This is a genomic window from Paraburkholderia domus (assembly GCF_905220705.1).
GTDB lineage: Bacteria > Pseudomonadota > Gammaproteobacteria > Burkholderiales > Burkholderiaceae > Paraburkholderia > Paraburkholderia domus.
The window spans coordinates 230,685-288,355 of the sequence record NZ_CAJNAT010000005.1; the positions used below are offsets into that span (position 1 = coordinate 230,685).

The 57,671-nt window shown below is 60.6% G+C and carries 52 protein-coding genes (2 of these 52 cut by a window edge); 36 read left to right on the forward strand and 16 right to left on the reverse strand.

Features of this window, described 5'->3' with window-relative positions; genetic code table 11:
• From KHO31_RS39835 to KHO31_RS12875, 5 genes are all read left to right on the forward strand, one after another.
• A protein-coding gene (locus KHO31_RS39835) for a YadA-like family protein (protein WP_407945934.1) crosses the window boundary here: on the forward strand, positions 1-529 show its 3' portion. It extends 7,637 nt beyond the left edge of the window; only the last 529 of its 8,166 coding nucleotides appear in the window; the start codon falls outside the window, past its left edge; the stop codon is at positions 527-529.
• 96 nt (positions 530-625) lie between these two features.
• Positions 626-1,729, forward strand: a complete 1,104-nt coding sequence (locus KHO31_RS12860; protein WP_211623481.1) for an OmpA family protein — start codon at positions 626-628, stop codon at positions 1,727-1,729.
• 497 nt (positions 1,730-2,226) lie between these two features.
• Positions 2,227-2,835, forward strand: a complete 609-nt coding sequence (locus tag KHO31_RS12865; RefSeq protein ID WP_211623482.1) for a response regulator transcription factor — start codon at positions 2,227-2,229, stop codon at positions 2,833-2,835.
• 9 nt (positions 2,836-2,844) lie between these two features.
• Positions 2,845-4,362: an Hpt domain-containing protein gene (locus tag KHO31_RS12870; RefSeq protein ID WP_236071237.1), complete on the forward strand. Its 1,518-nt coding sequence runs from the start codon at positions 2,845-2,847 to the stop codon at positions 4,360-4,362.
• A complete protein-coding gene (locus KHO31_RS12875; protein WP_211623483.1) occupies positions 4,359-5,471 on the forward strand; it encodes a hypothetical protein in 1,113 nt (370 codons plus the stop codon). The genes KHO31_RS12870 and KHO31_RS12875 overlap by 4 nt, the downstream gene beginning before the upstream one ends.
• 252 nt (positions 5,472-5,723) lie before the next feature.
• Here the strand turns inward: KHO31_RS12875 and acnA are convergent, their stop codons facing one another.
• The 6 genes from acnA to KHO31_RS12905 all read right to left on the reverse strand — a co-directional run bounded on the left by acnA (position 5,724) and on the right by KHO31_RS12905 (position 14,155).
• Positions 5,724-8,441 (reverse strand): aconitate hydratase AcnA, encoded by a 2,718-nt coding sequence (acnA, locus tag KHO31_RS12880; protein WP_201077339.1) that lies wholly within the window; start codon positions 8,439-8,441, stop codon positions 5,724-5,726.
• Positions 8,442-8,486: 45 nt separating this feature from the next.
• Positions 8,487-9,938 carry a bifunctional 2-methylcitrate dehydratase/aconitate hydratase gene (locus tag KHO31_RS12885; protein ID WP_211623484.1) on the reverse strand — a complete coding sequence of 484 codons (1,452 nt, stop codon included), beginning with the start codon at positions 9,936-9,938 and terminating at the stop codon, positions 8,487-8,489.
• A 25-nt stretch (positions 9,939-9,963) separates the two neighbouring features.
• Positions 9,964-10,470 (reverse strand): hypothetical protein, encoded by a 507-nt coding sequence (locus KHO31_RS12890; RefSeq protein WP_201077351.1) that lies wholly within the window; start codon positions 10,468-10,470, stop codon positions 9,964-9,966.
• A 105-nt stretch (positions 10,471-10,575) separates the two neighbouring features.
• On the reverse strand, positions 10,576-11,763 hold the full coding sequence (prpC, locus tag KHO31_RS12895; protein ID WP_211623486.1) for a bifunctional 2-methylcitrate synthase/citrate synthase: 1,188 nt from the start codon (positions 11,761-11,763) through the stop codon (positions 10,576-10,578).
• A gap of 163 nt (positions 11,764-11,926) precedes the next feature.
• Entirely contained in the window at positions 11,927-12,943 is a 1,017-nt protein-coding gene (locus KHO31_RS12900; protein ID WP_201077355.1) for an HpcH/HpaI aldolase/citrate lyase family protein, read from the reverse strand.
• Between the two features lie 228 nt (positions 12,944-13,171).
• Positions 13,172-14,155 (reverse strand): malate dehydrogenase, encoded by a 984-nt coding sequence (locus tag KHO31_RS12905; RefSeq protein ID WP_074289036.1) that lies wholly within the window; start codon positions 14,153-14,155, stop codon positions 13,172-13,174.
• Positions 14,156-14,659: 504 nt separating this feature from the next.
• Here KHO31_RS12905 and KHO31_RS12910 point away from each other — a divergent pair.
• From KHO31_RS12910 to KHO31_RS12950, 9 genes are all read left to right on the forward strand, one after another.
• Positions 14,660-15,460 (forward strand): GntR family transcriptional regulator, encoded by an 801-nt coding sequence (locus KHO31_RS12910; protein ID WP_201077357.1) that lies wholly within the window; start codon positions 14,660-14,662, stop codon positions 15,458-15,460.
• A gap of 157 nt (positions 15,461-15,617) precedes the next feature.
• Positions 15,618-16,034 (forward strand): succinate dehydrogenase, cytochrome b556 subunit, encoded by a 417-nt coding sequence (gene sdhC, locus KHO31_RS12915; RefSeq protein ID WP_054034790.1) that lies wholly within the window; start codon positions 15,618-15,620, stop codon positions 16,032-16,034.
• 4 nt (positions 16,035-16,038) lie between these two features.
• On the forward strand, positions 16,039-16,407 hold the full coding sequence (gene sdhD / locus KHO31_RS12920; RefSeq protein WP_063498406.1) for a succinate dehydrogenase, hydrophobic membrane anchor protein: 369 nt from the start codon (positions 16,039-16,041) through the stop codon (positions 16,405-16,407).
• 4 nt (positions 16,408-16,411) lie between these two features.
• On the forward strand, positions 16,412-18,187 hold the full coding sequence (gene sdhA / locus KHO31_RS12925) for a succinate dehydrogenase flavoprotein subunit (RefSeq protein WP_201077359.1): 1,776 nt from the start codon (positions 16,412-16,414) through the stop codon (positions 18,185-18,187).
• Positions 18,188-18,211: 24 nt separating this feature from the next.
• On the forward strand, positions 18,212-18,916 hold the full coding sequence (locus tag KHO31_RS12930) for a succinate dehydrogenase iron-sulfur subunit (protein WP_054034792.1): 705 nt from the start codon (positions 18,212-18,214) through the stop codon (positions 18,914-18,916).
• A gap of 1 nt (position 18,917) precedes the next feature.
• Positions 18,918-19,190 carry an FAD assembly factor SdhE gene (locus KHO31_RS12935; protein ID WP_201077361.1) on the forward strand — a complete coding sequence of 91 codons (273 nt, stop codon included), beginning with the start codon at positions 18,918-18,920 and terminating at the stop codon, positions 19,188-19,190.
• 83 nt (positions 19,191-19,273) lie between these two features.
• Positions 19,274-20,575 (forward strand): citrate synthase, encoded by a 1,302-nt coding sequence (gltA, locus tag KHO31_RS12940; protein ID WP_201085176.1) that lies wholly within the window; start codon positions 19,274-19,276, stop codon positions 20,573-20,575.
• 341 nt (positions 20,576-20,916) lie between these two features.
• Complete coding sequence (locus KHO31_RS12945) at positions 20,917-21,528, forward strand: hypothetical protein (protein ID WP_201085177.1); 612 nt, start codon at positions 20,917-20,919, stop codon at positions 21,526-21,528.
• Between the two features lie 29 nt (positions 21,529-21,557).
• Positions 21,558-23,363, forward strand: coding sequence for an enterotoxin A family protein (locus tag KHO31_RS12950; protein ID WP_211623488.1), 1,806 nt, complete (start codon positions 21,558-21,560; stop codon positions 23,361-23,363).
• 43 nt (positions 23,364-23,406) lie between these two features.
• On the opposite strand, the gene KHO31_RS12955 is transcribed toward KHO31_RS12950, so the two are convergent.
• Positions 23,407-24,531: a helix-turn-helix domain-containing protein gene (locus KHO31_RS12955; RefSeq protein WP_201085179.1), complete on the reverse strand. Its 1,125-nt coding sequence runs from the start codon at positions 24,529-24,531 to the stop codon at positions 23,407-23,409.
• 146 nt (positions 24,532-24,677) lie between these two features.
• Between KHO31_RS12955 and KHO31_RS12960 the strand changes: the two genes are divergently transcribed.
• The 18 genes from KHO31_RS12960 (at position 24,678) to KHO31_RS13045 (ending at position 45,295) form a co-directional block, all read left to right on the forward strand.
• On the forward strand, positions 24,678-25,934 hold the full coding sequence (locus tag KHO31_RS12960; protein ID WP_201085180.1) for a DUF1479 domain-containing protein: 1,257 nt from the start codon (positions 24,678-24,680) through the stop codon (positions 25,932-25,934).
• Positions 25,935-26,177: 243 nt separating this feature from the next.
• Positions 26,178-27,587, forward strand: a complete 1,410-nt coding sequence (leuC, locus tag KHO31_RS12965; protein ID WP_211623490.1) for a 3-isopropylmalate dehydratase large subunit — start codon at positions 26,178-26,180, stop codon at positions 27,585-27,587.
• Positions 27,588-27,592: 5 nt separating this feature from the next.
• Complete coding sequence (locus tag KHO31_RS12970) at positions 27,593-27,751, forward strand: entericidin A/B family lipoprotein (RefSeq protein WP_201077771.1); 159 nt, start codon at positions 27,593-27,595, stop codon at positions 27,749-27,751.
• An 86-nt stretch (positions 27,752-27,837) separates the two neighbouring features.
• A complete protein-coding gene (leuD, locus tag KHO31_RS12975; RefSeq protein ID WP_201077773.1) occupies positions 27,838-28,491 on the forward strand; it encodes a 3-isopropylmalate dehydratase small subunit in 654 nt (217 codons plus the stop codon).
• A gap of 77 nt (positions 28,492-28,568) precedes the next feature.
• The gene (gene leuB / locus KHO31_RS12980; RefSeq protein ID WP_201077775.1) at positions 28,569-29,636 is read left to right on the forward strand and encodes a 3-isopropylmalate dehydrogenase; all 1,068 of its coding nucleotides are present in this window, start codon (positions 28,569-28,571) and stop codon (positions 29,634-29,636) included.
• Between the two features lie 360 nt (positions 29,637-29,996).
• Positions 29,997-31,118, forward strand: coding sequence for an aspartate-semialdehyde dehydrogenase (asd, locus tag KHO31_RS12985; RefSeq protein WP_027805102.1), 1,122 nt, complete (start codon positions 29,997-29,999; stop codon positions 31,116-31,118).
• Positions 31,119-31,257: 139 nt separating this feature from the next.
• Complete coding sequence (locus KHO31_RS12990) at positions 31,258-33,708, forward strand: FimV/HubP family polar landmark protein (protein WP_201085181.1); 2,451 nt, start codon at positions 31,258-31,260, stop codon at positions 33,706-33,708.
• On the forward strand, positions 33,705-34,517 hold the full coding sequence (truA, locus tag KHO31_RS12995) for a tRNA pseudouridine(38-40) synthase TruA (RefSeq protein ID WP_201077779.1): 813 nt from the start codon (positions 33,705-33,707) through the stop codon (positions 34,515-34,517). Before KHO31_RS12990 ends, truA begins: the two co-directional genes overlap by 4 nt.
• Complete coding sequence (locus KHO31_RS13000; protein WP_201077781.1) at positions 34,514-35,227, forward strand: phosphoribosylanthranilate isomerase; 714 nt, start codon at positions 34,514-34,516, stop codon at positions 35,225-35,227. The genes truA and KHO31_RS13000 overlap by 4 nt, the downstream gene beginning before the upstream one ends.
• A gap of 60 nt (positions 35,228-35,287) precedes the next feature.
• Positions 35,288-36,481 (forward strand): tryptophan synthase subunit beta, encoded by a 1,194-nt coding sequence (trpB, locus tag KHO31_RS13005; RefSeq protein ID WP_201107761.1) that lies wholly within the window; start codon positions 35,288-35,290, stop codon positions 36,479-36,481.
• Positions 36,482-36,492: 11 nt separating this feature from the next.
• Positions 36,493-37,410: a DNA-methyltransferase gene (locus KHO31_RS13010; RefSeq protein ID WP_201077785.1), complete on the forward strand. Its 918-nt coding sequence runs from the start codon at positions 36,493-36,495 to the stop codon at positions 37,408-37,410.
• Between the two features lie 33 nt (positions 37,411-37,443).
• Complete coding sequence (gene trpA, locus KHO31_RS13015) at positions 37,444-38,256, forward strand: tryptophan synthase subunit alpha (protein ID WP_201077787.1); 813 nt, start codon at positions 37,444-37,446, stop codon at positions 38,254-38,256.
• An 80-nt stretch (positions 38,257-38,336) separates the two neighbouring features.
• Positions 38,337-39,209 (forward strand): acetyl-CoA carboxylase, carboxyltransferase subunit beta, encoded by an 873-nt coding sequence (gene accD, locus KHO31_RS13020; protein WP_074289018.1) that lies wholly within the window; start codon positions 38,337-38,339, stop codon positions 39,207-39,209.
• Positions 39,210-39,358: 149 nt separating this feature from the next.
• The gene (folC, locus tag KHO31_RS13025) at positions 39,359-40,669 is read left to right on the forward strand and encodes a bifunctional tetrahydrofolate synthase/dihydrofolate synthase (protein WP_201077789.1); all 1,311 of its coding nucleotides are present in this window, start codon (positions 39,359-39,361) and stop codon (positions 40,667-40,669) included.
• Positions 40,670-40,698: 29 nt separating this feature from the next.
• Positions 40,699-41,616 carry an SPOR domain-containing protein gene (locus tag KHO31_RS13030; protein ID WP_211623492.1) on the forward strand — a complete coding sequence of 306 codons (918 nt, stop codon included), beginning with the start codon at positions 40,699-40,701 and terminating at the stop codon, positions 41,614-41,616.
• 7 nt (positions 41,617-41,623) lie between these two features.
• Positions 41,624-42,118 carry a CvpA family protein gene (locus tag KHO31_RS13035; RefSeq protein ID WP_201085182.1) on the forward strand — a complete coding sequence of 165 codons (495 nt, stop codon included), beginning with the start codon at positions 41,624-41,626 and terminating at the stop codon, positions 42,116-42,118.
• A 146-nt stretch (positions 42,119-42,264) separates the two neighbouring features.
• Positions 42,265-43,812 carry an amidophosphoribosyltransferase gene (gene purF / locus KHO31_RS13040; RefSeq protein ID WP_074290132.1) on the forward strand — a complete coding sequence of 516 codons (1,548 nt, stop codon included), beginning with the start codon at positions 42,265-42,267 and terminating at the stop codon, positions 43,810-43,812.
• Positions 43,813-44,104: 292 nt separating this feature from the next.
• Positions 44,105-45,295, forward strand: coding sequence for an O-succinylhomoserine sulfhydrylase (locus tag KHO31_RS13045; RefSeq protein WP_201077794.1), 1,191 nt, complete (start codon positions 44,105-44,107; stop codon positions 45,293-45,295).
• A gap of 51 nt (positions 45,296-45,346) precedes the next feature.
• On the opposite strand, the gene KHO31_RS13050 is transcribed toward KHO31_RS13045, so the two are convergent.
• From KHO31_RS13050 to KHO31_RS13075, 6 genes are all read right to left on the reverse strand, one after another.
• Positions 45,347-46,816 carry an MFS transporter gene (locus tag KHO31_RS13050; RefSeq protein WP_201085183.1) on the reverse strand — a complete coding sequence of 490 codons (1,470 nt, stop codon included), beginning with the start codon at positions 46,814-46,816 and terminating at the stop codon, positions 45,347-45,349.
• Positions 46,817-46,827: 11 nt separating this feature from the next.
• Complete coding sequence (locus KHO31_RS13055; protein ID WP_201085184.1) at positions 46,828-47,340, reverse strand: glycine-rich domain-containing protein; 513 nt, start codon at positions 47,338-47,340, stop codon at positions 46,828-46,830.
• Positions 47,341-47,367: 27 nt separating this feature from the next.
• Complete coding sequence (locus tag KHO31_RS13060; protein ID WP_211623494.1) at positions 47,368-48,624, reverse strand: acyl-CoA synthetase family protein; 1,257 nt, start codon at positions 48,622-48,624, stop codon at positions 47,368-47,370.
• 128 nt (positions 48,625-48,752) lie between these two features.
• The gene (locus KHO31_RS13065; RefSeq protein WP_201085186.1) at positions 48,753-48,935 is read right to left on the reverse strand and encodes a hypothetical protein; all 183 of its coding nucleotides are present in this window, start codon (positions 48,933-48,935) and stop codon (positions 48,753-48,755) included.
• Between the two features lie 361 nt (positions 48,936-49,296).
• Positions 49,297-50,088: an AraC family transcriptional regulator gene (locus tag KHO31_RS13070; protein WP_201077810.1), complete on the reverse strand. Its 792-nt coding sequence runs from the start codon at positions 50,086-50,088 to the stop codon at positions 49,297-49,299.
• 33 nt (positions 50,089-50,121) lie between these two features.
• Entirely contained in the window at positions 50,122-50,463 is a 342-nt protein-coding gene (locus KHO31_RS13075) for an FKBP-type peptidyl-prolyl cis-trans isomerase (protein WP_027803023.1), read from the reverse strand.
• A gap of 189 nt (positions 50,464-50,652) precedes the next feature.
• Here KHO31_RS13075 and KHO31_RS13080 point away from each other — a divergent pair, with 189 nt between their 5' ends.
• The 3 genes from KHO31_RS13080 (at position 50,653) to KHO31_RS13090 (ending at position 53,700) form a co-directional block, all read left to right on the forward strand.
• Complete coding sequence (locus KHO31_RS13080; protein WP_201139113.1) at positions 50,653-51,459, forward strand: sensor histidine kinase; 807 nt, start codon at positions 50,653-50,655, stop codon at positions 51,457-51,459.
• A 94-nt stretch (positions 51,460-51,553) separates the two neighbouring features.
• A complete protein-coding gene (locus KHO31_RS13085) occupies positions 51,554-52,897 on the forward strand; it encodes a hemolysin family protein (protein ID WP_201077814.1) in 1,344 nt (447 codons plus the stop codon).
• Positions 52,898-52,977: 80 nt separating this feature from the next.
• Positions 52,978-53,700: a sulfite exporter TauE/SafE family protein gene (locus tag KHO31_RS13090; protein ID WP_211623495.1), complete on the forward strand. Its 723-nt coding sequence runs from the start codon at positions 52,978-52,980 to the stop codon at positions 53,698-53,700.
• A 25-nt stretch (positions 53,701-53,725) separates the two neighbouring features.
• Here the strand turns inward: KHO31_RS13090 and KHO31_RS13095 are convergent, their stop codons facing one another.
• On the reverse strand, positions 53,726-53,992 hold the full coding sequence (locus KHO31_RS13095) for a membrane dipeptidase (RefSeq protein WP_201078063.1): 267 nt from the start codon (positions 53,990-53,992) through the stop codon (positions 53,726-53,728).
• The gene (locus tag KHO31_RS13100; protein ID WP_211623497.1) at positions 53,977-54,606 is read right to left on the reverse strand and encodes a TetR/AcrR family transcriptional regulator; all 630 of its coding nucleotides are present in this window, start codon (positions 54,604-54,606) and stop codon (positions 53,977-53,979) included. Before KHO31_RS13100 ends, KHO31_RS13095 begins: the two co-directional genes overlap by 16 nt.
• Before the next feature lie 105 nt (positions 54,607-54,711).
• On the opposite strand from KHO31_RS13100, the gene KHO31_RS13105 reads away from it, so the two are divergent.
• Complete coding sequence (locus tag KHO31_RS13105; protein WP_201077820.1) at positions 54,712-55,218, forward strand: nuclear transport factor 2 family protein; 507 nt, start codon at positions 54,712-54,714, stop codon at positions 55,216-55,218.
• Positions 55,219-55,300: 82 nt separating this feature from the next.
• Here KHO31_RS13105 and treY read toward each other — a convergent pair whose 3' ends face one another.
• Positions 55,301-57,671: the 3' portion of a malto-oligosyltrehalose synthase gene (gene treY, locus KHO31_RS13110; protein ID WP_211623499.1), read on the reverse strand. 491 nt of this gene lie beyond the right edge of the window; only the last 2,371 of its 2,862 coding nucleotides appear in the window; the start codon falls outside the window, past its right edge — the gene reads right to left on this strand; the stop codon is at positions 55,301-55,303.

Here is a 57,671-nt window from a genome sequence, read left to right on the forward strand (position 1 = left end):
TAACGGTGCCTCGGCAACGGGTACCGAGGCGATTGCGATCGGCAAGGGCACTACGACCGCGGGTGACAACTCGGTCGCGCTGGGTGGCGGTTCGTCCGCACCGAACGCGAACGCGGTGGCGCTGGGTGCGAACTCGACGACGGATCGCGATAACTCGGTATCGGTGGGCTCTGCCGGTAACGAGCGTCAGATCACCAACGTCGCTGCCGGTACGCAGGCAACCGATGCAGTCAACCTTGGTCAGTTGAACAACGCGATGGGTGGCATGCAGCAGTCCATCAACAACGTTGACCGCAGTGCAGCCAAGGGTATTGCTTCGGCATCGGCGCTGAATATCGTCACGCCGTACCTGCCGGGTCGTACCACGCTGAACGCGGGTGTTGCCAACTACCGTGGTTACCAGGCTGTTGGTCTGGGCGTGTCCCGCTGGAATGAGAAGGGCACGATCAACTACAACCTTGGCGTGTCCTCCTCGGGTGGCAACAGCACCATCGTCCGCGCTGGTATCGGCATCGTTCTGGGCAACTAAGGCAAGGCCGCAAGGCCTTGAATAGAAGTCTGAAACGTTAGCTGTCTGGGTCGCACGGGAAGCTTCCGTGCGACCCTCTTTCCATGAGAAACAGACATGAAGTATTCATTGATTGCCATCGCGCTTGCCGCGATGCTGGCAGGCTGTTCGTCGTCCGCGACGCGAGACCGCCTGCAGATCCAGGACCCGACCGTCCTGCAAACCGGGTTCAGCGCGACGCAGAGCCAGGCCGCCGGGGCAGTGACGCCGCAGTGGATCCAGACCTACGGCGGGGCGCACAACGGCGCGGCGCTCACGGCGATCCAGACGCGGCTGAACGCGCTCGGTGAGCGCAAGGCCAACTATTTTGGCGAGAAGGCACAGTGCTGGGTCAACGCCGCGCGCGACGAACGGTCCGCTCGCGACGGCTGGGGCTTCGTCGAAGAGGCGCTGTACGAAGCGAACCGGCTGACCACGGCGCTCGAAACCGGGCAGGGACTTTCGGTCGACAACCCGGAGTTGCGCACCGCTTCAGTGGTGCGCCCGGATCTGTGGAAGCAGATCCTTGCTGCGAAGACCTCGCCGCTGTTCGCGCAGTGCCAGGAAGCGCAGCGGCTGACGGCGTGCTCGGAAGTCGAGCTGATTCACGCGGGCCATGAAGCGTGGACGCGTGATTTCAGTGAGAGCCAGCGTCTGGTGGATGGTGTCGAGACGGGCGTGCCGGGTATCGGCGCGGCGCTCGAGGCCTGCACGCCGCCGCCGGTGGCTGCGCCTGTCGCTTCGCCGATCCCGCAGAAGATGACGTTGCAGGCGGACGCGACCTTCCGGTTCGACAGGGGCGACCTGGCCGGCATGCTGCCGGGTGGCAAGGCGAAGTTGGACCAGTTGGTGCACGATCTTCGGCAGGTGGATGATGTGACGAGCATCCGTATCGAAGGCTATACGGACCGCCTGGGTAGCGACAGCTACAACCGTCAGCTGTCGGCAAAGCGTGCGGAGACGGTGAAGCGTTATCTGCAGAGCGGTGGTGTGAACACGCCGATGAGCGCACGCGGCCGAGGCAAGGAAGAGCCGGTGGTGCAGTGTAGCAACCGTGGCCAGCAGGCGCTGATCGACTGCCTGGCGCCCAACCGCCGGGTGGAGCTGGACTTTGCGCGCAGCAGCAATGCGCAGGCAACGGCTGTGCCGCAGGTGCAGCAGATACAGCAGCAGGGGCAGTAACAGCGGATGGCCGCGCCTTTTCGGTGCGGCCATTCCTTTTGATCGGTAGTACTGCAGCACGTATCAATCGGAATCAACTCAATCGTTACGGTGCCTGAGTATCTCGTGCGCTACGGCGAGGTTCTTTCTCACGAGCGCGAACGAGGTTTGCGCTCGCTTCTTACCCAACTTCACGTCAGGTTCGCCACGTCATCAACGGCGGACTACACCCATCAAACATGCTGCCGTGCCCGAAGCCGCAGCACCTCCTCCCTTTCCAGTTGGCCACAGGTAGCACGCGAATAATTCGATTTCAAGCGTTTGGAACCAGCGTTTTCGCGTAGGGGCTTTTAAATCCGCGGGGGTAGGAGAATTCTTGCGAATGTTGCGGAATTATCAAACCATCGAGTCGAAAAAATTTGTCATCCTTATTGTTAAAATTTTGTTCGATTCACAGTCTGGGCTAATTCGATTCGCGTATGCGCCCATTGGTTAGTGATTAAAGAGTGGAGCGATAAATGAAGAGAATTGTGATTATTGATGATCACCCGATGATCCGTGGAACGATAGCCAGCGTGCTGAGCAGCGACCCGGAAGTGGAACTCGTCGGTGCGTGTGGCGATGGTGAGGATGGTCTGAAAATGGTCCTCACCGAAAATCCCGATCTGGTCATTCTTGATCTGGACTTGCCGCGGCTTGACGGTTTGTCGATGATCCGTCGTATTCGGGCGCTTAACACCAAAATTAGCATTGTCGTTCTATCAGCTAAACCGGAGCACGTGATGGCTGGTTATACGCGCGTTGCCGGCGCAAATGGCTATGTCGGCAAGGGGCGGGAAATCAGTGAGCTGATTACCGCCGTGAAGTCCGTGTTGTTCGGCTATGACTGCTTTCCGGCCGATACCGCAAATTCGGCGCAGGAAAACGGATTAAACACACTGTCGGCGCGCGAGGTGGAGGTGTTGCAATATCTGGCGCGTGGCGTGAGCAACCGGGATATCGCGAGCCGTCTATTTCTGAGTGACAAGACGGTGAGCACGTATAAGAGCCGTATTCAGGAAAAACTGGGTTTGTCTTCGTTGGCCGCGTTGATCGAGTTCGCCTCGCTGCACCGGCTGATCGACTGAGCGTTCAAGATGATGAACAAGATGCGCTTGCTCGGTTATTCTGCGAGTGCGCGCAGCCGCGCGCCGCGCGCTGCGTGTACGGCGCGTCTCGCTTCGATCCGCGTGGCGACGGCGTTGGGTGGCGTCCTTGCATTCGCGCTGCTGTGCATGGTCTCGGTGCGCGCCAATGCGGCACCGCTACCCGGCGCTGCAGCCCCTGAGGGGCAAACGTGGCAACTTGCGCTCGCGGGTCTGGCAATCGTAGTGTTGGTTGGCGGATGGCTGGCTCGCTCTGTGCTGATGCGCGCTGCACAGAAGTTGAACGGCGTCGAGGGCAAACGGAAAAGCCGCTGCTGCGCAGTCGAAACGCGGGAGCAGACCGCCGGCAACGCAGCGTCCACGCAGGTGAATGCCGGCGTGACGCGAGAACGCCTTCGGCTGGTCGACGCAATGCACCACTATTCGGGCGGCCCGTTGACTGTGATCGCGGGCCTGCTTGAATCGGTCGAAACAACTGCGTTGCCGCCCACTCAACGCGCCAAGCTGCGCGTGATTCAATCCGCGCTGCGGACATGGGCCCAAACGCTGCATGACCTGGTGGATGCTTCGCAACTAGCGTCGCGCACCCTCGTTCTCGATGAAAGCGTGACGGATCTGCGCGAACTCATCGAAGGCGTGCTCACGTTGTTGGCACCAGCAGCGGCGCAGCAAGGGCTGCGCTTGAGCGCCAACATCGATCGAACCGTGGCCATGTATATCCTCGCCGACAGCGGCCGGCTCGGTCAGATTGTCTTTCATCTGGTGAGCCGCGCGGTTCGCCTCACTCGGTATGAGCAGATTGTGGTGAGTGTTAGTACTGAACCACTCAATGTCGCCTCGCAGCGCATTTTTATCTTCGTGACGGATGTCGACGCAGCAACCGTTGACGCGGCTGACCTGAAGCCTTGCGGGCCAGGTACGGTTGAACCCTTTGCGGACGTCGCGCATTTCGGCCGTGACGGCGATCTGGCGCTCTGTCAACTACTCGCGCAGCGCATGCATGGCGAGCTTTCAGTTGGCCGTGTAGCAGATTCCTACATACACGCCTTATTCAGCGCGCCAGTCACCGTCGAGCGATGGGAAGCGTATGAAGAACCGGCGCGGGAAGCGGAAATGCCCCAGCCCGTCTTCGTCACGCAACCGGTGGAAGCATCCGAAAGCGCTTTGCTCGAACCCTTCGAGCGCAGCTATCTCAATGCGCTTTCGGAAGAAGGTATCGATCTCCACGCGTTTTTACACGGTTGGCGCCGTTCGATGGACGACGACCTGGCGCGACTGTACAGCGCGCATGACCAGCGCGATATCGACGGGTTGCGCGCCCTGCTGCACCGCCTGAGCGGCGCGGTAGGCCTCGTTGGCGCACGCAGTTTGATGGAGGCGCTGCAGGGCGCGAACGCTTCCCAGCTTGTGCATGACGCCGGCTCAATCGACGTGCTCGTGAGGCGCGCCAAAACCTTGATGATGCAACTCGACATAACGATTGACCCACACCGGAGCAGCGTACGATGAACCGACCGCTGGCCTTGATCGAAGGCGATCTGGCGATTCCGAAGCCGCGGCCGTTCGACGGCTTGCCGCCACCGTTCGGTTCGCGGCGCCGCGCTGCGCGACAGGCGACACGCGATGCGGCTCGGCAAACTTCACAGCAAATGTCACAACAGGCGCCGCTGGGCACTGCTCGGCCGCCGCGTTCCAGTCCGTTTCCTCCGGGCGTAAAACACATTCTGTTCTACAAGGCGCCGCCGCAACGTGTGGATTCGCGATTCGATACGGCCATGGCTGAAGCGAAGGGCTATCTCGATCGCGAGGCGGCCAAGGTGCGCCCTCGTTCATCGCGTTCGGATCACGTTCTCGGGGCATCGATCTTCGTCGGATGCGGCATCGCGCTGGCCTGGCTGCTTGCGACGTGTGCGATGAAGGACGCGGAGAAATCGAAACCGGTGTTGGTAGCGCCGACGGTTCTGGCGGACGCCCGGCCGCTCGTCGACCATCCGGAAAGCGTCGCCAAGCCGACCGTTGCGGATAAGCCGGTAGAAGAGGTCGCTGCTCAGAAACCTGCGGCTCCCACGACTGCTGAGGTTGCGAAAGCGGTGCCAACGATTCCGGCGGCGGCTGACGCGCCGATGGTCGCGCAAGTCACGCCGCTGTCTTCAGCTCAACCGCGGGGGTCTGCACAATCTGCTGCGGCGTCTGCGGCCGTGCCCAGGCAGATCGACCGAGCCGCCTCGTTGTCTTACGCAGTGCCGAAACGGGCCGTGCGTGTCATTGCCGGCGACAGCGATACGGTCAAGCCGGCGGAAAAAACCACGAAGCGAGTCAAGATGGCACGCTTGAGCGAAGCGCACGTCAACGAACGCGTCGCGTTGAACCGCGCGACGCGTCCTGCTATGCAACCCGCGCCGTCGAGGCAGCCCGAATGGGCCGCCAGCGCATCGCGTTCACACGACGATGCTTTGTCGGACGATGCATCGTGGCTGAACTGGGCCGCTCAGCAGCGCCGGCCGTCTCCAACCATGCGCGCCACTGCGCCCGTTGACAACAACTGGAACGAGCACATGACGCAACGCCGGATTACCGACAATCCAGGTGCTTTTCACACCGACCGCGGCGGACAGTAAACGTATGGCGAATTTTCCTTAAGATATGTACGCAACTTTCCTCAGGTATTGGAGAGCTGTCGCCCTTTCGGTGGCGGAAACAAGACTTGCTATCTGACCGCTTTCCAGTGCATTGCCCATGTGGCCCAACGCAACTCAACACGCAAAAAAAAAGCCCGACCAAAGTCGGGCTCTCAAATCGGCTGCGTCCTCCACAGGACGCAGCACCTGCAAAACAGCTAAGCCGTTTGCTCTACCGCCAGCTTAATAAGCTTAAGCAGCCAGCAGCGAACGCAACACGAACGGCAGAATCCCGCCGTGCTTGTAGTAATCCACTTCGATCGGCGTATCGATACGCAGCAGAACCTGCACGCGCTTCTCCTTACCGTCCTTACCGCGAATCACCAGCGTCACTTCCTGTTGCGGTTTGAAGTCGCTGCCGAGGCCTTCAACGTCAAACGTCTCTTCGCCAGTAATACCGAGCGATTGCACGCTATCCGAGCCCTTGAACTGCAGCGGCAGAACGCCCATGCCGACCAGGTTCGAACGGTGAATCCGCTCGAAGCTGCGTGCGACCACGGCCTTCACGCCCAGCAGTTGCGTACCCTTCGCTGCCCAGTCACGCGACGAGCCCGTACCGTACTCTTCGCCTGCAAACACAACCGTCGGCGTGCCCGCGTCGATGTACTTCATCGCTGCGTCATAGATCGACTCTTGCTCGCCGCTCGGCTGATGAATCGTCAGGCCGCCTTCCACACGCGAGCCGTCTGCCTTTGCCGGGATCATCAGGTTCTTGATCCGGACGTTCGCGAACGTGCCGCGCATCATCACGTCGTGGTTGCCGCGGCGCGAGCCGTAGCTGTTGAAGTCGGCCTTCTGCACGCCGTTTGCCTTCAGCCACTTGCCTGCCGGCGAGTCTTCCTTGATCGAGCCTGCCGGGCTGATGTGATCGGTCGTGACCGAGTCACCGAAGATGCCCAGTGCGCGTGCGCCCTTGACCGGAGCGATGCTGTCGGCCGGCGTCATCGAGAAGTCCTTGCCGAAGAACGGCGGCTCAGCGATGTACGTCGACTTCGGCCAGTCGTAGACTTGACCTTCCTCGCCTTCGATCTTGCTCCACAGGTCGCCCTTCTTGGTGAGCTGTGCGTAGTTCTTGCGGAACGCGTCTGCGTCCAGCGCGAACTTGAGCAGCTCGTTGACTTCTTCGCTGGTCGGCCAAATGTCGCCCAGGTAGATGTCCTTGCCGCCCTTGCCCTTGCCGACCGGTTCGGTCATCAGGTCGCGCGTGATGTTGCCGGCGATCGCGTAAGCCACAACCAGCGGCGGCGAGGCCAGGAAGTTCGCGCGGATGTTCGGGTGAATACGCGCTTCGAAGTTACGGTTGCCCGACAGAACCGCTGCCGCGACGATGTCGTTCTTCGTGATCGCTTCGTTCAGTTCCGGCGTCAGATCGCCCGCGTTACCGATACAGGTCGTGCAACCGTATGCGGCCAGCGTGAAGCCGAGCTTGTCGAGGTACTTCATCAAGTCGGTCTTCGTCAGGTATTCCGTGACGATGCGCGATCCCGGAGCCAGCGAGGTCTTGATGTGCGGAGCGACCGTCAGGCCGGCTTCCACAGCCTTCTTCGCCAACAAGCCAGCAGCCAGCAGCACGCTCGGGTTCGACGTGTTCGTGCACGACGTGATCGCAGCGATCAGGATGTCGCCGTTCTTCACGTCGACGCCGTTGCTCGTCGTGTATTGCGTGTCCAGATCGGCTTCCTTCTTCGCAAAGCCGTTTTCTGCCACCGGCTTCGAGAACAGGTCGCTGAAGGTCGACTTCACGTGACCGATTTCGATACGGTCTTGCGGGCGCTTCGGACCTGCCAGCGACGGCGTTACCGTGCCGAGATCCAGCGTGACGACCTTGGTGTAGTCGATCTGGCCAGCCTTCGGAATACCGAACAGACCCTGCGCCTTGAAGTAGTTTTCGAAGGCGGAGATTTCTGCGTCGGTGCGGCCCGTGCCCTTGAAGTAGTCGATGGTTTTTTCGTCGACCGGGAAGAAGCCCATGGTTGCGCCGTATTCCGGCGCCATGTTGCCGATCGTTGCACGGTCCGGCAGCGACAGCGACTTCGTGCCTTCGCCGAAGAACTCGACGAACTTGCCGACAACCTTTTCCTTACGCAGCAGTTCGGTCACGGTCAGGACCAGGTCGGTCGCCGTCAGGCCTTCGCGCAGCTTGCCCTTCAGTTCGACGCCCACCACGTCCGGCGTCAGGAAGTACACCGGCTGGCCGAGCATGCCGGCTTCAGCTTCAATACCGCCCACGCCCCAGCCCACCACGCCGATGCCGTTGATCATCGTGGTGTGGCTGTCGGTACCGACCAGCGAATCCGGGTAGTACACCGTGTCCGCGCCTTCGGCCTTCTTGTGCACGCCGCGTGCGAGGTATTCCAGGTTCACCTGGTGAACGATACCCACGCCCGGCGGCACGACCTTGAACGTGTCGAATGCCTGCATGCCCCACTTCATGAACTGGTAGCGCTCGTTGTTGCGCTGGAATTCCAGTTTCATGTTCAGGTCGAGCGCGTTCTTTTCGCGGAAGTGATCGATCTGTACCGAGTGATCGACGACCAGATCGACCGGGACCAGCGGTTCGATCGACTTCGGATCCTTGCCCATGTGTTTCGCGACACCCCGCATGGCAGCGATGTCGGCGAGCAGCGGCACGCCGGTAAAGTCTTGCAGCACGACGCGCGACACGACGAACGGGATTTCGTCGACGCGCGCTGCGGTCGGCTTCCAGTTCGCGAGTTGCGTGATGTGTTCTTCGGCGATCTTCTTGCCGTCGTAGTTACGCAGCACCGATTCCAGCACGATACGGATCGAAACCGGCAGGCGGTCGATCTTGATGTTCAGTGCCTTGCCGAGTTGCGGCAGGGAGTAGAACTTGCCTTTGCCGGAACCGCTGTCGAATTCCTTGAGCGTTTTGTGGAGGTTGTGGGCCATGGTGTTTTCCTTGGTTTGATCGCGGAACTACGTTACTTAACTTGACTAGATGACGTAAAGATCGACGTACTCATTGACCGGCATGGCTTCGAGCCTTGCCTGATCCAGCGACACGTCGAGAATCGCCAGTTGTTGCTTGATCGGAAAGCGGCGCGCGAGGTTGGTCTTGAACTTCTCGACCAGCAACGGAATCCCGTCTTCGCGACGACGCTTATGACCGATCGGGTATTCGACTACGACTTCATCGAATGTCGACCCGTCGTTGAATTCAATCGTCAGTGCATTGGCGATCGAACGCTTCTCCGGATCGTGGTAATCCTTCGTGAACTGCGCGTCCTCGACACATTCCATCTTCGCGCGCAGTACATCGATACGCGCGTCCTGCGCGATCGAATCTTCATAATCCGCAGCCGTCAGGCGGCCATGGATCAACGGCACGGCGATCATGTACTGAATGCAATGATCGCGGTCGGCCGGGTTGTTCAGGGGGCCTTTCTTGTCGATGATGCGGATCGCGGCTTCGTGGGTGCGGATCGTGATCTTCTTGACGTCGTCGACGAGCTTGCCTGCGCTTTGCAACTGCGCGTGCAGCGTCATCGCCGCTTCCACCGCTGTTTGCGCGTGGAATTCAGCCGGAAACGAGATCTTGAACAGCACGTTTTCCATCACGTACGAACCATACGGACGCTGAAACTTGAACTCGTTGCCCTTGAACAGGACATCGTAGAAGCCCCACGTCCTGGCCGTCAGCACCGACGGATAGCCCATCTCGCCGGTCTTCGCGATCAACGCGAGCCGCACGGCGCGCGATGTCGCATCGCCTGCTGCCCACGATTTGCGCGAGCCGGTATTCGGCGCGTGACGATACGTGCGCAACGCATGCCCATCGACAAATGCTTGCGATACCGCGTTGATCAATTCGTCGCGCGTCAGGCCGATCAATTGGCCGACCACAGCGGTCGAAGCCAGCTTCACCAGCAATACATGATCGAGCCCGACCTTGTTGAACGAGTTCTCGAGCGCGATACAGCCTTGAATTTCGTGCGCCTTGATCATGCCGATCAACACGTCTTTCATCGTCAGCGGCTTCTTGCCCGCTGCGATGGCGCTGCGCGAGAGCCAGTCGGCCGTCGCCAGAATTCCGCCGAGGTTATCCGACGGATGGCCCCATTCCGCGGCCAGCCATGTGTCGTTGAAGTCCAGCCAGCGGATCATTGCGCCGATGTTGAAGGCGGCCTGAACCGGGTCCAGCTGGAACGACGTGCCCGGCACCTTGGCGCCGTTGGGGACGATCGTGCCGGGCACGATCGGTCCCATCAGCTTCGTGCAGGCCGGGTAGGTCAGCGCCTCGAGACCGCAACCGAGCGTATCGATCAGGCAGTTACGCGCGGTGTCCAGCGCGAGCGTGCTGTCGATCGGGAAATCCAGTACGTAATCGACAATATCGACCAGGACTGAGTCCGGGTCGGGTCGCACGTTGGAAATCGGAGCGGACATCGGGGCGCTTTCCTGATGTAACGGATTAGTTGGTCTTGTTGATCGCGTTCGATTGCGTCGGCGCCGGTGCGCCTTGCTGCATCTCTGCCGTCTTGCACTCGTCGGCCAGACGCGAGCTGTCCTTGTCCGAGAACAACATGGCCTTAGTCGGGATCACGACGAGATCCATGCCCGTTGCTGCGTCGTGGAAGCGGTCTGCACCCGTGGTGGTCGCTTCGCGCGGCAGATTGTAGTTTTTGTTCGCCCAGTGAACCGTGACGATCTGGTCACGCTTCATGTCGCCCTTCAGGTCGAAAGCCAGACCTTCATTGCACGACCACTTGATCGAGCCGTCCGGAACCGGATCGACCTTCGCTTCCTTGGCCGGGTTCGGTTTGCGCTTGATCAGGCGTTTCGGCTGCGGCTTCTTCGGCACAGCCTTGGTGGCCGGCTTCGTGGTGGTGGTCGCCGTTTGCGCGGCGGCGTCAGTCGCGACGGTCAACATCGTCGTGGACAGGGCGCCAATCACGGCGGCGATCATCAGCTTTTTCATGGTGGAGAACCTTTCTATCTAATTTCAGTTGAACAGTACGCGGGCTACCGGTCCTGGCAACCGCGAGGGTTGAACTGCACGCGCTATGAAAGCGCACAGCGGCCGCTATTTTCTCCTATTTAGCGGCACGTACTTCAAATTCTCGGGGCCGATGTAATTTGCGCTCGGACGGATGATCTTGTTGTCGATCCGCTGCTCGATAATGTGCGCGCTCCAGCCAGCCGTGCGGGCGATCACGAACAGCGGCGTGAACATCGCCGTCGGCACGCCCATCATGTGATATGAAACTGCGCTGAACCAGTCGAGATTTGGAAACATCTTTTTCACATCTGCCATCACTGTTTCAAGTCGCTCGGCGATATTGAACAGCTTCAGGTTGCCCGCTTCCTTCGAGAGCTTCTTCGCGACGTCCTTGATGACGCTGTTGCGCGGATCGGAGATCGTGTACACCGGGTGACCGAAACCGATCACCACTTCCTTGTTCTCGACGCGACGGCGGATGTCGGCTTCGGCCTCATCAGGCGTCTGATAGCGCGACTGGATTTCGAACGCGACTTCGTTGGCGCCGCCGTGTTTCGGGCCGCGCAGCGCGCCGATTGCGCCAGTGATCGCCGAGTAAATGTCCGATCCCGTGCCCGCGATCACGCGGGCGGTAAAGGTCGAGGCGTTGAATTCATGCTCGGCGTACAAGTTCAGCGACACATGCATCGCGTCGACCCACGCCTTCGACGGCTCCACACCGTGCAGCAGGTGCAGGAAATGGCCGCCGATCGAGTCGTCATCGGTTTCCACTTCGATGCGCTTGCCGTTGTGCGAGTAGTGGTACCAGTACAGCAGCATCGAACCGAGCGAAGCCATCAGCTTGTCGGCGATGTCGCGTGCGCCCGGCACGTTGTGGTCGTCTTTCTCGGGCAGAACCGTGCCGAGCACCGACACGCCGGTACGCATCACGTCCATCGGGTGAGCGGCGGCCGGAATCCATTCCAGCGCGGCCTTCACGTTCGCGGGCAGGCCGCGCAGCGCCTTGAGCTTGGTCTTGTAGGCGGTCAGTTCGGCTTGCGTCGGCAGCTTCTCATGCACCAGCAGATAGGCGATCTCTTCGAATTCGCATGCACCGGCGATGTCGAGGATGTCGTAGCCACGGTAATGCAGGTCGTTGCCAGTCTTGCCAACCGTGCACAGCGCGGTGTTGCCAGCCGTCACGCCGGACAGCGCGACGGATTTCTTCGGTTTGAAGCCGCTTTTAGGTTCGTTCTCGCCTTGTGCACCGGCGGTTTGCGTCGTCTCGCTCATCTCCCGCAATCTCCTTTGTGCCTGCTCATTGCTTCTGGTTGAACCGCGCATTCGATGTTGGCTTCGTGCCGCGCCAGGCGATGCTGCTGCGATTCGCTTGCACGGCTACGCATACGGGCGCTCTTCAGCGCTGCCACGCCGGGTGCTGCGTTGATCATCGCGCTCATGATGAGGCTTGCCCGTTAGCGCCCACTTCCGTGAAGAGCGGCGCCGCGTCTTGCGGAACGGCGCGGCCAGTGGATTGCGCGCGGCGCAGCACCGACCAGTAATAGCGATAGCTGGCCCGGTCGTGCAACGTGTCGTGATGGCGCGTCGGTCCCCACTGCGCGGATTGTGCCGCCAGCAGAATTTCGGTAGCGGTGACGATTTCTTCGTCGCGCGGAGCAAACGCGGCCACGATCGCTTCGATCTGCGCCGGATGGATGCTCCACATCCGCGTGTAGCCGAACTCGTTGCGGGCGCGGGCCGCGTCGCTCGCGACCACGCTCATATCGCGCACTTCCGTGCTGACGTTATGCGACGGCACCTTGCCATACGCATGGCAGGCCGCCGAGATCTCGAGCTTCGCGCGCCGCACCAGCGGATGATCGAACTGACCGGGCGAGCGCATGGCGGTATCGGGAATCGCGCCGTCGTGCGCGGAAACGAAGTCCATCAGGCCGAAGCTCAGCGCCTCGACGCCGGGGAGCGCGGCCAGATCGAACACGCGCGTCAATGCACCATGCGTTTCGACCAGCAATTGCACCGGCACCGGCTGGGCAATGCCGAGCTCGCGCCGCGTCGCTTCAATGAACGCGACCATTTCGGCGGCATCGGGAACGTTGCGGATTTTCGGCAGGGTGATGTAGGCGGGCGCTCGCTTTGCGGCACGCAAAATGAGGCGGACGTCGTCGCGCCAATGCGCGTGATCGAAGTCGTGGACCCGCACGCCGACGCGGCCGAAGTGGTCATGCTCGCTGCCCAGCAGCGACGCGACCAGCTCGGCGTGTTCCGCTTCGCGGCCGACCTGCGCGCCGTCTTCGCAATCGAGCGTGATGTCGAACACCGGCCCAAGTTGCTGCTGCAACGCGAGCGATTTCAGCATCAGCTTCTCGCTGCCGGCGTAGTGATCGCAGGCAGGCAGCACGGCAGGCGGCACTTCGCCGTCAAACAGCACTTCGGCGGGTGTGAGGGCGCGCATCTTCGGCGTCAAGGGCGTGGGTGGTCGTTGAGGAAATCTGATTCGGACGCGCTCTGCCTTAACTGTCAGCAAGGCGTGACGCAAAGCGCGTTCGGATCAGGGGCGAATACTGGCACGACAAATTGCGGAATGGACAGCAAAGTGGAGCACCGCACCTGCATTCGCACGTAAAAAACCGGAACCCGCTGCGATAACGCCACGGAGTTCCGGTTCGTCTGCATCTGGCGCTTAGCCGAGCAGGTGTTGAACGCCTTCGCGCTCTTCGAGCAACTCGTTCAGCGTGCCGTCCATCTTTTCACGCGAGAACGCGTCGATTGCCAGGCCTTCAACGCGCTTGTACTCGCCGTTTTCGCACGTAACCGGCACACCGTAGATGATGTCTTCCGGAATGCCATACGAACCGTCCGACGGGATACCCATCGTGACCCACTTGCCGTTCGTGCCGAGCACCCAGTCACGCACGTGGTCGATTGCAGCGTTAGCTGCCGACGCTGCCGACGACAGGCCGCGCGCTTCGATGATCGCCGCGCCGCGCTTGCCGACGGTCGGGATGAACGTGTTGCGGTTCCATTCTTCGTCGTTGATCAGCTTGGTCAGGTCTTGACCTTCAGCCGTGGCGACGCGGAAGTCCGGGTACATGGTCGGCGAGTGGTTGCCCCACACAGCCAGCTTTTCGATCGAAGCGACCGGCTTGCCCGACTTGGCAGCCAGTTGCGACAACGCGCGGTTGTGGTCCAGGCGCAGCATGGCGGTGAAGTTCTTCTTCGGCAGATCCGGTGCCGACTTCATCGCAATGTAAGCATTCGTGTTGGCCGGGTTGCCGACCACCAGCACCTTCACGTCGCGGCTGGCGACTTCGTTCAGCGCCTTGCCCTGAACCGTGAAGATTTCGGCGTTTGCCGACAGCAGATCCTTACGCTCCATGCCTTTCGAACGCGGACGTGCGCCGACCAGCAGGGCCACGTCAGCATCCTTGAATGCAACCTTCGGGTCGTCAGTGATCACGACACCCGACAGCAGCGGGAATGCGCAATCATCCAGTTCCATCACGACGCCTTTGACGGCGCCTTGCGCTTGCGGCAGGTCGAGCAGTTGCAGGATGACCGGCTGATCCTTGCCGAGCAGATCGCCATTGGCGATGCGGAACAGCAGGGAGTAAGCGATTTGACCTGCGGCGCCGGTGACGGCAACGCGCTTTGCGGGCTTAGCCATTGAGAAATCTCCAGGACGATGCGTTAGACGCTAGGGAAAACGCCATTCTATATGCGCGTTCAGCGAAGCGTTGTGAAACACGGCGGAATTCACTGTTCGCGTACGGCCTCGTCATTTTCCGAGGCTGTGCGACGCGCTGCGGCAAGACCGCCATGCCGGAAACCTGTACTACTAGCGGGGAGCGGGGCATGTTGGCGCCGGGTAGCCGCTGCACGGTGCGGGCTCCTGCAAACAGCGCGTTTCGGCAAGCGTCTGACCAACGAATGGCGGCGAATCGAAACCTGGACTGCGTGGGAACAGCATGGTGCAGAGTGGCTGCCGGTGCGCTGCGGCGTTGCATTACATCGTGCAAAACAGCCGCCGAAAAGCCCGCAAACCCTTGCTCGACAAGGAGTGTAGGAGCCGTCAGACACAAAGTCAACATTATCTTATGTCTTATATAAGACATATCTATTGCGGGGGAAACCCTAGACGCGGCCCGGCTCTTTATGATGAAATGCGCGGATGACTTCGAACCAGGCGAACACCGCGAATCCGAACGGCCATGGGGCCACGGGCGAGGGTGTATCCGCTGCCACGCCCGCCACGTCGCCCACTTTCAGCCCCTTGTATCAGCAGATCAAGGGCTTGATCACGCAGAGCCTCGAAACCGGCGAATGGAAACCTGGCGAGATCATTCCTAGTGAAGTCGAATTGGCGGCAAGATACAAGGTCAGTCAGGGAACCGTGCGCAAAGCGATCGACGAGCTTGCTGCCGACAACCTGCTGGTGCGACGCCAGGGCAAAGGTACTTTTGTTGCAACGCACAATGAAGATCGCGCCCAATTTCGCTTCCTCAGATTACTGGCCGATGACGGCGCGGAACACCCGCACGTCAGCCGCCTGCTTGAATGCCGGCGCTTGCGCGCTTCGGCGGACATCGCCCGGCAACTCGATCTGAAACCCGCCGATCCGGTGGTGTTGATCAAGCGCTTGCTGCAGTTCGACGGCGAAGTCACCGTACTCGACGAAATCTGGTTGCCTGGCGCGGTGTTTCGCGGGCTCACGCTCGAGCGGCTGTCGGAGTATAAAGGTCCCCTCTACGCAATGTTCGAGACGGAATTCGGCACACGCATGATCCGCGCAACGGAGAAGATCCGCGCGGTTGCAGCAGAGCCTTCAGTGGCTGACCTGTTGCATGTGCCGGCAGGCTTTCCGCTGCTTTCGGTCGAACGCGTCTCCTATACATATGGAGACCGGCCGGTTGAGGTGCGCCGTGGTTGGTATGTCACAACCGGGTATTACTATCAGAACGATCTGAGCTGAATCGGGATGAAAAAAGGCGCTGCGTCCCACACGCGCGCCTGTTTGAAGGCGCCTTTATCGCGCGCGCTGTAACGGACCTGTAGTGGTTTTCGCTGCAGCGCGATATAAAAAGGCGCTAAAATTGCGGATTAGTGTGACTACATAGTAGGGGTCTAGCATGGCTGAAGCCGTAAAAAAACCGAGGCCGGAATTCCGGAACATCGGTATCGGGCAGATTTTGACGGCATACCGTCTCCCGCTAGCGGGGCGCGTGTCGATCTTGCACCGCTTAAGCGGTGGGCTGCTTTTTGTTTTTCTTCCGTTCCTGCTGTACCTCTTCGATCAGAGCCTGACTTCCGAACTTAGTTTCGAAGTCTTCAAGGGCTTCCTCTCCAACATCATCGTCAAGCTCATCACGCTCGTTCTCGCGTGGGCCTTCCTGTTCCACTTCTGCGCAGGTGTGCGTCACCTGTTCATGGACACGAGCCACGGTCTCACGACTAAAGAGAAGGGCAAGCAAACCTCCATCGTGGTGCTGGTCGTTTCGTCGCTTCTGACGATTGCTTTTGCGCTCAAACTCTTCGGAGCATTCTAAAAAAATGGCAGCTAATAACCGAATCGGTCCGAAGCGTCTCGTTGTCGGCGCACATTACGGTCTGCGCGACTGGCTTGCCCAGCGCATTACCGCCTGCATCATGGCCGTGTACACGGTGATCCTGCTCGCGTGGTTCTTCGGCGCGCGCGATTTCTCGTATGACGGCTGGGCGTCGATCTTCGCCACGCAATGGATGAAGCTCGCCACGTTCGTCACGCTGCTGTCGCTGTTCTATCACGCGTGGGTTGGTATCCGCGACATCTGGATGGACTATGTGAAGCCCGTTGGCATGCGCCTGTTTCTTCAAGCGCTGACGATCGTCTGGCTGCTCGCATGTGCGGGCTACGCTGCGCAGATTCTCTGGAGAGTGTAAAAGAATGGCTGCAATCAAGAATTCTCTGCCGCGTCGCAAATTTGACGTGGTTATCGTCGGCGCAGGCGGCTCGGGGATGCGCGCTTCGCTGCAACTCGCGCGCGCCGGTCTGTCGGTTTGCGTGCTGTCCAAGGTGTTCCCGACGCGTTCGCACACGGTGGCTGCCCAAGGCGGCATCGGCGCATCGCTCGGCAACATGAGCGAAGACAATTGGCACTATCACTTCTACGACACGATCAAGGGTTCCGACTGGCTCGGCGACCAGGACGCGATCGAGTTCATGTGCCGTGAAGCACCGAACGCTGTCTACGAACTGGAACACATGGGTATGCCGTTCGACCGCAATGCGGACGGCACGATCTATCAGCGCCCGTTCGGCGGCCACACGGCTAACTACGGCGAAAAGCCGGTGCAACGCGCTTGCGCGGCCGCTGACCGTACCGGTCACGCGCTGCTGCACACGCTGTATCAGCAAAACGTTGCTGCCAAGACGCAGTTCTTCGTTGAATGGATGGCGCTGGACCTGATCCGCGACGCCGACGGCGACGTGCTCGGCGTGACCGCGCTGGAAATGGAAACGGGCGACGTCTACATTCTCGAAGGCAAGACCACGCTGTTCGCTACGGGCGGCGCAGGCCGGATCTTCGCGGCTTCGACCAACGCGTTCATCAACACCGGTGACGGCCTGGGTATGGCTGCGCGTTCGGGCATCGCACTGCAGGACATGGAATTCTGGCAATTCCACCCCACTGGCGTGGCCGGCGCGGGCGTGCTGATTACCGAAGGTGTGCGCGGCGAAGGCGGCATTCTGCGTAACTCGAACGGCGAGCGTTTCATGGAACGCTACGCGCCGACGCTGAAGGATCTGGCACCGCGCGACTTCGTTTCGCGTTCGATGGACCAGGAAATCAAGGAAGGCCGCGGCGTGGGTCCGAACAAGGATCACGTGCTGCTCGACCTGTCGCACATCGGCGCCGAGACGATCATGAAGCGTCTGCCGTCGATCCGCGAAATCGCCATGAAGTTCGCGAACGTCGATTGCATTAAAGAGCCGATTCCGGTTGTGCCGACCATCCACTATCAGATGGGCGGTATCCCGACGAACATCAACGGTCAGGTTGTTGGTACGCCGAAGGGTCATAAGGAAGTCGTCAACGGTTTCTACGCGGTGGGCGAATGCTCGTGCGTATCGGTGCACGGCGCGAACCGTCTCGGCACGAACTCGCTGCTCGACCTGGTGGTGTTCGGCCGCGCGGCCGGCAACCACATCGTCAAGCACGTGAAGGAAATCAAGGAGCACAAGCCGCTGCCGGCCGACGCTGGCGATTTCTCGCTGGCGCGTCTGAACAAGCTGGACAAGTCCACGTCGGGCGAATACTCGCAAACCGTCGCGGCCGAAATCCGTTCCACGATGCAGGCGCACGCTGGCGTGTTCCGCACGTCGAAGCTGCTGGCCGAAGGCGTCGAGCGCATTCGCGAAGTGGCGGCACGTGTCGACAATATCTACCTGAAAGACAAGTCCAAGGTGTTCAACACGGCACGTGTTGAAGCGCTCGAAGTGGAGAACCTGATCGAAGTGGCACGCGCCACGATGATCTCCGCCGAAGCGCGCAAGGAAAGCCGTGGCGCGCACGCGCAAAACGACTTCGAACATCGCGACGACGAAAACTGGCTGCGCCATACGCTGTGGTTCAGCGAAGGTGATCGCCTCGACTACAAGCCGGTTCACATGCAACCGCTGACCGTCGAATCGGTGCCGCCGAAAGCGCGTACCTTCTAAGGCACAAGTCAAAGGAATTCAGAAATGGCCAAGCGTACATTTGAAATTTACCGCTACGATCCGGATAAGGACGCAGCGCCGCGCATGCAAACGTACGAGATCGAAATCGACTCACACGAACGCATGCTGCTCGACGCGCTGCTCAAGCTGAAGGCGATGGACGAAACTTTGTCGTTCCGCCGTTCGTGCCGCGAAGGCGTGTGCGGTTCGGACGCGATGAACATCAACGGCAAGAACGGTCTGGCCTGCTTGCAGAACATGAACGACCTGCCGCAGAAGATCGTGCTGCGTCCGCTGCCGGGCCTGCCCGTCGTGCGCGACCTGATCTGCGACTTCACGCAGTTCTTCAACCAGTACCACTCGATCAAGCCGTACCTGATCAACGACACGCCGCCGCCGGAAAAGGAACGTCTGCAATCGCCGGAAGAACGCGACGAGCTCGACGGTCTGTACGAATGTATCCTGTGCGCCAGCTGCTCGACCTCGTGCCCGAGCTTCTGGTGGAATCCGGACAAGTTCGTCGGCCCGGCTGGCCTGTTGCAAGCCTACCGTTTCATCGCGGACAGCCGTGACGAAGCGACGGGTGAGCGCCTGGACAACCTGGAAGATCCGTACCGTCTGTTCCGTTGCCATACGATCATGAATTGCGTCGACGTTTGCCCGAAGGGCTTGAACCCGACCAAGGCGATTGGCAAGATCAAGGAATTGATGGTTCGCCGCGCAGTCTGAGATGGACGAAACATCGCATCAGTCCGACCCTCTCCGCCGCGCGCGCCTTCGCTGGCGTGCGCGGCGGGGCCTGCTGGAAAACGATCTGATCTTTGAACGTTTTTTCAGCCGATATGAGCATGACCTCAGCGATGCCGATGTAGGCGCTCTCACGCGCCTGCTCGAGCTGAGCGATAACGACCTGATGGACTTGCTGCTCGTGCGCAAGGAACCGGAGGGCGACCTTGCCGACCCGGATGTGATTCGGGTGCTGGAGCTGCTGCGCAACGCTTGAGCGTCTTGAGCGCCGCTTGTCCGTTGTTCCCAGGCGTGCAAATTATCGAAACCCTGTTTCCATACTTCGATTGAGGATGTGCTATGACCCCGTCAGATGTTAAAGCCACGCTATCGTTCAGCGACAATTCGCCGAGCGTTGAAATGCCGATTTACAAGGGCACTCTCGGCCCGGACGTGATCGACATCCGCAAACTGTACGGCCAGACTGGCAAGTTCACGTACGACCCGGGCTTCATGTCGACGGCGGCGTGCAATTCGGCGATCACCTACATCGACGGCGACAAGGGCGAGCTGCTGTATCGCGGCTACCCGATCGACAACCTCGCGGAAAATGCCGACTTCCTCGAAACCTGCTACCTGCTGCTGAAGGGCGAACTGCCGAACGCAGCGCAGAAGAAGGAATTCGTCGACACTGTCACGAAGCACACGATGGTGCACGAGCAGATGCACTTCTTCTTCCGCGGCTTCCGTCGTGACGCACACCCGATGGCGATCCTGGTTGCGGCAGTCGGCGCGCTGTCGGCGTTCTATCACGACTCGCTCGACATCAATAACCCGCGTCACCGCGACGTGTCGGCCATTCGCATGATCGCGAAGCTGCCTACTCTCGTCGCCATGGCGTACAAGTACAGCATCGGCCAGCCGTTTGCGTACCCGAAGAACGACCTGTCGTACAGCGCGAACTTCATGCACATGATGTTCTCGAACCCGTGCGAAGAGTACAAAGTCAACGACGTGCTGGTGCGCGCCCTCGACCGTATCCTGATCCTGCACGCTGACCACGAACAGAATGCGTCGACGTCGACGGTTCGTCTGGCGGGTTCGTCGGGCGCTAACCCGTTTGCATGTATCGCAGCGGGTATCGCTTGTCTGTGGGGCCCGGCGCACGGTGGTGCGAACGAAGCCGCGCTGAACATGCTGGAAGAAATCGGCTCAGTCGACAACATTCCTGAGTTCATCAAGCAGGTGAAGGACAAGAACTCGGGCGTGAAGCTGATGGGCTTCGGTCACCGCGTCTACAAGAACTACGATCCGCGTGCGAAGCTGATGCGCGAAACCTGCCACGAAGTGCTGGAAGAGCTGGGCCTGCACGACGACCCGCTGTTTAAGCTGGCCATGGCACTGGAAAAGATCGCGCTGGAAGACGAATACTTCGTGTCGCGCAAGCTGTATCCGAACGTCGACTTCTACTCGGGCATCGTGCAGCGCGCGCTGGGCATCCCGACGTCGATGTTCACTTGTATCTTCGCGATGGCACGTACGGTCGGCTGGATTGCACAGTGGAACGAAATGATCGCCGATCCGGAACAGAAGATTGGCCGTCCGCGTCAGTTGTTCGTCGGCGATACGCCGCGTGAAGCGAAGCCGCTTGCGCAACGCTGATCGATTATGGTCTGGCAGGATTGAGAAAGCCCCGGCAGTTGCCGGGGCTTTTTTACTTTAGAACAGCATCCTTGTCCTCATTAAACGCCTGGCGCTTCACGCGTCATAGTCGCTGCAACTTCCGCCTTCATATCTGAGTCGATCCGTCGCGCCAATTCCGACGTCCAAAGGCGCACAATAAATCCACAAATTCGTAGATCGATTCCCCATCGCTAAATTGCCGCCGCGTACAAGTGCTTCTCTTGTAGCTGAAAAGCAGTTGTACGCGGAGGAGATTCTTTGTGCCACTTAAACGGTGATTAAAGTGGTTGGCGAAGTTTTTTGAAAAGCGAGGAGTAGAAATGAAGGTAACTGCGAGGCTATGTTCACTTTTCTTTGCTTCACTCACTGGCATGCTAGATGCCAACGCGGCAGGACCATCGCTGGCGGCAGATGTCGATATTACGGAAATGTTGTCGCAGCGATATAACGTCACATACTACGATGGAAGAACCTGGGCTGCCTTGCCGGCTCTGGGTGGCAATGTAACATTAAAACCGCGATTTTCAGCGGAAGGGGGTGGTACCGCTCCGTGGGCTTTTTACAAGTACGGTATTGAATTAAAAGACAAGAATGATCCGAAATCCAGCTTTTACGTCTTTTTGGCAACAAGTACAGAGCCTTGCATGTCTCACCAAACATCTTCTTCGGACGGATTTTTGAATGAGACTTTAGGATACGTTTACGAAATAACTACGCAGTATACAAACCTCGCTACCACTAATGTTCAGAATGCAAACGTGTCAGTGGCTTATCGAGTATGCAGTAAGCAAAATGTGCTATCGGTGAGATTTTTCGATCCGATAACGAGTGGCATTCCGATTGGAATTGGTGCCCACGTCAATGGCCAGACTATAAGAGTCTCGGAGACTTACGTGATTTTGAACACAGAGGGAATCTTGTATCCACAGTAATCAGATGAACATCTGAATGGAGCGGTGCGATGAGATTTCTTTCTATTTTCGTGGCTATTCTATTGATATTTTTTGGAGTTACTGGAAATACTTCTGCGCAGCCGGCACAAATTCCCGAGTTTGTCTACCGGGCTGACACGCGTGCCCCCCACGAGGTGAGGCGTGCTGGGGGATTTATTGCGAGGGGAGTTGATGCATCGCGGCCGGGAACGATTGCCGACCTCAGTCTCTACAATCATGCGACCGGACATGCAGGGCCTCAGAACGACTACTCAGGCTATGTCTCGACAACGACGGATTTCATGCGGGGATACCGCTGGTTGTGGGATCAGGGAGGTGGGTTCCGTAGCGGCTATGTCTACACGATTCGTCCAACTGCAAGTTTTGTTGATGTCAACGCCAGCTTGGGCCGATTCCTGGATCCGATCATCCGGCAGGAAAATGAATGGGCTGCGATGGGGCGGATACACTGGTATCAGGTTGTCGGATGGCGTTCAGTAGCCGAGCCGCCGACAACACCGATGACGCCCAACCCTGAATACAATCCGAACCATATCGCGTTCACGCTGGCGCCCGTTGGGGCTCAGCCCGAGCTCGCCCATTTTCCTGTCGGGCATGAGGCATGGAATGAAATGCCGTGGGTTGAATTTACGAATTGCGGACGACCGCCAACAGGTAATACACAACGAAGTGTGCAATCTGCGGGCGAGCAATGTATCCCGTTCGATAATGGAAACATGGACTATGCATACTACACGGGATATTTGTCTGCGCTCAGTTCGACATTGTGTGGTGGATCGTGTCTCGAGGGAGATAGAAGTTTTAATCAGTATGAAAATTTCGATGCATCAATAACCTTTCTATATGATCACGGTACTCAGCGCGAATGCGATCACGGTAAGGAGGAGATGCCTGAGAGCATTGCGGAAATTTATAATGAAAGTACCTGCAATCGCATGCAGGTTGACGATAAACTTCGCGTTAGAGAGGGGTATCTTCTGAAAAGTGCAGACTCGACCTGTATGGTGATAGCGACCCCAGATACTCAATATACAACCGGTGAAATATGTCAGCCATCCGGCAGAGGTGTATTTGAAACGAATAATCCAATACCTACATGTCCGTCGGGCTACAGGCTTGCGACCGCAGAGGACGTTGAAATAAATTCGAGTATTTGCTTCACGCAATTGGATATATATAGTGTTGCCCGGCTGGATGGCGAAAATATTGTATCCGGAAGCGAGCGTCTCCCATGCGTAATATCGAAAAACACAAGTCAAACCCAAAGCTCTTTATGCAAAAAAATCTCATACGCGACACCTGAAGTTGTTGTTTCCTCTCCTTCTCCTGAAGGTGCTGTATGTTGGGATCGTTACGCGGCCGTAAACGTTCAGCAGGCGATGGCGAATAAAACAGCTTTGTGCAATTTGGTCCTTCACTCGCCGAGCGGTTCAAACGTAATTGGTTTGGCTGATGGCTGGTTTAACGCGGAGACTTGCACTGTGTGGGCGGAGGCACCTTCGCAAAAGCCCGGTTATACCTTCTGTAACAATGGCGTCGCCGAAGGGAGCCGCTATCTTTCGACCATGATTTTGACCAGCGCCGGAGAAACATGCCCATCCGGCTTCCAGCTGGCATCGGAATCGGAGTTGCAGGCTGATCCAAGTATTTGCTATGGAACATTGCCGGCGGGATCGACGGCGCGTCTGGCGAACTCGGCCTCGGTGACGATGTCGCTTAGCGCAAGCCCGACCACGCCGCTGTGCACCACAAAGGCATCGGATCCAACGACGTTGACGATGGCCGTTTGCAAAGCGGCGTTGCCTGTTCAATAGACTCGGTTATAGGGCGGTTTTCTGTTTCAGAAGGTCCCGTGGGTTAACTTCGCGTATTTCCGGGCGGCACACTGCCGCCCGGCTTTGATGGGCGTTTCCGATTCCCGTACGGTGCGAGCGCGGCGTGCGGTTTTGATCTTTCCAGCGAAGGCGAACGCGTTTCGAGGTCGGCGATTGCTGAAGTCGCATCCTTCGGTGGATGCCCGTGATTGTCGAAAAAACGGCGATATGCGCTTGGCGTCATGCCGCGCGTCGACAGAAACTGTCGATTGAAATTGGCGAGATTCGAGAACCCCGCCTTCGTGGCGATGAGTGCGATTGGCCAGCCCGTGCCGGTTAGTTGCCGCGTCGCATAGCCGATGCGCAGCCGGTTCAGATAACGCCCGACGCTCTCGCCCACATGCCGCGCGAAGTAACGGTGTAGCGAGCGCTCTGAGAGGTTTGCCACCGCGCACAGTTCGGCGATGCGCAACGGTTCGTGGAAACGTCGATCAAGCAGGTCGAGTACGCGATTCAACCGCTCCGCTTCCGACGTGCTACCGCCTGGCGCGACAGCGGGCGCGATGCGGGCCGTGTGCGCGGCTTGCGCCGTTTGCGGCGCTTGTCGGCTTTGAGCGCTACGGGCGTGTTCTTGCAGCGCACCCCGCGCATGAACATGCGCAACCGGCGACGCCAACGGCTCCGATTCTGCTTCGGATAGACACGCCAGGACTTCAAGCGCCGCGCCGAGCCGCACACGCGGAGACTCATTCAGCAAAGCGCCCATTTGTCCGCGAATCAACGCCACATCGTCTGGCGCAAACCGCAGCCCCGGCGCGGCGCGCCTCAACAAACTACGCAACGAAGCAAACTCCGGACAGCAATCGGCCATCCGCCTCGCCCAATCGCCGTTGAACCAGATCACGATCGCCACCTGCGGCTCGCGCGCATCGATCGGCTCCGTCGACGCCCACGTGTGCGGCATATCGGGCGGTACCAGCACGAGATCGTCGCCGCTGTAGTCGGCGATATGGTCGCCGACGAAGCGCCGGCCACGGCTGTTCATCGTCAGTGTGAGTTCGTATTCGGGGTGGTGGTGCCACTCGAACGGAATCTGCGCGAGCTGCCGATGGTAGACGCGGATCGAGCAGCCGTCGGGGATGGTGACGCGTTCGTATTGGGGTTTCACGGTGCGCAGCCTGGCCGCGGGAAGGAAAAACGGTGAATGTCTGAATTGTATCGGTAATTGGCTGAAAAAGATGCATTCTGGGGGTCAAAGGTCCCTAATCTGGACGCACCCCAAGGCCATACAAAACCCATGCAAGGAGACAAGCCATGCCACTCGTGATCGACAATCTTCCGGAAGCGATCCGCACCACGAAGCGTGCGCTGCGTACCGCGTTGCCGAACTACGCGCAGGTGTTCAACGAAGTCGAAGGCGCGATCCGGCAGCAGGTCGACGCCATCCGTCTCGACCGTGAGCAAGGGCGCGAAGCGATTCCCGCGTTCGACTACTCGACTATCGTTTCGGGCGACGTCGACCCCGCCACGATCGCCCGGATCAGGACGCGCGGCGCATGCGTGGTACGCGGTGTTTTCCCTCGCCAGCAAGCCAGCGACTGGAACGATGAAATCGCGCAATACGTCGAGCGCAATAATCTGGACGATAAGCTCGCCCAACGCGCAGAGGACAAATACTTCGGCAATCTCTCGTCAAGCAAGCCGCAGATCTACGGCGTCTACTGGTCGAAACCGCAAACGGCGGCACGGCAGTCCGAACAGCTGACAAACACACGCGTATTCCTCAATCGATTGTGGACGTCGGAGAGCGAAGGGAAGCAGCACTTCGATCCGGATCGCGTGCCGGTCTACGCAGACCGTATCCGCCGCCGGCCACCTGGCTCGGAATCGCTGGGTTTGTCGCCGCACGTCGACGGCGGATCGGTCGAACGCTGGCTCGATCCGAATTTCCAGCAGGTGTACCGGCATGTGCTGTCCGGCAACTGGCGCGAGTACGATCCGTTCGACGCCGCTTTCCGCCCTGATGTGCAGGAGATCGCATCGCCAGCCGTATGCTCGATGTTCCGCACCTTCCAGGGCTGGACCGCGCTGACGCCGCAAGGACCCGGCGACGGTACGCTGCAACTGATTCCAATCGCCAATGCGATGGCCTACATCGTCCTCCGTGCGCTTCAGGACGACGTACCGGACGACGAACTCTGCGGTGCACAGCCGGCCCGCGCACTGTCGATCCAGCCTGCCTGGCATAGCCTGTTGCTAGAAGCAATCACGCCGATCCCGCACATGCAAGCGGGCGACGCCGTGTTCTGGCACAGCGACGTCGTGCATTCCGTGGAAGACGCGCATCGTGGCAGTGGCTATAGCAATGTGATGTACATCTCCTCGGCGCCGTGGTGCGCGAAAAACGAGGCGTATCTGAAGCGCCAACTGCCGAGTTTCCTGCGTGGCGAAAGCCCGCCGGATTTCCCCGCGGATCATTTCGAAACGGACTTCGTCGGCCGGGCGCAGGAAAGCGATTTGACACCGCTGGGGCGCGCGCAACTGGGGTTCAATCTCGAACGCGGAGCCTAATGTGCGTGGCGGTGCGTGTTGGCGCATGAAGCGCCGCGCGGCGCTAACCCATGAGCACGCGTGGCGTTCCATCGCGCACGCCACGCGATCTCTTGCCGGGTAACACCCATACAGGTATCGCCACTACCACCCAACTCACTGTTTTTTATCGGTTTTCTCCGTGATTCATGAGCCCAAAGCGGGGTTCTGCGTGGCATAATCGACCGACACAGTCAGCCCGCAGTCATCACTACCCCGCATACCATGGCACAGACTCTCTACGATAAATTGTGGAACACACACGTGATCCACACGGAAGAAGACGGTACGACGATTCTCTATATCGACCGTCACCTGCTGCACGAAGTCACCAGCCCTCAGGCGTTCGAAGGCCTGAAACTGGCTGAGCGTCCGGTGTGGCGTATCAGCGCGAATCTGGCGGTGTCGGACCATAACGTCCCCACCACGGATCGCAGTCACGGCATCGCTGACCCCGTCTCGAAGCTGCAGGTCGATACGCTCGACACGAACTGCGACGCCTACGGCATCACGCAGTTCAAGATGAACGACCTGCGTCAGGGCATCGTGCACATCATCGGACCGGAGCAGGGCGCTACGCTGCCGGGCATGACGATCGTCTGCGGCGACTCGCACACGTCCACGCACGGCGCGTTCGGCGCACTGGCGCACGGCATCGGCACGTCGGAAGTCGAGCACGTGCTGGCCACGCAAACGCTCTTGCAGAAGAAGAGCAAGAACATGCTGGTGAAGGTCGAAGGCCCGTTGCCGCGCGGCTGTACCGCGAAAGACATCGTGCTCGCGATCATCGGCAAGATCGGCACGGCAGGCGGCACCGGCTACGCGATCGAATTCGGCGGTTCGACGATTCGTGCGCTGTCCATGGAAAGCCGCATGACGGTCTGCAACATGGCGATCGAAGCAGGCGCGCGCGCCGGCATGGTCGCCGTGGACGACACCACCGTCGAATACCTGAAGGGCCGTCCCTTCTCGCCGGAAGGCGTCGAGTGGGATCACGCGGTCGAATACTGGAAGCAGTTCAAGACAGACGACGGCGCACAATTTGACCGCGTGGTCGAGCTGAACGCTGCGGAAATCGTGCCGCAAGTCACGTGGGGCACGTCGCCGGAAATGGTCACGGCAATCGACGGTCGCGTGCCGGATCCGGAACGCGAAAAGGACCCCGTCAAGCGTGACGCGATGGAACGCGCGCTGAAGTACATGGCGCTCGAACCGAATGCGCCGATCGAATCCATCAAGCCGGATAAAATCTTCATCGGGTCGTGCACCAACGCGCGCATTGAAGACATTCGCGCCGCGGCTTACGTCGTGAAGAAACTTGGCCGCCGCGTCGCGCCGAACATCCGTCTGGCCATGGTCGTGCCGGGTTCGGGGCTGGTGAAGGCGCAAGCGGAACGCGAAGGGCTGGATAAGGTCTTTACTGATGCCGGTTTCGAATGGCGTGAGCCCGGTTGCTCGATGTGTCTCGCGATGAACGCCGACAGATTGGATCCGGGCGAGCGTTGCGCGTCCACGTCGAATCGTAATTTCGAAGGTCGTCAGGGCGCCGGTGGCCGTACCCACCTCGTGAGCCCCGCGATGGCTGCTGCTGCGGCTATCGAAGGGCATTTCGTCGATATTCGCAAGCTTGGATAAATCGCATGATGAAGAACATGAATCGCAGCACTCTATTGCGCCGTTTCGCACTCGGTACGCTGGCCGGGCTATTGCTCGGTCTGGCCGGCTGCAACACGGTGCACGGATTCGGCGAGGACATGTCGCACCTCGGCAATTCGATCAGCAATCACGCTGACAAATAAGCGGTTTTTGATTTTTGCCGGCGATGCGCCGGGCGGCTTTCCGGCTGCTACGCGCATCGCCCGGTCTTGAAACAGGCGCAAGCGTCATGGATAAATTCATCGTACACACCGGCGTCGTGGCGCCGCTCGATCGCGAGAACGTCGACACGGACGCGATCATTCCGAAGCAATTTCTGAAGTCGATCAAGCGCACGGGTTTCGGTCCGAATGCGTTCGACGAATGGCGTTACCTCGACCACGGCGAGCCGGGTCAGGACAACTCGAAGCGTCCGCTGAATCCGGATTTCGTGCTGAATCAGCCGCGCTATCAGGGTGCATCGGTGTTGTTGGCACGCAAGAACTTCGGTTGCGGCAGCTCGCGTGAGCACGCACCGTGGGCACTGCAACAATATGGTTTCCGCGCGATCATCGCGCCGAGCTTCGCCGATATTTTCTACAACAACTGCTTCAAGAACGGCCTGTTGCCGATCGTGCTGACCGAACAGCAAGTTGACCACCTGTTCAACGAAACGTACGCGTTCAATGGCTTCCAGTTGACCATCGACCTGGACGCGCAAGTCGTACGCACAACGGATGGCGACGCCACGTATCCGTTCGAAGTCGCGGGCTTCCGCAAGTACTGTCTGCTGAACGGCTTCGACGATATCGGCCTCACGCTGCGTCACGCTGACAAGATTCGCCAGTTCGAAGCCGAGCGGATCGCGAAGCAGCCGTGGCTGAACCACCGCATCGTCGGTTAAAGGCTTGCAAGCCTAAGAGCCCGATGGCTCGCCGATTTACGCTCAAAAGTGTCGAAGAAAACCATTAAGGAATTCGCATGAAGATCGCAGTCTTGCCGGGCGACGGCATCGGCCCCGAAATCGTCAAGGAGGCCGTCAAGGTCCTGAACGTGCTCGGCGAAAAGTTCGAACTCGAAGAAGCGCCGGTTGGCGGCGCGGGCTACGCAGCGAAGGGCCATCCGCTGCCCGATTCGACGCTGGCGCTGGCGAAAGAAGCCGACGCGATCCTGTTCGGCGCCGTCGGCGACTGGAAGTACGACTCGCTCGAACGCGCGCTGCGCCCAGAGCAGGCGATTCTCGGTTTGCGCAAGCACCTGCAGCTGTTCGCGAACTTCCGTCCGGCGATCTGCTATCCGCAACTGACGGGTGCTTCGTCGTTGAAGGAAGAGATCGTTTCGGGTCTCGACATCCTGATCGTGCGCGAACTGAACGGCGACATCTATTTCGGCGCACCGCGCGGCGTGCGTTCTTCGCCGGATGGGCTGTTCGAAGGCGCGAAAGAAGGCTTCGATACGATGCGTTATTCGGAACCCGAAGTGCGCCGCATCGCGCACGTCGCGTTCCAGGCGGCGCAAAAGCGTCAGAAGAAACTGACGAGCGTTGACAAGGCGAATGTGCTGGAAACGTCGCAGTTCTGGCGCGACGTGATGATCGACGTGTCGAAGGAATACGCGGACGTCGAGTTGTCGCATATGTACGTGGACAACGCGGCGATGCAGTTGGTAAAGGCGCCGAAGGCGTTCGACGTGGTTGTCACCGGCAACATGTTTGGCGACATTCTCTCCGACGAAGCAGCCATGCTGACGGGTTCGATCGGCATGCTGCCGTCGGCCTCGCTCGACAAGAACAACAAGGGCTTGTACGAGCCGTCGCACGGTTCGGCGCCGGATATCGCCGGCAAGGGCTTGGCGAATCCGCTGGCAACGATCCTGTCGGCCGCGATGATGCTGCGCTACTCGCTGAACAAGGCGGAGCAGGCGGATCGCATCGAAACCGCGGTAAAGAAAGTGCTGGAACAGGGCTTACGCACCGGCGACATTCTGACGCCGGGCTGCAAGCAGGTCGGCACCGTGGCAATGGGCGACGCTGTTGTCGCTGCGCTGTAAGGCGGCTTGAAGCCAGAAGTAGCACAGGCAGTAGTTAGGTCGTCAAACGGCCTTTAAAACGCGAATTGGCCTCGAAACAGGCCGATTCGCGCGTAATACGGACGATAGCGGCAGACGATCACGTCGCCAGATTCCGGTTTTCGTGTATATTGTAGCGATGGCGCACACAGCTCAAATCCCCTCGATTTCGAAACTGCACGGCAAAACAGCCCGTGTGGTTGAGCTCGTCATTACCACCACCAAAGCGATTACCCCGAAAACGATCACGAAACGCTGATCGTCCGTCGTGCCCGCTCATCTTCCCCGCGCGGTCACTGCGGGCAAAGATGCGGGGAAGTTTCCATTCGAAGGGTAGAAGTCATGAACGTAGGTCTCGTAGGTTGGCGCGGTATGGTCGGCAGCGTCCTGATGCAACGTATGCAGCAGGAAGGCGATTTCGACTTGATCGAACCGGTGTTTTTCAGCACCAGCAACGCGGGCGGCAACGCGCCGTCGTTCGCCAAAAACGAGACCAAGCTCAAAGATGCGACAAGCATCGAAGACCTGAAGAAGTGCGAAGCGATCATCTCCTGCCAGGGCGGCGATTACACCAATGAAGTGTTCCCGAAGCTGCGCGCAGCGGGCTGGAACGGCTATTGGATCGACGCGGCTTCGTCGCTGCGCATGAAGGATGACGCGGTCATCATTCTCGATCCGGTCAACCTCGACGTGATCAAGAACGCGCTGGTCAAGGGTCAGAAGAATTTTATCGGCGGCAACTGCACGGTCAGCCTGATGCTGATGGCGCTGGGCGGCCTGTTCCGCGAAAACCTCGTCGACTGGATGACGGCCATGACGTATCAGGCCGCTTCGGGCGCGGGCGCGCAAAACATGCGCGAACTGCTGCAGCAAATGGGCACGCTGTACGGTGCAGCCAAGGAAGATCTGGCTGATCCGTCGTCGGCGATTCTTGACATCGACCGCCGCGTGCTGAGCGCAATGAACAGCGACCGCATGCCGACCGACAATTTTGGCGTGCCGCTGGCCGGCTCGCTGATTCCGTGGATCGACAAGGATCTCGGCAACGGCATGTCGAAGGAAGAATGGAAGGGCGGCGCGGAAACCAACAAGATCCTCGGCAAGCCGGCCATGGGCACGCCGGGTTCGATCCCGGTGGATGGCCTCTGCGTGCGGATCGGCGCAATGCGCTGCCACTCGCAGGCGTTGACCATCAAGCTGAACAAGGATGTGCCGCTGGACGAAGTGAACAGCATCCTCGCGTCGGGCAACGACTGGGTCAAGGTCGTGCCGAACGAGCGCGAAGCTTCCATGCGCGATCTGTCCCCGGCTGTGGTTACGGGTACTCTGACGGTGCCGGTCGGACGTGTGCGCAAACTGGCGATGGGCGGCGAATATCTGTCGGCTTTCACGGTCGGCGATCAGCTGCTGTGGGGCGCGGCCGAACCGCTGCGTCGCATGCTTCGCATTGTGCTCGACAAGTAAAGTAAACTACGCGCTCACGACGCGTAGAAAACTCAAGAAGCGTCGCGCTTGCGCGGCGCTTTTTTCATTGTGTGCTCCGATTATCTTGTCTCTTTCCAACCGCAAAAAAGGGCTGCGCGCTGACGCGCCTGGAGTCCCGATGAACCTTCGACTCTCTTCCCTTCGGACTATGTCTATGCATCAAGGTATGAGCCGACTGACAGCCGCTGCCGCTTTGGCGTTCGTGCTGACTGGCGCCAGCGTGGGTAGTGCAGTGGCAGCGCCGGTCGACGCCGCGAGCGCGCCGGAGGGTGCCTCCGTTTCATACGCCGCCGGGAGTCAATATACGGTGCGGCCAGGGCAGTCGTTGAACGACGTGGCGATTGCCGTCACGCAATCGCACGACAAGGGGACGCTCGCACGCGCTTCGCGCGCGCTGTTCGATGCGAATCCGAATGCCTTCATGAGTCATGACCCGAGCCGGATGCGCGTAGGCGCGCTGTTGACGGTCCCGGCGCTGGATGCGTCCGGCGCACTGGCGGCTTCCGCGCCAGTTGCGGGGTCTGCGTCTGCCACCGCATCGGCTGCTACGGCTGCACCTGCTTCCGCGCCGAACGCGGCGGTTGGCGCGGCGAGCGGTGTGGCTCAGGTCAATGCTGCCGCAGCGAGCGCGGCAAGCGCCGCGGCTCGCGCTGCTGCGCCCGCCACGCCTGCGGTTTCGGCGACGGCCAGTTCGATGGCCGAAGCAAGCCCGGCGACGCCGGGTAGCACGACAGCGGTCGGCGCGGTTCCGGTGGCGCCGATAGCGGGTTCACAGGCCGCAGGCGTGTTGCCGGCCAGCGGCGCGCATAGCTGGTCGGGATCGGTCCAGCCCTCGGCCAGCGAGACTGCGGAGGGTACGTCGGCGGCTGCTCCGGCACAGCCGGCATCGCAACCGCGTACGCAGGTGTCCAGCCTGCAGCAATTGCTTGCGCTGAAAAATCGCGTGCTGATGGAGTTGCAGAAACACGGCATCGGCGGTTCGACGGTTGCGACGGGCACAGCGTCGACGAACGGTACGCAGCCTTCGGTGGGCGCTTCGCCTGCGGCGGCCGTTCCCGGCCATGGTGGCGCTGCGATTTCCACGTCGAACGATGCCGGCATCTCGCAGACGAATTTGAGCATCGCGGCGGCGGTTGGCGCGGCGTTGGTCGTGCTGCTTGGGGCTTTGCGTCTGCGGCGGCGCAAGCGCGCCGGTGTTGCTGAGTCTGAAGGCTCGCTCGCGAAAGACGCAGCAGCGGCTTCCGCGCGAGCGGCTGCTGGGCCGCAGGATATTATGTCGACGCGCGCAGCGTCGGATGCAAGCGACGACGCGGCAGCGGGGCATGAGGCGTCGCTGGCGGCGGCTGAACGTGAGATCGCAGAAGGCGATGCGGCGGCACGGGAAATCGCAGAACGCGTGGCAGCGGAGCGCGAAGCGGAAATTCGCAGCGCTGCTGAGCGGGAAGCGGCGGAGCGTGAGGTAGCAGAGAGGGAAGGTGCGGAGCGCGCAGCGGCGGAACAAGCAGCAAGCGAACGCGCAGCAGCGGAGCGTGAGGCTGCAGAACAAGCCGCAGCGGAACACGAAGCCGCCGCCCACCAACCGCACACAGGCTTGCCCGCACAGGAGCCCAGCGCTTCCCAGCACGCGTGGCAGGAAAGCCACCCGGCGCCCGAGCCCGTCGAACTTGAGTATCCGAGCCCGGAGCTCATGCCGACTGCTCAAAGCGGTTTCACATCCGAACCTCTTCCCGTCGCCCATCACGAAATCCTCGAAGGAGCGACCACGGCTGCGAGCCTTGCAGCCGCCGCGGAACTCGGTGCTGAAGCCTTGCCGCTGGCATCACTTGAACCGGTCAGTGAGACTTTCCAGCAAGAGGTGCCTCCGCATCGCCTGCAATGGGACGACGAACCGGTATTGAGTGCGTCGGCCGTGCCCACGGCCCAACAGGAAGCGGCCCACGTCGAACCGACGTATCAGCCGTCTGATGAGCCTCAAGCGCCGTCACATCAACAAGCCGAAGCCGGGATGTCCGACGGCGAAGCGAATGTCGAGCCGGCATCCGTCGCGCCAGTTCAGTCGGCGCTGGCCGTCCCGACCGAGTTCCCGCGCGACGCCGTCGACGCATTCAGCAGTCTGGACATGCCATTGCCGCCACGCGTCGAATTGACCGACGCAACCGTGAGCACGCCCGGATCGCTGTCGACGCAGCCGGTTGGATCCCAGGAAGCCACGTCGCAGCAAGCCATTGCGCCGTACGATCCGGACGACGCTCCGCACATCGCCGATGAAATCGCTGCCGGCACCGCGGGCCATGCAGCCGTCGCGGGCCTAGGGGCGGCCGGCTTCGGCGCACTGAAGCTCGATTTCGACCTCGAGTTGCCGCCGAGTCCGGCTCAGCCGTTGCCCGCCTTCACGCAGGCCGATCTCAGCCGCATCGCCCGCAACAAGCTCGACCTGGCCGCCGAATATATCGACCTCGGCGATCTGCCCGGTGCGCGCGTGCTCATCAACGAAGTGATTGAAGCGAACGATCCGGCCACGCGCACCGACGCCCGCGCGCTGCTCTCGACGCTCGCACCGTTGTCGTGAAGCGTATCGCGCTAGGCGTCCAGTACGACGGCTCGGCATTCTGCGGCTGGCAGTCGCAGCTGCACGGCAAGACCGTGCAGGACGAACTCGAACGGGCGTTGCGCGAGTTCGCGCAAACGCCTGTGCAAACCGTTGTGGCGGGCCGTACGGATACGGGCGTGCACGGTCTCGGCCAGGTCGTGCACTTCGACACCGAACTCGATCGCACGGATTTTTCGTGGATTCGCGGCACCAACGCCTTCCTGCCGAAGACGATCGCCGTGCAGTGGGCCAAGCCGATGCCCGATGAGTTCCACGCGCGTTTCTCGGCGTTCGAGCGGACCTATTACTACGTCCTGTACGTCCATCCGTTTCGCTCGCCGATGCAGGCTACGCGGGCCGGCTGGATACACACGCCGCTCGACGTCGATGCCATGCGAGCCGCCGCCGCTCACCTGATCGGCGCGCACGATTTTTCGGCGTTCCGTTCGTCGCAATGTCAGGCGAAAACACCGGTTAAGCATCTGCATCAGATCGACATCCGGCAGCAGGGCGACTTCGTTCATTTCCGCTTTCGGGCGAACGCGTTCCTGCACCATATGGTGCGCAACCTGATGGGCTGTCTCGTCGATATTGGCCGGGGACGCCACCCGGCGGAATGGATGGCCGAGGTTCTCGCCAGCCGGGATCGCGACTGTGCCGCGCCGACCTTCATGCCCGACGGCCTTTACCTGGCGCAGGTGGGCTATCCTGAGCAATTCGCCGTGCCCGCGCCGCAGACCGGCAGCGTGCCGTGGAGTACCGTATGGACCGAGCAAGCGCAAACATGACATCTACTGAAAATCTGGCGGCCGAAGCAAACGCCGGCGCGCAACAGCATGCCGCGCCCCATCGCACGCGAATCAAGCTGTGCGGCCTGTCGAAGCCGGAAGACGTGTCGCAGGCGATCGACCTCGGCGCCGACGCGATCGGCCTCGTGTTCTATCCTCCGAGCGCGCGCTCGGTGAGCGTTGCGCAGGCCGTCGAACTGGTGCATGACGTGCCGCCGTTTGTGTCGGTAGTCGGCTTGTTCGTTAATGCAACGCAGGACTGGATTCGCGAAGTCGTCAGCAATGTCGGACTCACGCTGCTGCAGTTCCATGGCGACGAGACCGCGGAGCAGTGCGAATCCCTCGCCAGCATTGCGGGTTTGCCTTGGTTGCGCGCGTTGCGAGTCGCGGCGGATACTCAGCCGGCAGATTTGGTAAAATCAGCGCTTAACTATTCAGCAGCCAGCGGCCTCCTGTTCGACACCCATGTCGAAGGCTATGGCGGCGGCGGGAAGGTTTTCGATTGGTCACTTATTCCAGCAGAGCTCGCGCGTCGGGCCGTTTTGAGTGGTGGGTTGAACGCGCAAAACGTCAGTGACGCGATCCATCGCGTGCGCCCGTACGCGGTCGATGTCTCGAGCGGCATCGAAGTGCCGGGCGCCAAGGGCGTGAAAGATCACGCCCGGATGGCGGCTTTCGTACGCGCGGTGCGCGCAGCGGACGCCGAATGATTCAGGCGGCGCGGTTTTCTCATATGAAAGCCGTGCGCCACACTGAGAAGAGTGATCACCATGTATAACTTGCCTGACGAAAGAGGCCATTTCGGCCAGTATGGCGGCATGTTCGTCGCTGAAACGCTGGTTCACGCACTCGACGAGCTGCGTGCCGCGTACGAAAAATTCCAGAAAGACCCGGAATTCGTCGCCGAATACGAGCGCGAACTGAAGCATTTCGTGGGTCGTCCGTCCCCGATTTATCACGCACAACGCTGGAGCGAAATGCTCGGCGGCGCGCAGATTTTCCTCAAGCGTGAAGACCTGAACCACACCGGCGCGCACAAGATCAATAACGTGATCGGCCAGGCGCTGCTCGCGAAGCGCATGGGCAAGCCACGCGTGATCGCGGAAACCGGCGCGGGCCAGCATGGCGTGGCGACCGCGACCATCGCGGCGCGCTTCGGCATGGAATGCGTGGTCTACATGGGCGAGGAAGACGTGCGCCGCCAGGCTGCCAACGTGTACCGGATGAAGCTGCTCGGCGCGACCGTCGTGCCCGTGACGTCCGGTTCGCGCACGCTGAAGGACGCGCTCAATGAAGCGATGCGCGACTGGGTGACCAACGTCGAAAACACTTTCTACATCATCGGCACGGTGGCGGGCCCGCATCCGTATCCGATGATGGTGCGTGATTTCCAGCGCGTGATCGGCGACGAGTGCAAGGTGCAGATGCCTGAACTGGTCGGTCGCCAGCCGGACGCCGTGATTGCGTGTGTTGGCGGCGGTTCCAACGCGATGGGCATCTTTTACCCGTACATTGAAGACGCTTCCGTGCAACTGATCGGCGTCGAACCGGCGGGCGACGGGATCGAAACCGGCCGGCACGCGGCCTCGCTGATCGCCGGCACCCCGGGTGTGCTGCACGGCAACCGCACGTATCTCCTGCAAGACGAGAACGGTCAGATCATCGAAACGCATTCGATCTCAGCCGGGCTGGACTATCCGGGCGTCGGTCCTGAGCATGCGTGGCTAAAAGACAGCAATCGCGCGCAATATGTCAGCATCACCGACGAAGAAGCGCTCAAGGCGTTCCACGATTGCTGTCGCATCGAAGGCATTATTCCGGCACTGGAATCCAGCCACGCGCTGGCCTACGCCGCGAAGCTCGCGCCGACGCTGCCGAAGGACAAGGTCCTTCTGGTCAATCTGTCGGGCCGCGGCGACAAGGACATGCATACGGTCGCTGAGCGATCGGGCATTCAGTTCTGAGCGCCGCGACGATGCGCGACGAGTTCGACGAGCCGCAACCGGCGCTTGAAACCAGCCCGGTCGCCGAAGTCATGGCGGCCGAGGCACCTGCATCCCTTTTACCGCAGGTGCCCGCCGGCATCCGGCTGTTGAACCGCGATTTTCTGACCGATGTAGCGAACATCCCGGACGGGTCGATCGACCTGATCCTTTGCGATCCGCCTTATGGGCTCGGCAAGGATTACGGTAACGACTCCGACATGCGCAGTGGCGAGGATTTCCTCACCTGGACGCGTGGCTGGCTTGAACTGGCTATTCCGAAGCTCAAGCCGTCGGGTTCGCTGTATATCTTCTGCACTTGGCAGTACGCGCCGGAAATCTTCAGCTTCCTGAAGACAAAGCTCACGATGATCAACGAAATCATCTGGGACAGGCGCGTGCCGAGCATGGGTGGAACGGTGCGCCGTTTCACCTCGGTGCACGATAACATCGGTTTTTTCGCGGTGTCGAAGGATTATTTCTTCGATCTCGATCCCGTCCGCATCCCGTACGATGCCGTCACGAAGAAGGCGCGTTCGCGTAAGTTGTTCGAAGGCAGTAAGTGGCTGGAGCTTGGCTATAATCCGAAGGACGTCTGGTCGGTATCCCGGCTGCATCGGCAACACGCCGAACGCGTCGATCATCCGACCCAGAAACCTTTGGAAATCGTCGAGCGGATGGTGCTGGCAAGTTGTCCCAAGGGCGGGCGCGTGCTCGACCCGTTCATGGGCAGCGGCACCACCGCAGTCGCTTGCGCCCGGCAGCAGCGCGAATTCGTCGGCTATGAGATCAATGAAAGTTACTGCGCAATAGCGCGCGAACGCGTTAGCGCGGCCGCGTCGGCGCCCACTGCCGCTCGCAAAACCCGCAAGGTTGCGGGCAAGGCTGAGCAGCAAACCGAGGCGCAATAAGCGCGCAGTAGCTAAAAAATCCGAGAATATTCCATGTCCCGTATCAAGAACACGTTTGCCGCGTTGTCCGCCCAGGGTAAGAAAGGCCTGATTCCGTTCATGACGGCCGGCGACCCGGATCCGGCACGCACGGTCGAATTCATGCACGCGCTCGCCGCCGGCGGCGCCGATGTGATCGAACTTGGCGTACCGTTTTCCGATCCGATGGCCGACGGCCCAGTGATCCAGCAATCGTCCGAACGCGCGTTGGCGCATGGCGTGTCGTTGCGTCACGTGCTGGCCGACGTGAAGCGCTTCCGTGAAACCGACGACAAGACGCCGGTGGTGCTGATGGGCTACGCCAATCCAATCGAACGCATGGGCACCGAAGCATTCGCCAAGGCTGCGCAGGAAGCCGGGGTAGACGGCGTGCTAGTTGTCGACTACCCGCCTGAAGAGTGCGTCAATTTCGCTGAACAGATGCGATCTGCCGGCATCGATCCGATCTTTTTGCTTGCGCCTACCTCTACGGATGAGCGCATCGCAGAAGTCGGCAAAATTGCCAGTGGCTACGTCTACTATGTATCTCTGAAAGGGGTGACCGGCGCGGCAAATCTGGACGTTTCCAGCATCGCGAGTAAAATCCCGGCCATCAAGTCGCGCGTACCCCTGCCGGTGGGCGTCGGTTTTGGCATCCGTGACGCGCAAACGGCGCGTTCGGTGGCCGAAGTGTCCGATGCCGTCGTGATCGGCAGCCGTATCGTGCAATTGCTCGAACAAGCCGCTCCGGAAACTGCCGCCGAGACGCTCAAGCACTTCATCGCTGAAGTGCGCGAGGCGCTCGATAGCGTCGCGACTGCCCGATAACAGTTATTTTTGTCGTCTGTAGTGTGAACGGCGGGTTCGTCCCGCCGTTTGCGCAACCGCTGACCCCAGAAGGATTCAATATGAGCTGGCTCGATAAGCTGCTGCCGCCGAAAATCAAACAAACCGACCCGAAGAACCGCAAGGGGATTCCGGAAGGCCTGTGGATCAAGTGCCCGTCGTGCGAAGCTGTGCTGTACCGCAACGACGTCGAGGCCAATCTGCACGTTTGCCCGAAGTGCGACCATCACATGCGCATCGGCGCGCGTGAGCGGCTCGACGGCCTGCTCGATCCGGAAGGCCGCTACGAAATCGGCCAGGAAATCGTCCCGGTCGACGCGCTCAAGTTCAAAGACAGCCGCAAGTACCCGGATCGCCTGAAAGAGGCGATGGACGACACCGACGAAACCGACGCGATGGTCGTGATGGGCGGCGCCATCCACACGCTGCCGGTGGTGGTCGCGTGTTTCGAGTTCTCGTTCATGGGCGGCTCGATGGGTTCGGTGGTCGGCGAGCGTTTCGCGCGCGGCGCGCAGAACGCGCTCGAACAGAAAGTGCCGTTCATCTGCTTCACCGCTTCGGGCGGCGCGCGAATGCAGGAAAGCTTGCTCTCGCTGATGCAAATGGCGAAGACCACGGCCATGCTGACCAAGCTCGCCGAAGCCAAGCTGCCGTTCATTTCCGTGCTGACCGATCCGACCATGGGTGGCGTGTCGGCGAGTTTCGCGTTCCTGGGCGACGTGGTGATCGCCGAGCCGAAGGCGCTGATCGGCTTTGCCGGCCCGCGCGTGATCGAACAGACCGTGCGTGAAAAGCTGCCGGAAGGCTTCCAGCGCGCCGAGTTCCTGCTGACGAAGGGCGCGGTCGACATGATCGTCGACCGTCGCAAGCTGCGTGAAGAAATCGCGCAATTGATGGCGCTGCTGAGCCATCAGCCGGCTGACGCAGTCGCGTAAGCCTTCGTATCCATACTGCGGCGCGCCTTCGCAGGCGCGGCTGTTGTCGGAAAAGCAGTCAAAAAAATAGCGCGCCGCGAGAGTCATCAAGCGGCGCGCTGTCATTTCCGGGATAATCACGGTCTCGCAACGCAGCACAGATTCACTCGATGACCACATTCCCCACCCTCGACGCGTGGCTCACGCACCTTGAATCCGCGCATCCGGTCGGCATCGACATGGGTTTGGGCCGTATCACGCAGGTACGTGACGCGATGCAGCTGTCGTTCGCGTGCCCGATCATCACGGTCGGCGGCACGAACGGCAAAGGATCGACTTGCGCGATCCTCGAATCGATTCTGCTGCGCGCGGGTTTCACCGTCGGCTGTCACACGTCGCCGCATCTGCTGTCGTTCAACGAGCGCGCACGCGTGAATGGCGAAATGGCGAGCGACACGGACCTGCTGCCGCACTTCGAAGCCGTCGAAGCTGCGCGCCTGAGCCTTGCCGAACCGGTCACGCTGACCTACTTCGAATTCACGACGCTGGCCATCATGAGCCTGTTCGCCTCGCGCGGACTGGACGCGGTGATCTTCGAAGTCGGCCTGGGCGGCCGACTCGACGCGGTCAACATCCTCGACGCGGACTGCGCGATCATCACCAGCATCGATATCGATCACACCGAGTATCTCGGCGACACGCGCGAGAAAATCGCCTTCGAAAAAGCCGGCATTTTCCGCCCGGGTAAGCCGGCGATCTGCGCCGATCCGGTGCCGCCGCAAACATTGATCGATCACGCCGAAAAGATCGGCGCCGAATTGTGGTTGTTCGGCCGCGATTTCCGTTACGAAGGGCAGGCGGGCAGCGAGCGCCAGCAATGGAGCTACGTGGGCCCGACGATGCGTCGTTCCTCGCTCGCCTATCCGGCGTTGCGCGGGGCGAATCAGTTGATCAACACGTCGGCGGCCCTTGCGGGTCTTGAAGCGCTGCGCGACCGGCTCCCGGTCTCGGCGCAGGACATCCGCCTAGGCCTCGCCAACGTCGAACTGCCGGGGCGCTTCCAGGTGCTGCCGGGCAAGCCGGCCATTGTGCTCGACGTGGGCCACAACCCGCACGCAGCCGCGGTGCTGACGCAAAACCTCGGCAATATGGGCTTTTTCCCGTACACCTATGCCGTGTTTGGCGCGATGCGCGACAAGGACATTGCCGGCGTACTGGCGCACCTGAAGGGCGAAATCGATCATTGGTGCGTGACCGATCTGCCGACCCCGCGTGCGGCTTCGGCGGAAGAACTCGAGGCGGCCTTGCGCGAGCAGGGCGTGAGCGACGGCAACGACAGCAGCGTGACGCGCTACGCATCACCGGCGGAGGCTTTCCAAGACGCGCTAAAACGAGCGTCAGAGAATGATAGAATCGTGGTTTTCGGCAGTTTCTATACGGTAGCAGGCGTGATGGCCTACCGTAAATCGCAGCAACACTGAACGGGCGCCAGGCTCGAACCAAGCGATTCATGGGAATTTTCTCGTTCGGCAAGAAAGACGACGCACCTACTCGGCGCGGCGCAAACACCAGTTCCACTCGGGCCGCTCGTGGCGAGCGCGTGGAGCGGCGAACCCGCCGCACGGAGCGCACCGTAGATGCCGATGCGATGCTGCTCGACCCTACGTTGCCTGAAAAGCAGCGTGCGCGGCGCAGACTCGTCGGCGCGATTGCGCTGGTCGTCGCGGCGGTGGTGATCCTGCCCATGGTGCTGGATTCGCATCCCAAGCCCGTCACAGACGACATCTCTATCGACATTCCGAACCGCCCCGCGCCGAAGGTCGCCAAGACCGACGAAGACACGCAGGCCGGTGTAGCACCGGATAACCCAGCGCCTGACGCGGCACTCGCCGCTTCCGGCCTTGCGCCGACAACGGCAGCCACGCAAGGCCAGTCTGGCGCCACCAAGCAGCAGAGCGCAGCTACGAGTGCAGCGCCCGCAGTCAAGCCAGCTGTGAAACCGCAAGCGCCCGCCACCGTCGCGGCCAATACGGCACCGGCAGCGCCCGTAGCGCAAGCCCCTGCCAAGCCGGTCAAAGCGCCCGCCACGCAAAGCGCAGCGAACGTTTCAGCGCCGAGCGAAGACAGCGCGAATACGGCCGCCGCAGGCGCGGACGCCAATTCCGGCACGCCGGCATCGCCGCCGGGCAGCCGTTTCGCCGTCCAGCTGGGCGCATTTGCGAACGATGCCAACGCGCGTAGTTGGGCCACCAAGTTGAAAGCGGCGGGCGTGCCCGCATATACCGAACATCGGAAACAGGCCGACGGGTCGACGCTCACGCTATTGCGCGCCGGTCCGTTCGCCGACCGTGCAGCGGCTACAGCCGCAATTGCGAAGGTTCGTGAGGCCGGCCTGACGTCGGGCGCGAACAGCGGCGCTGCACAGTAAGCGAGCGATGTTCACTGCCTTCGACTACGCTGTAATAGCGGTGATCGGTTTGTCGGCCTTGCGCGGCACATGGCGCGGCTTTTTGTCTGAGATATTCGGGCTGATCGGCTGGATCGCGGCGTTTTTCATTGCTTGCCGCTTCGTCGCTTATGTCGTGCCGTTTATCCCTGCCACGTGGCCGGGCGGCGCGCTGACCCAGTGGCTGCTGGCGTTCGCGCTGGTGGCGATCGGCGTGGTGCTGGTGGCAAGCGTGCTGAACGCGTTGCTGAGCCGCATTGTGCAGGCAACCGGCTTGAGCGGCGTAGACCGCTCGCTGGGTTTGATGTTCGGCCTCGTGCGCGGGGTCATTCTGGTGCTGATTCTGGTCGCCCTTGCAGGCTTGACCGAACTGCCCCAACAGGAATTCTGGCGCAACGCCTTGCTTCGGCCCTATGCGGTCGAGGGCGTGCACGTAATGAAACCGCTGCTTCCCGAGACGCTCGCTGCCTACGTCCGCGTGTGACGATCAGGTGAACGGTTGAAGGAAAGCAGCAGGACTCCGGCGCAATCCGGTTGCCTTTATGCACCACCGCGTACCGTTGCGTACCCTCGCGCAGCATCGCAGGCACCGGCCGCCGTTACGAATTTCGTACCTTTGAAGGACATGCCATGTGCGGCATCGTAGGCGTAGTTTCCCATTCTCCGGTCAATCAACTGATCTATGACAGCCTGCTGCTTCTGCAGCACCGCGGTCAGGACGCCGCCGGCATCGCGACAGCGAACGGCAGCAATTTCCACATGCACAAGGCCAACGGCATGGTGCGCGACGTGTTCCGCACGCGCAACATGCGCAGCCTGCCCGGCACCACCGGTATCGGCCAGGTCCGTTACCCGACCGCCGGGTCTGCATCCAGCGAAGAAGAAGCCCAGCCGTTCTACGTGAACGCGCCGTTCGGCATCATCCTCGCGCACAACGGCAATCTGACCAACTGGCAGCAGCTGAAAGATGAGATGTTCCGCATCGATCGCCGCCACATCAATACCAACTCCGACACCGAAGTGATGCTCAACGTGCTCGCGCACGAATTGCAGCTGTCGAGTTCGAGCCTGCAACTCGATCCGGCCGCGCTGTTCAAGGCGGTGTCGGGCGTGCATCGCCGGGTAAGGGGTTCGTACGCGATCGTGTCGTTGATCGCCGGCTACGGTTTGCTCGGTTTCCGCGACCCGTTCGGCATTCGCCCGCTGTGCCTCGGCAAGCAGGAAACGCCGGAAGGCGTCGAATGGATACTGGCGTCGGAATCAGTCGCGATCGAAGGTATCGGTTTCGAATTTGTGCGTGACATTGCGCCGGGCGAAGCCATTTTCATCGACCTCGAAGGCAATTTGCACTCGCAGCAATGCGCGACGAATCCGAGCTTGAACCCGTGCATTTTCGAACTCGTGTACCTCGCGCGTCCGGACTCGGTGCTCGACGGCGTGCCGGTCTACAACGTGCGTTTGCGCATGGGCGATTACCTCGCCGAGAAGATCAAGCGCGAATTGCCCGACGTCCCAATCGACGTCGTGATGCCGATTCCCGATTCGTCACGTCCGGCCGCGATGCAGGTCGCGAAGAAGCTGGGCGTCGAGTATCGCGAAGGCTTCTTCAAGAACCGTTACGTGGGCCGCACCTTCATCATGCCGGGCCAGGCGATGCGCAAGAAGTCCGTGCGCCAGAAGCTGAACGCAATGGGCATCGAGTTCAAGGGTAAGAACGTGCTGATCGTCGACGATTCGATCGTGCGCGGTACCACCTCGCACGAAATCGTGCAGATGGCGCGCGATGCCGGCGCGAACAAGGTGATCTTCGCTTCGGCGGCGCCGCCGGTGAAATACCCGAACGTCTACGGTATCGATATGCCCACGCGCGGTGAACTCGTTGCACATGGCCGCACGGACGACGAAGTCGCACGCATGATCGGCGCTGACTATCTCGTTTATCAGGACGTTGACGCTCTGAAGCAGGCGGTGCGCGATATCAACCCGGCGCTGAAGGAATTCGAAGCCTCGTGCTTCGACGGCAACTACGTGACGGGCGATGTGACCACCGAGTATCTCGATCGCATCGAAACCGCGCGTCTCGCGCCGTCGTCGCAATCCGATCGCGACGCTGCGAGCGAAGCGGCTGACGGCGGCCCGGCGCGCTCGCAACTGCATCTCCAGTTGTCGGTCGGTTGAGTGATAACGCTCATGGCGTGGCCCGCTGCACGCCACGCCGCGAGCGTGTTAGCATGGTGGCTTGCGTCGATTTGATCTCAGCTTGCGGACGCGGGGCAACCCAAAACAGCTAAAGCGAATGGTGGAAAAGCCGCAGTCTTCCGCCTCCGCTCCAGCTTTTCCCCGCACATGAAGCCCGCTTATGCCGACGCAAAAGCGGGCTTTTTTGTTGCTGCCGTTTGGCGTGATGCGCTCTGCTCACTGAGCCATAGACGCCGAACCCAGCCATGGAACATTGGAAACCAGAACTAACATGGACGACTCCCTGAACTTCGATACGTTGGCAGTCCGCTCGGGCACAGTGCGCAGCGACTTCAATGAACATTCGGAAGCGATTTTCCTGACCTCGAGCTTCGTCTTCGCGAGTGCCGCGGACGCCGCCGAAAAATTCAAGAATTCCGAAGACAATTACACCTATTCGCGCTTCACGAACCCGACTGTCTCGATGTTCCAGGACCGTCTGGCTGCGCTTGAAGGTGGCGAAGCGTGCATGGCCACGGCTTCGGGGATGGCCGCGATCATGTCGGTGGTGATGTCGGTGCTGCAGGCCGGCGACCATCTGGTCAGCTCGCAGGCACTGTTCGGTTCGACGCTCGGCATGTTCTCGCAGATTTTCAGCAAGTTCGGCATCACGACGACCTTCGTCGATCCGACCGATCTGGACGCGTGGAAAAACGCCGTGCGTCCCGAGACGAAAATGTTTTTCCTCGAAACGCCGTCGAACCCGCTAACCGAAGTCGCCGATATCGAAGCGATCAGCAAGATCGCTAAGGCGGCCAACGCGATCTTCGTGGTGGACAACTGCTTCTGCAGCCCAGCCTTGCAGCAACCGTTGAAGCTCGGCGCAGACGTCGTGATGCATTCGGCCACCAAGTTCCTCGACGGCCAAGGCCGTGTGCTTGGCGGCGCGCTGGTCGGCTCGAAGAAGTTCATCATGGAAAAGGTGTTCCCGTTCGTGCGTAGCGCTGGGCCGACGTTGTCCGCATTCAACGCATGGGTGCTGCTCAAGGGTATGGAAACACTGTCGCTTCGCGTCGAAAAGCAGTCGGAGAATGCGCTTGAAATCGCTCGCTGGCTCGAAAAGCATCCGGCCGTGAACCGCGTGTTCTATCCGGGGCTCGAATCGCATCCGCAGCACGCGCTGGCCATGCGTCAGCAGAAGGCGGGCGGCGCGATCCTGTCGTTCGAACTGAAGGGCGATACGCCTGAGCAGATGCGCGCGAATGCCTGGCGCGTGATCGACAACACGAAGATCTGCTCGATCACCGGCAACCTCGGCGATACGCGCACCACCATCACGCATCCGGCGACCACCACGCACGGTCGCGTGACGCCTGAGGCGCGTGCGGCGGCGGGGATCAGCGAAGGCTTGATCCGTCTTGCAGTGGGTCTGGAAAACGCCGGCGATATCCGCGGCGATCTGGAGCGCGGTCTGGCGGGTTAAGCCGTAGAGAGGCAGCGGCGCGGTCCGGGGACCGCACCGCCGCCCGACCGCTTACGCCGCTGTCAGTGGGCGCTGGCTGCGCATCGTGACGAGGACGATGAGCAGCGCCAATACGAAGAATGCAGCAGAAGTGGTGGCTGAAACCGACAGAGCATGAGTGAGTTCGGCTTTGGCTTTCAGTTCCGAACTCGATCCGGTGGGCCCATGCGCTAAAGCGGCGCGCCTAAGCGCCAGATCGACAACGAAGACGACAACCGCCGTGCCCATTGCGCCGCCGATATAGTGCGTCGCATTGATCAACCCGGAAGCCGCACCGGCGTCGCTCGGCGCCACGCCGGCAATGCCAGCGGTCGTCAGCGGCACCAGCGCCGCGCCGGTACCGATCCCCAACATCATGATAGGCAATGCCAGATCGGCAAAGAACGTGGTGTCGGCACCCACCCTGCTCAGGCACACCATGCCGGTCGCTGCGATCAGCAGTCCTCCTGCCAGCAGACGTCTACCGCCTAGCCGCGGCAAGAGCCAAGGCACGCCGACCATCACCATCAGAAATTGCGTCACCGACAGCGGCAGGAAGGCGAGACCCGCGTGGAACGCGCTGAGTTCAAGGACCTCCTGCACATATTGGGTCAGAAAGAAGAAGGTTGCCAGCATGCCGCCTATTAGTAGCATCCTGCCGGCATAGGCTCCCGAACGTTGCGTGCTGGCGAACAGCGAGAGCGGGATAATCGGTTGCCGTGCCCGCTTCTCGATGAGAACGAAGGCGGTGATCAAGAGTCCGGCCGCGATGAGCGGCACCGCGACACCTGGGCGTGCCGCTCCGTCCGGCACGTAACGTACGAGCCCGTACACCAGAAGACTCGTGCCAAGCGTGACAGTCAACGCGCCCATGACATCGAAGTGGCCGCCTTTGCGCGGCGCTTCAGGCAGGCATCGCGGCCCCAGCATCAGCAGCAGTGCGCCGATGGGCACATTGATGAACAGTACCCAGCGCCAGGATGCGAAATCGGTCAGTACGCCACCGAGCACCAGCCCTGCCGCGCTTCCACCGCCGGAGACCGCCGTGTAAAGACTGATTGCGCGCACACGCGCCTCGCCCTCCGGGAAAAGCAGCATCAGTAGCGCGAGTGCGGACGGTGCGGCAAACGCGGCGGCGATGCCTTGCAAACCGCGCGCGAGCAACAGTTCATGGACCGATTGTGCGAGTCCTCCAGCGGATGACGCCAGGACAAACGCCGCGCTGGCGGCCAGGAACACTCGGCGGTGTCCCAGGATGTCGCCGGCGCGGGCGCCCAACAGCATGAATCCGCCGAACGTCAGCATATAGACGTTTTGCACCCAGGACAGATCTGCGCGTGCAAGTTGAAGGTCTACCCGAAGACGGGGCAACGCCGCGTACATCACGGTGCCGTCGATGACCACCATCAACTGGCAGGCCAGGATGACGACAAGAGCAAGCGTGCTTGCGGGCAGACGATTACGCCCGCTCGCGAGGTGCCGGGATTCTCGGTAGCCTGTCATGGCATCTGCCTTCAGGCAGCCTTGCGGCTTTCGAGCTGCGCGATGTCCGACAGGGAGAGGTCCAATTCGTCGCGGAGAAAACGAGGCATGGTCCAATGCGGCAGCGCGCCTTCATCGAACGGGCCAAAGGATTCCCGATACAACGGCAGCCAGCGAAGCGATTGCTCGATCAGTTGCTCACGGCTCGGCTCCTGCTGATAGGCCGCGTAAGGGCAACTGCGGTGCTCGATAAAGAAACCGCCGGGCAAGCGTTCCTCACAAAGTGTCCGGTATTCGCGTGTCTGGAGAATGAGGTAATGCCAGATCTCATCGATTTGCTGCTCGACTGGCAGAAAAAGACCACTCAGTTGATCCCGGTGCTTCGAGACCAGATAAAGGTAACGTAAGCATTCCACCACTTGCCGTTCTACGTAGTTAGAGGGCGAGCCGGTACGTCGTGTGAAATACAGGATTACTTCCGAATACAGTTCGTGGCCGAGCAACGCCTGTGCGTCGACCGCCGGGGCAGAATGCGTGGAGTGCATGCGATTTCCTTGTTGCAAGGGTAGAAGCTAGGAGTTGTTGGCCGACTCATGAGGTTTCGCGAGCCACGCGTATTTTCCTGACTTGCCTATGGCGATATGGGTGCGGTGCGAAATGGTGCAATCCATTCCAGTCGCTTCCTGGATGCGCTTTTGTAAATCAGCGGCTTCGTGCGGAATGAGCGGGGCGCGGTCGAACGTCGTGTAATGCAGGCAGGCTTTCGATTGCTCCACCGTGTGCAATTGATAGACGAAGATATTGGGCGAAGCGGCGCAGACCAGATCATCGAAATCGGCCTGCGACACAATACCGTGCGAAGTACTCAGCATCTCCTTTTCGCGGCCGCAGAACCTGACTATTTTCTCGGGATCCACCGATCCGTCGGCGGTCTGGACGCAGTCGCCGGAGCGGTATCGGATCAGTGGCATGTACGGATTGCGCACGCTCGACACGATCAGACTGTAGACAGAGTCACTCGCCGCAAACGGCACGAGTTCCAGTTGCATTTTGTCGAGATACGGCGAGTAGCGGCCATGCCGATCGCTGTAGTAGAGATAACCGAGTTCCGTACTGCCAAAGAGATCGATCACCGGGCAACTGAACTGCTCCAGCAGGAATCGCCTGACGTTTGCAGGGGTGTACTCGTAAGCGTGGATGATGCTGGCGGGTTGGGGGAAACGTTCACCCAGTCCGTATTCAGATACCTTCAGAACGAAATGGGCCAGATGGTAGCTGGAGCAATCCAGATGATAAAACCCGTGAGGATGGGGCTGCCGGGCAGCTTCGATGTCGTCCAGCATGCACTCGATATCGGCGCGCGCCCACAATGCCGGATCGAGTTTCTGGTTCAGATAGGAGGTTCGCTGATCGAGCCGCCGCATTCTGGATGACGCTGTTTCTGCTGTGTCTTCACCAGATTTCCGGGCGTTTACTCGTGCCACGTGTTCGGTTGCCAGTACCGTAGTGAGGGATACGCGCTGACACTGTTGCTGCCAGGTGAAGCGAATGTCGGGATGTTCGCTCCATAGCTGGTAGTACGAGTTCAACAGGAAATAAGGCGGGCGGATGATTTGCATCCTTGCGTGATGGGTTCCCGTCGAGAGAACGAACTCCGCTGCGCCTGTCTCCAGCGCGGCGGCGAGTTGCGCCGTCATCCAGTTGTCGGGAAAGTCCAGTGCGATAGCCGGCTTCTCCAGAATCGGAAAGAATTTTTCTGCAATCGACTGTTTGTAGATTGGAATGTCTTTGACCTGCTCGATTACATCGGCCGTCGGCTGGTTTTTCATGCGCACTCCGTAGGCTTATTGCGATGTCGAGAGAGGCCGGCCCTTGCGACTTGCAAGGGCCGGCCTCATGAGCGCGGCAGGAGGGTAAATTTTTCTCTGGCTGTCAGCTCATTCTCAACGTGGAACGATCAGCTAACGCAACCCGTCTTCGGAAGTGGCTTGGTTTGAGCAATCGAAATGCAGCCTTCTTTTGCAGCGGAAATGCAGCCCTCCTTGGCGCCCGAGATGCAGCCGGCTGTTTCGGCGGAGTTGGCGGCAACCCACTTGTTCCATACGGAGTTCTGAGCAATTTGGTGAACTAGCTTTTCCATTGAATACCTCCAAAGGTATAAAAAATATGGGATTGGGATGCACCAACAAAAAATATTACGCATCCCTTACCTAGGGCTTTCTTTTTGAAAGTTGGTTCAATTCCATTTGTGGTCTTAGGCGGTGAGGTCGAGCTGTTGCGCATTCGGGCGCAGACTCGAGGTTCATGGTGAAATTTTGGCGTTGATTGTCAAAGCCATTGATGCAGAGGGCTGCACGGCGGGAGCGAGGGGGGAGGTTATGACCGAAAATCGCGACGACACTTCGCGCTTTTTCATGGCGCGTGCGACGCAATGACGCATCTAATTCGTACTGCTTTGTTTTGCGGATTTAACTATTGGCAACAGTGCATGGAGGCGAGGTTCAAGCGTGCCTGTGATTCCGTGTTGCGCGCCATTGCCCGGGCGCCAGCCCGAAACGCCGCGTGAATGCGTGAGTGTATGCGCTCTGATCGCCAAAGCCGATGTCCAACGCGATATCGCTGAGCGATAGGCGTGGATCGGACAGCAAACCAAGAGACGTATCGAGTCGCAGACGCTGCAAATAGCGATGCGGCGTTTCGCCAAAGGCGTCGATAAAAAGCTGATGAAAGCGCCGCAAGCCGAAGCCGCAATGCGCGGCAAGGTCGGCGATACGCAGCGGCTCTGACAGATGCGCGCGCAGCCAGCGGTCGATGCGCGCGAAGTCGAGGCCGGCGCCAGACGCTTGCGCCCCGGCCACCGTGCCGGTGTCGGCCACCAACGCAGCGCCCAAGCGTGCGGCTGCGTCCCATTGAAAACGCCGGGTGTCCAGATCGTCGGTTTGAGCGCCGCCCGTGGCGTGCGCTGCAATCCGATGCGCGAGTTGCGTGAGCGAGGGATCTACCGTTACAGCTCGCGCCCGGTCGAACAGACGCTCCGGCACGGCCAGCGAGGCGGCCGGCAGATCCAGTACCAACTGCCGGTTCTCGCCAATGCCCGCGTAATCGTGCCGCGCGCCGGCCGGGATGAGCCAGGCGGAGCCGGCGTCGATCTGATGCGCGACGCCGTCTACCGCCATCACCATCGCGCCGTCGAGCCCGAGCACGACCTGGTGAAAGTCGTGCACGTCCGACGCTTCGATTGCGCCGTAGCGGCGCAACGAAACGCTAGGTGCAGTGACGGCGGCGTGACCCATTGGCGAAACCCGATTACAAAAACAGCGAAAAACTTAGACGCCGAGCAGTTCGACTTCGAACACGAGCGTTGCATTCGGCGGAATCACGCCGCCTGCGCCACGCACGCCGTAGCCGAGTTGCGGCGGAATCGTCAGCTTGCGCGTGCCGCCGACCTTCATGCCTTGCACGCCTTCGTCCCAGCCCTTGATGACCATGCCGCCGCCCAGCACGAACGCGAACGGGTCGTTGCGGTCCTTGCTCGAGTCGAACTTCTGGCCGTCGGTCAGCCAGCCCGTGTAGTGCACGCTGACGGTCTTGCCGGCAACCGCTTCGGCGCCGGTGCCTTCAACGATGTCTTCGTATTTCAGGCCGGATTCGGTAGTCACAGTCGACATATGTCGCTCCTTAGGTCAAAAACGTAAAAACCGACATTGTAGGCGTGTTGGCGTCCTATCGCCCAGGATTGCGGCGTGGCATGCGGTTTGCGTCCATGTTGGCCGTCCGGCCAGGCTGATTGCGTTGCGCGGCATGCCTATAATGGGACTTCTCTTAACATTTCATGCACTGCCTGAGAGGGCTCGATCGTGACAACGTCTTCCGCCGGGACGACCGGCGCACAGCCGGTTCTTTCCGGCTTCGCCGTATCCGAACGCACCGCACATCTGCGCGCGGAAACCGCGCTGTTCATGCGCGACCACGTGCTGGCGCTGGTGTCGCACGACCTGCGGGGTCCGCTGAACGCCATCCATAGCTGGGCGTACGTGCTCGAGCGCAAGCTCGATGCGAACGACCCCAATTCGCAGCGGGCCGTCACCGGGATTCGTAACGGCGTGGACCAGCAGGTGAAGTTGCTGGAGACGATTGTCGACGCCACGCGTGCTGAAACCAAATCGCTGGCACTCGCCTGTGCGTCGTTTCCGCTGCATCCGCTAGTTGATGAAACCGTGGCAGAAGTCCGCTCCGGATTGGCCCGCGCGCGCGGTGTCGAGGTCACGGTCGAGTCGCGACTCGCTACCGAGCAGCTCAACGGCGACCGTGAGCGCCTGGCCGCCGCGCTGTGGGTCATGCTCACGTTTGCCGTCGAAGCGAGCACGGAGGGTGCCGTGGTCACGCTGGCTACACACGCGGATGCCACCAGGTGGCATGCCACCGTCACCTTCAATCAGAACGCCAGTGCACTGGACGATCCATCGTTGCCGCATTTGCTGGAAGCCTTTGCCCGCAAACAGGCGAGCGAGCCGCGCGAAGCCAAACGGATCGCGTGGGTGTTCGCGCTGTGCAAGCGCGTCGCGGAAACGCACGGCGGCGATTTCGAGCAAAGCGACGCACCTGAAAGCGAAACTGCTACGCTCGCGCTGCATGTGCCGCTGAGTGCGCCGGCACCAACTTGAGCAGCGGCTATCGGGGCGCGTTCCTGCGCGCGATTAACTTTCGTCTTGCTTTCACCCTCTATACTGACAACTTTTGTTGCCGGAGCCCTTCGCTTTGATCCAGGTTGTCGCCCTTATCGGTGCGTTGTTTCTCGTTGCCCTCAACGGTTTTTTTGTCGCCGCCGAATTCGGTCTGGTGAAGCTGCGGCAGACGCGCGTGCAGAGTCTCGCGGCCAAACATGGCATGCGCGGGCGTTTGCTGGCGAAGGTGCATGGACGGCTCGACGCGTATCTGTCCGCCTGTCAGCTCGGCATCACACTGGCGTCGCTCGGGCTTGGCTGGATCGGCGAGCCGGCGTTCGCTGAACTGCTCACGCCGGTCTTCAGCCTGCTTGGCGTGGAATCGGAGAAGCTGATTCACGGCATCTCACTGTTCTTCGCGTTCTCGTGCATTTCGTTCCTGCATATCGTGGTCGGTGAGCTGGCGCCGAAGTCGCTGGCAATTCGTGAGTCTGAGAAGGTTTCGTTGTGGGCCGCCACGCCGCTCTACGGCTTTTACTGGGCGATGTATCCGGCGATCTGGGTCCTCAACACGAGCGCCAACGCGGTGTTGAAGCTCGCTGGCCTCGACGGGGACCACGGCCACGACTCGCATTACTCGACCGACGAGCTCAAGCTGATCCTGCGTGGCCGCCGCGCCAACGTCGCGACGGAGCTCGGTTCGCCGGACGGTGCATACAGCCAGGACGAATGGAACACGATTGCGCATTCGCTGGATTTTTCGCGCATGACCGTCTCGGATCTGATGCGCCCGTCATATGAAATGGTCGGCCTGCGGCGCGATTTGCCGTTGCGCGAGAACATGCAGGTGGTGGCGCGGCACCGCTTCAGCCGTTATCCGCTGTTCGAAGACGCGTCCGGGGAGCGCGTGGCCGGCATGATCCACTTGAAGGATTTGCTGCTGGCACGGCACGCGGGCAGCACGCTCGAGGACCTCTCCAAATATGCGCGGCCCGTGCAGTACGTGAAGCCTGACATGCCTGCGCTCGAACTGTTTCGCCGCTTCCGCAAGGGCGCGCCGCATTTCGCGCTGGTCGGTCATAAGAACTCGAAGCCGATCGGCTTTCTGACGCTGGACAATCTGCTCGGCGCACTCGTGGGGCAGATTCACGACGAATTCCGCCAGGGCGACGCCGACTGGACGCGCATGGACGACGGCACGTTGATGGGCAAGGGCAGCTTGCCGGTGGTGTCGTTGGAACGCGCGCTCGGGATCGACATCGACGAAGGCAAGGCCGAATCGGTCGGCGGCCTCGTGATTCAGGCGCTCAACGATCTGCCTACCGAAGGGCAGCGCGTTGAGTTCGATCACTTCGACGTGGTGGTCAAGAAGATGAAAGGGCCGCGCATCGTGCTCGTGCGCGTCTATCCGAAAACCTTCGATGACGAAGGCGGTTGAACGGCTTCTGTGCTGAGCCCGTCCCAAGCCCACTGAAACATTGCTCAAGTAAAATCGCCGTCCATACCACCGGGGGCGACATGGGATATTTGCTGGTGCTGTGCGTCGGTTTGCTGGCTGGCACCTTGAGCGGCGTGATCGGTACGGGCTCGTCGATGATGCTGATGCCCGTTCTCGTGATGCTGTTCGGTCCGCAGCAGGCGGTGCCGATCATGGCGATCGCCGCAATCATGGGCAACTTCGGAAAGATTCTCGCTTGGTGGCGCGAGATCGACTGGCGGGCGTGCGGCGCTTATTGCGCGACTGCGGTTCCAGGCGCCGCGCTGGGTGTGCGGACGCTTCTTGCGTTGCCGCCCCATGCGGTTGAACTGGCGTTGGGGCTGTTTTTTGTCGCCATGGTGCCGACCCGGCGCTGGCTGGCGCGACGCGCCATCAAATTCACTTTGTGGCAGCTTTCGCTGATCGGCGGCGTGGTGGGTTTTCTCACTGGCATCGTCGTTTCCACCGGGCCGATCACAGTGCCCGTGTTTATGTCGTACGGCCTGGTCAAAGGCGCCTTTCTCGCGACCGAAGCGGCTGGATCACTGGCTGTCTACGGCACCAAAGTCGCGGTCTTCAAGCATTTCGGCGCATTGCCATTGCATGTGGTGATCGACGGTTTGATCACCGGTACGGCACTCATGATCGGGTCCTTTTCCGCGCGGCTAATTGTGGTCCGGATGAGTCCTTCAGTTTTCAAACTTGTCGTTGACGGGTTGATGTTGTCTTCCGGGGTTTCGTTGCTGTGGGCGGCGGGGCGGTAGGTTTTTTGCGAAAAAGCATGGAATATCACCCCACCGACGCCTCAAACACCCTCCTGTAGTTCCCCCCAAGAATCGCCCCGACTTCCGCTTGTGAGAACCCGGCAGGCAACAGCGCACTGGCCAGATCGGGCAACTGCTCGTAGCTCCTGAACACTGGGGGTGAAATAAACCCGAGCATGTCGCTCCCCAAACCGACATGGTCTACCCCCACGACATCCGCCATGCGTTTGACGCTTTCAGCCAGTCGAGCTGCATCGGTGCTCCTCCCAGATGCGGTTATTTGCGCGTCGATGTTACCTGGCTTTTATCCAGCGTTAGCGCTCCGACCATGCTTTCAACGAGCTTCAACGCTTCGGCTTTCAATGCGACGGGGTCGTCTGCGCCGTCGAGCAATTGCGCCGCTTCGCACACCATGCTGCCGATCATCCGCGCGGCGAGGTACGCCTTTGCTTTTTCACGGCCGGTGCTCTGGTTCGTCAGCGCGCCGAGGAGCAGACCGTAGACGTGCGCTTCCTCGATCTCGCGGCACCGCGCCGGGCCGAGCACGGCGGGCGCAGTTTCGATGACGAGTTGCCGGTAGGCGGGTTCGGTGCAGACCTCCAGGAATTCGCGGATGCCCGCGCTCATCCGTTTTGCTTTCGGCGCGGCTTCGGCTGCGGATTTGACTTTAGATGCGGCGCTCGCCTGGAGAGATTCGACCAAGGCGTCGAACAGTTCGGCTTTGTCAGCGAAGTGGTGATAGAAGGCGCCTCGGGTCACGCGCGCGCTGCGTGCGATGGCTTCTATCCCGATCTGCTGGTAGCCCTGCGATGTGAATAGCTCGCCGGCAGCGGTGATGAGCGCCTGCCGGGTCGCGTCCGCATATTCCTCGCGACGGGATCTTGGGGTTGGATCTGCTGTCGGCATCGGGTTCGATTTTTATCCCTTGATTTTTCACATTCTGATTGTAGTATACATACACGGTGTATGTGAAAATCGTGTTGTATGTTTAGATGGCCTTTGGCTGCGGCCATGGATACATGGGCAAACAACACCGTAGGTAAGCAATCCATTCAGGAGCAAACCCACATGACGTCAGCAGAAAAATACCTTCCTCCGACTGCAGAGCAGTTAGCCAATGCCCGGACAGCAGTGCAACGCTTCGCCTCGGAGTGGCAGCACCCGGTCGCCGACAACCTGGAAGATCTCATGCACGAGGACACACAAAACCTGATTCCACCCATGACCGAACCGGCCAACAGGGCAGGCGTAATCGAACACTTCCGTCAGGTCCTGACCCAACTTCCGGACTTGAAAGTAGATGTTCTTCAGTGGGCGCCCACTGGCGACGCCGTCATGATCGAATGGCAGGCATCCGCCACCGTAGCCGGACAGGCGCTCAACTGGCAGGGTGTCGACCGCTTCAACCTGCGCGGTGACCGGATGTACAAAGGGCAGGTGTATTGGGACACGCGACGAGTCGCGGAACAGGTGGCCGAAGCAGTCAAACGCGCACAGCAAGGCGGCTCAGCGGGATGATGCATCGCCTTGAAAGAGTGAAATAAAAAAGCGGTTAAAGCACATGCGCTTTAACCGCGTTCGACCTTCTAACAATCGCAGATCAACTGCGTGGCACGCCGTCCTCCACCAACACCGCAATAGGCATCGCGCCCAACGCATCGCGCAGATAGAGCAAGCCGTCTTCATCGACCTTAGGCGCCGCCGGACTCAACCAATCGAATAGCGCACGCCCGGCCAGATCCGCAGGCATCTCGATTGCCGTATCACCCCATTTAGCCGGATCGACCATTGGCAAATCGTCGTTCTCACCGAGCAATCCTGCAGCAATCCGGCTCGCCATCACGACAGCCCACGCATTCCCATGCCGCCGCGCAAACGCGATCACATGCGACGCATGCGCACCGCGCGCCTTGAGCGGCAGATACGTACTCTGACTCAGCAACTCCGGCAAATGCGCGCGCAACGCCAGCACGCGTTGCACCACCGCGAGCTTCACCCGGCCATCGCGCCAGTTCGCCAAAAACTCCGACGGCGGTGTCTGCCCCAGCCACGCCTCACGTTTGGCAAAATCAACAGGCCGCCGATTGTCCGGATCGACCAGACTGAAGTCCCACAACTCAGTGCCCTGATAAAGATCGGGAATCCCAGGCGACGCCAGCCGCAACACCGTCTGCTGCAAACTATTGAGCGCACCAGCGCGCCCAATCCGCGCGACGAACGCCGACAGCTCGCGCAGGAATCCATCGCGCCGCTGAGGCGCCAAAATATCGAAGAGGAAGTCGCGGCAGCCGGCCTCATACGCTTCGTCCGGTGCGAGCCAGTTGGTCTGCAGCTTTGCTTCCCGAAGCGCCTTCAATTGCCATTGCGCGACGCGCTCGGCCAGTGCCTTGACGCCGGCTTCATCGTCCGGCTTCAAATCCGGGGGCCAGCAGCCCACCAGCGTCTGATACAGCATCGCTTCGGCGGCGGGGCCTGGTGCCCAATCGTAGCTGGTGTCGTGGCTGATACTGCTGATTGGCGTACCGACGACGGCGCGGCGATGCGGCGCGTTCAAGGTCGACCACGCGCGCAATCTGGCGCTCCATTCATCCGGGATCTCACTCAACACGGCAAGCCGCGCGCGCACGTCTTCGCCACGCTTGTGGTCATGCGTTGCCGTGGCGAGCATCGCGTGAGGAAAGCGCTGCGAACGCTCGAGATTCGCCGCATGAAATTGCTCGACCGACAAAGCAAACTCGCCGGGGTCCGAGCCGACTTCATTGCGCGACAGCAAGCGTCCATAGCGATAGCACGCCGTATCTTCAATCGCCTTTGCGGCGACCGGCGCGGTCAATTGCGAAAACAGCGTCTGTGCGGTGCGCCGCGCCGAACCCGCATGACTCGGCGGTGCCCCGTTCGGGCTTTGCTGTTGCGATGGGACGTTGCCCCGAGCATTCGGCACTTCTTCGGCGCTGCCTCCAAGCCACGCGTTCACGCGGTCGAGCACCACGTAATCAGCGCGCGAAAGCGTCTCGCGCGCGCCTGCCAGCGCCTGCTCGAAATACACGTTATCGGCGGCGCTGCGCAGCCCGTTCTGTGGATAGATCCGATACACCGGGAAATGCACGACCAGTTCGGTCAGCACGCGCCGCAACGCGGTGAAGGTGAAATCGCGCGTCGTCAGCGAATCGCGGGCAATCCGATGCAGCGCGCGCGCCGCGCGGTCCAGTTCCGCCGAGAGGTTCTCCACGAGAATCTTGCGTCGCGCGGCCAAGGCTTCGTCGGCGAATCGCGGGCTGCGGCCGGTGAGTTCGGCCCACGTCTCTCCGAGCGGCTCCGCGCCCGCCGGATCGTGCAGCAGCGCGCCCACGTCGTTCATGAAATCGTAGCCGGTCGTGCCGTCTATGGGCCAATCGTCGCGCAGCGGTTCGCCGCGGCCGAGAATCTTTTCGACGACCACATACGGCGCGGTGTCGCGCAATTCGGTGAGGCGCTGCCGCAGTCGCTGACAATACTCACGCGGCTCAGCGAGACCGTCTACGTGGTCGATCCGCAAACCATCCACCACACCTTCCTGGTACAAACGGAAAATCAGCGCGTGCACGGCCTCGAACACTTCGGGCCGCTCCACACGCACGCCCGCCAGCGTCGAGATGTCGAAGAAGCGCCGCCAGTTCACTTCGTCCGATGCGGTGCGCCACCACGCGAGGCGGAAGTGCTGCCGTTCGATCAATCGATGCAAACGGTCACGCGTAACCGGATCGGTGGGCGCATACGCTTCCAGCACCAAGTCGATCGCCGAGGCGCCGTTTTGCGCGACGAACTCGCGCAGCATGTCGCGTCCTTCGGCGGCGCGCGGTTGATCGGCCGGCTGCGTCGTCAGGCCCTGGAAACGTTCGGCCAGTGCGTTGAGATCGGCGCGGTCGGCGCCTTGCAGAATCGTCGCGTAGTCGATGGGACACACGGGAAACATATGCGGGCCGTAGCCGATA

What these genes read in the sequence shown, in the direction of transcription:
- KHO31_RS12860 (WP_211623481.1), top strand. Translation starts at nt 626, where the DNA reads ATGAAGTATTCATTGATTGCCATCGCGCTTGCCGCGATGCTGGCAGGC.
- KHO31_RS12865 (WP_211623482.1), top strand. Translation starts at nt 2,227, where the DNA reads ATGAAGAGAATTGTGATTATTGATGATCACCCGATGATCCGTGGAACG.
- KHO31_RS12870 (WP_236071237.1), top strand. Translation starts at nt 2,845, where the DNA reads ATGATGAACAAGATGCGCTTGCTCGGTTATTCTGCGAGTGCGCGCAGC.
- KHO31_RS12875 (WP_211623483.1), top strand. Translation starts at nt 4,359, where the DNA reads ATGAACCGACCGCTGGCCTTGATCGAAGGCGATCTGGCGATTCCGAAG.
- acnA (WP_201077339.1), bottom strand. Translation starts at nt 8,441, where the DNA reads ATGGCCCACAACCTCCACAAAACGCTCAAGGAATTCGACAGCGGTTCC.
- KHO31_RS12885 (WP_211623484.1), bottom strand. Translation starts at nt 9,938, where the DNA reads ATGTCCGCTCCGATTTCCAACGTGCGACCCGACCCGGACTCAGTCCTG.
- KHO31_RS12890 (WP_201077351.1), bottom strand. Translation starts at nt 10,470, where the DNA reads ATGAAAAAGCTGATGATCGCCGCCGTGATTGGCGCCCTGTCCACGACG.
- prpC (WP_211623486.1), bottom strand. Translation starts at nt 11,763, where the DNA reads ATGAGCGAGACGACGCAAACCGCCGGTGCACAAGGCGAGAACGAACCT.
- KHO31_RS12900 (WP_201077355.1), bottom strand. Translation starts at nt 12,943, where the DNA reads ATGCGCGCCCTCACACCCGCCGAAGTGCTGTTTGACGGCGAAGTGCCG.
- KHO31_RS12905 (WP_074289036.1), bottom strand. Translation starts at nt 14,155, where the DNA reads ATGGCTAAGCCCGCAAAGCGCGTTGCCGTCACCGGCGCCGCAGGTCAA.
- KHO31_RS12910 (WP_201077357.1), top strand. Translation starts at nt 14,660, where the DNA reads ATGACTTCGAACCAGGCGAACACCGCGAATCCGAACGGCCATGGGGCC.
- sdhC (WP_054034790.1), top strand. Translation starts at nt 15,618, where the DNA reads ATGGCTGAAGCCGTAAAAAAACCGAGGCCGGAATTCCGGAACATCGGT.
- sdhD (WP_063498406.1), top strand. Translation starts at nt 16,039, where the DNA reads ATGGCAGCTAATAACCGAATCGGTCCGAAGCGTCTCGTTGTCGGCGCA.
- sdhA (WP_201077359.1), top strand. Translation starts at nt 16,412, where the DNA reads ATGGCTGCAATCAAGAATTCTCTGCCGCGTCGCAAATTTGACGTGGTT.
- KHO31_RS12930 (WP_054034792.1), top strand. Translation starts at nt 18,212, where the DNA reads ATGGCCAAGCGTACATTTGAAATTTACCGCTACGATCCGGATAAGGAC.
- KHO31_RS12935 (WP_201077361.1), top strand. Translation starts at nt 18,918, where the DNA reads ATGGACGAAACATCGCATCAGTCCGACCCTCTCCGCCGCGCGCGCCTT.
- gltA (WP_201085176.1), top strand. Translation starts at nt 19,274, where the DNA reads ATGACCCCGTCAGATGTTAAAGCCACGCTATCGTTCAGCGACAATTCG.
- KHO31_RS12945 (WP_201085177.1), top strand. Translation starts at nt 20,917, where the DNA reads ATGAAGGTAACTGCGAGGCTATGTTCACTTTTCTTTGCTTCACTCACT.
- KHO31_RS12950 (WP_211623488.1), top strand. Translation starts at nt 21,558, where the DNA reads ATGAGATTTCTTTCTATTTTCGTGGCTATTCTATTGATATTTTTTGGA.
- KHO31_RS12960 (WP_201085180.1), top strand. Translation starts at nt 24,678, where the DNA reads ATGCCACTCGTGATCGACAATCTTCCGGAAGCGATCCGCACCACGAAG.
- leuC (WP_211623490.1), top strand. Translation starts at nt 26,178, where the DNA reads ATGGCACAGACTCTCTACGATAAATTGTGGAACACACACGTGATCCAC.
- KHO31_RS12970 (WP_201077771.1), top strand. Translation starts at nt 27,593, where the DNA reads ATGATGAAGAACATGAATCGCAGCACTCTATTGCGCCGTTTCGCACTC.
- leuD (WP_201077773.1), top strand. Translation starts at nt 27,838, where the DNA reads ATGGATAAATTCATCGTACACACCGGCGTCGTGGCGCCGCTCGATCGC.
- leuB (WP_201077775.1), top strand. Translation starts at nt 28,569, where the DNA reads ATGAAGATCGCAGTCTTGCCGGGCGACGGCATCGGCCCCGAAATCGTC.
- asd (WP_027805102.1), top strand. Translation starts at nt 29,997, where the DNA reads ATGAACGTAGGTCTCGTAGGTTGGCGCGGTATGGTCGGCAGCGTCCTG.
- KHO31_RS12990 (WP_201085181.1), top strand. Translation starts at nt 31,258, where the DNA reads ATGAACCTTCGACTCTCTTCCCTTCGGACTATGTCTATGCATCAAGGT.
- KHO31_RS13000 (WP_201077781.1), top strand. Translation starts at nt 34,514, where the DNA reads ATGACATCTACTGAAAATCTGGCGGCCGAAGCAAACGCCGGCGCGCAA.
- trpB (WP_201107761.1), top strand. Translation starts at nt 35,288, where the DNA reads ATGTATAACTTGCCTGACGAAAGAGGCCATTTCGGCCAGTATGGCGGC.
- KHO31_RS13010 (WP_201077785.1), top strand. Translation starts at nt 36,493, where the DNA reads ATGCGCGACGAGTTCGACGAGCCGCAACCGGCGCTTGAAACCAGCCCG.
- trpA (WP_201077787.1), top strand. Translation starts at nt 37,444, where the DNA reads ATGTCCCGTATCAAGAACACGTTTGCCGCGTTGTCCGCCCAGGGTAAG.
- accD (WP_074289018.1), top strand. Translation starts at nt 38,337, where the DNA reads ATGAGCTGGCTCGATAAGCTGCTGCCGCCGAAAATCAAACAAACCGAC.
- folC (WP_201077789.1), top strand. Translation starts at nt 39,359, where the DNA reads ATGACCACATTCCCCACCCTCGACGCGTGGCTCACGCACCTTGAATCC.
- KHO31_RS13030 (WP_211623492.1), top strand. Translation starts at nt 40,699, where the DNA reads ATGGGAATTTTCTCGTTCGGCAAGAAAGACGACGCACCTACTCGGCGC.
- KHO31_RS13035 (WP_201085182.1), top strand. Translation starts at nt 41,624, where the DNA reads ATGTTCACTGCCTTCGACTACGCTGTAATAGCGGTGATCGGTTTGTCG.
- purF (WP_074290132.1), top strand. Translation starts at nt 42,265, where the DNA reads ATGTGCGGCATCGTAGGCGTAGTTTCCCATTCTCCGGTCAATCAACTG.
- KHO31_RS13045 (WP_201077794.1), top strand. Translation starts at nt 44,105, where the DNA reads ATGGACGACTCCCTGAACTTCGATACGTTGGCAGTCCGCTCGGGCACA.
- KHO31_RS13050 (WP_201085183.1), bottom strand. Translation starts at nt 46,816, where the DNA reads ATGACAGGCTACCGAGAATCCCGGCACCTCGCGAGCGGGCGTAATCGT.
- KHO31_RS13055 (WP_201085184.1), bottom strand. Translation starts at nt 47,340, where the DNA reads ATGCACTCCACGCATTCTGCCCCGGCGGTCGACGCACAGGCGTTGCTC.
- KHO31_RS13060 (WP_211623494.1), bottom strand. Translation starts at nt 48,624, where the DNA reads ATGAAAAACCAGCCGACGGCCGATGTAATCGAGCAGGTCAAAGACATT.
- KHO31_RS13065 (WP_201085186.1), bottom strand. Translation starts at nt 48,935, where the DNA reads ATGGAAAAGCTAGTTCACCAAATTGCTCAGAACTCCGTATGGAACAAG.
- KHO31_RS13070 (WP_201077810.1), bottom strand. Translation starts at nt 50,088, where the DNA reads ATGGGTCACGCCGCCGTCACTGCACCTAGCGTTTCGTTGCGCCGCTAC.
- KHO31_RS13075 (WP_027803023.1), bottom strand. Translation starts at nt 50,463, where the DNA reads ATGTCGACTGTGACTACCGAATCCGGCCTGAAATACGAAGACATCGTT.
- KHO31_RS13090 (WP_211623495.1), top strand. Translation starts at nt 52,978, where the DNA reads ATGGGATATTTGCTGGTGCTGTGCGTCGGTTTGCTGGCTGGCACCTTG.
- KHO31_RS13100 (WP_211623497.1), bottom strand. Translation starts at nt 54,606, where the DNA reads ATGCCGACAGCAGATCCAACCCCAAGATCCCGTCGCGAGGAATATGCG.
- KHO31_RS13105 (WP_201077820.1), top strand. Translation starts at nt 54,712, where the DNA reads ATGGATACATGGGCAAACAACACCGTAGGTAAGCAATCCATTCAGGAG.